At 65.7% G+C, this 52,248-nt stretch carries 69 protein-coding genes and 1 pseudogene (1 of these 70 running past the window's edge); 65 read left to right on the plus strand and 5 right to left on the minus strand.

The genetic code is table 11. From position 1 onward, the window contains the following. The 65 genes from A5784_RS13210 to A5784_RS13525 all read left to right on the plus strand — a co-directional run. Positions 1-51: the end of a hypothetical protein gene (locus A5784_RS13210; protein WP_064945359.1), read on the plus strand. Its footprint begins 147 nt before the window's first position; only the last 51 of its 198 coding nucleotides appear in the window; the start codon falls outside the window, past its left edge; the stop codon is at positions 49-51. After that, entirely contained in the window at positions 48-227 is a 180-nt protein-coding gene (locus tag A5784_RS38775) for a hypothetical protein (protein ID WP_064945360.1), read from the plus strand. The genes A5784_RS13210 and A5784_RS38775 overlap by 4 nt, the downstream gene beginning before the upstream one ends. Further along, positions 227-1,210, plus strand: coding sequence for a DEAD/DEAH box helicase family protein (locus A5784_RS13220; RefSeq protein ID WP_064945361.1), 984 nt, complete (start codon positions 227-229; stop codon positions 1,208-1,210). Before A5784_RS38775 ends, A5784_RS13220 begins: the two co-directional genes overlap by 1 nt. Positions 1,211-1,750: 540 nt before the next feature. Continuing rightward, positions 1,751-2,053: a hypothetical protein gene (locus A5784_RS13225; protein WP_064945362.1), complete on the plus strand. Its 303-nt coding sequence runs from the start codon at positions 1,751-1,753 to the stop codon at positions 2,051-2,053. Continuing rightward, entirely contained in the window at positions 2,053-2,706 is a 654-nt protein-coding gene (locus A5784_RS13230; RefSeq protein ID WP_064945363.1) for a hypothetical protein, read from the plus strand. Before A5784_RS13225 ends, A5784_RS13230 begins: the two co-directional genes overlap by 1 nt. After that, the gene (locus tag A5784_RS13235) at positions 2,703-2,996 is read left to right on the plus strand and encodes a hypothetical protein (RefSeq protein WP_064945364.1); all 294 of its coding nucleotides are present in this window, start codon (positions 2,703-2,705) and stop codon (positions 2,994-2,996) included. The genes A5784_RS13230 and A5784_RS13235 overlap by 4 nt, the downstream gene beginning before the upstream one ends. After that, positions 2,996-3,403, plus strand: a complete 408-nt coding sequence (locus A5784_RS13240) for a hypothetical protein (protein WP_064945365.1) — start codon at positions 2,996-2,998, stop codon at positions 3,401-3,403. Before A5784_RS13235 ends, A5784_RS13240 begins: the two co-directional genes overlap by 1 nt. Continuing rightward, complete coding sequence (locus tag A5784_RS13245; protein ID WP_064945366.1) at positions 3,400-3,600, plus strand: hypothetical protein; 201 nt, start codon at positions 3,400-3,402, stop codon at positions 3,598-3,600. Before A5784_RS13240 ends, A5784_RS13245 begins: the two co-directional genes overlap by 4 nt. Then, entirely contained in the window at positions 3,597-6,167 is a 2,571-nt protein-coding gene (locus A5784_RS13250; protein WP_064945367.1) for a DNA methyltransferase, read from the plus strand. Before A5784_RS13245 ends, A5784_RS13250 begins: the two co-directional genes overlap by 4 nt. A gap of 70 nt (positions 6,168-6,237) precedes the next feature. After that, positions 6,238-6,576, plus strand: a complete 339-nt coding sequence (locus A5784_RS13255; RefSeq protein WP_156750535.1) for a hypothetical protein — start codon at positions 6,238-6,240, stop codon at positions 6,574-6,576. Beyond that, a complete protein-coding gene (locus A5784_RS13260; RefSeq protein ID WP_064945369.1) occupies positions 6,573-6,947 on the plus strand; it encodes a hypothetical protein in 375 nt (124 codons plus the stop codon). Before A5784_RS13255 ends, A5784_RS13260 begins: the two co-directional genes overlap by 4 nt. Next, positions 6,944-8,662, plus strand: coding sequence for an SNF2-related protein (locus A5784_RS13265; protein WP_064945370.1), 1,719 nt, complete (start codon positions 6,944-6,946; stop codon positions 8,660-8,662). Before A5784_RS13260 ends, A5784_RS13265 begins: the two co-directional genes overlap by 4 nt. Next, positions 8,662-9,783: a DUF5131 family protein gene (locus A5784_RS13270; RefSeq protein ID WP_064945371.1), complete on the plus strand. Its 1,122-nt coding sequence runs from the start codon at positions 8,662-8,664 to the stop codon at positions 9,781-9,783. Before A5784_RS13265 ends, A5784_RS13270 begins: the two co-directional genes overlap by 1 nt. A 126-nt stretch (positions 9,784-9,909) precedes the next feature. Then, positions 9,910-10,116: a hypothetical protein gene (locus tag A5784_RS13275; protein ID WP_064945372.1), complete on the plus strand. Its 207-nt coding sequence runs from the start codon at positions 9,910-9,912 to the stop codon at positions 10,114-10,116. Then, positions 10,109-10,624, plus strand: a complete 516-nt coding sequence (locus A5784_RS13280; protein ID WP_232006031.1) for an ASCH domain-containing protein — start codon at positions 10,109-10,111, stop codon at positions 10,622-10,624. The genes A5784_RS13275 and A5784_RS13280 overlap by 8 nt, the downstream gene beginning before the upstream one ends. Continuing rightward, positions 10,617-11,009: a DUF4326 domain-containing protein gene (locus tag A5784_RS13285; protein WP_064945373.1), complete on the plus strand. Its 393-nt coding sequence runs from the start codon at positions 10,617-10,619 to the stop codon at positions 11,007-11,009. Before A5784_RS13280 ends, A5784_RS13285 begins: the two co-directional genes overlap by 8 nt. A gap of 121 nt (positions 11,010-11,130) precedes the next feature. After that, positions 11,131-12,006 carry a hypothetical protein gene (locus tag A5784_RS13290; protein WP_064945374.1) on the plus strand — a complete coding sequence of 292 codons (876 nt, stop codon included), beginning with the start codon at positions 11,131-11,133 and terminating at the stop codon, positions 12,004-12,006. Beyond that, positions 12,003-12,455, plus strand: a complete 453-nt coding sequence (locus tag A5784_RS13295) for a hypothetical protein (protein WP_064945375.1) — start codon at positions 12,003-12,005, stop codon at positions 12,453-12,455. The genes A5784_RS13290 and A5784_RS13295 overlap by 4 nt, the downstream gene beginning before the upstream one ends. Continuing rightward, positions 12,448-12,870: a hypothetical protein gene (locus A5784_RS13300; RefSeq protein ID WP_064945376.1), complete on the plus strand. Its 423-nt coding sequence runs from the start codon at positions 12,448-12,450 to the stop codon at positions 12,868-12,870. Before A5784_RS13295 ends, A5784_RS13300 begins: the two co-directional genes overlap by 8 nt. Further along, positions 12,867-13,223, plus strand: a complete 357-nt coding sequence (locus tag A5784_RS13305) for a hypothetical protein (protein ID WP_064945377.1) — start codon at positions 12,867-12,869, stop codon at positions 13,221-13,223. Before A5784_RS13300 ends, A5784_RS13305 begins: the two co-directional genes overlap by 4 nt. Positions 13,224-13,625: 402 nt before the next feature. Further along, positions 13,626-13,835 carry a helix-turn-helix domain-containing protein gene (locus tag A5784_RS13315; RefSeq protein WP_197514733.1) on the plus strand — a complete coding sequence of 70 codons (210 nt, stop codon included), beginning with the start codon at positions 13,626-13,628 and terminating at the stop codon, positions 13,833-13,835. Further along, positions 13,832-14,827 (plus strand): hypothetical protein, encoded by a 996-nt coding sequence (locus A5784_RS13320; protein WP_064945380.1) that lies wholly within the window; start codon positions 13,832-13,834, stop codon positions 14,825-14,827. The genes A5784_RS13315 and A5784_RS13320 overlap by 4 nt, the downstream gene beginning before the upstream one ends. Then, positions 14,827-15,234: a hypothetical protein gene (locus tag A5784_RS13325; RefSeq protein WP_064945381.1), complete on the plus strand. Its 408-nt coding sequence runs from the start codon at positions 14,827-14,829 to the stop codon at positions 15,232-15,234. Before A5784_RS13320 ends, A5784_RS13325 begins: the two co-directional genes overlap by 1 nt. Continuing rightward, on the plus strand, positions 15,231-15,737 hold the full coding sequence (locus A5784_RS38780; RefSeq protein WP_197514734.1) for a hypothetical protein: 507 nt from the start codon (positions 15,231-15,233) through the stop codon (positions 15,735-15,737). The genes A5784_RS13325 and A5784_RS38780 overlap by 4 nt, the downstream gene beginning before the upstream one ends. Positions 15,738-15,748: 11 nt before the next feature. Further along, positions 15,749-16,066 (plus strand): hypothetical protein, encoded by a 318-nt coding sequence (locus A5784_RS13335; protein WP_064945383.1) that lies wholly within the window; start codon positions 15,749-15,751, stop codon positions 16,064-16,066. Positions 16,067-16,085: 19 nt separating this feature from the next. After that, complete coding sequence (locus A5784_RS13340) at positions 16,086-16,346, plus strand: DUF7352 domain-containing protein (RefSeq protein WP_064945384.1); 261 nt, start codon at positions 16,086-16,088, stop codon at positions 16,344-16,346. Between the two features lie 19 nt (positions 16,347-16,365). Further along, positions 16,366-16,560, plus strand: coding sequence for a hypothetical protein (locus tag A5784_RS13345; RefSeq protein WP_064945385.1), 195 nt, complete (start codon positions 16,366-16,368; stop codon positions 16,558-16,560). 10 nt (positions 16,561-16,570) lie between these two features. After that, complete coding sequence (locus tag A5784_RS13350) at positions 16,571-16,753, plus strand: hypothetical protein (RefSeq protein WP_156750536.1); 183 nt, start codon at positions 16,571-16,573, stop codon at positions 16,751-16,753. 138 nt (positions 16,754-16,891) lie between these two features. Beyond that, positions 16,892-17,119: a hypothetical protein gene (locus A5784_RS13355; RefSeq protein WP_156750537.1), complete on the plus strand. Its 228-nt coding sequence runs from the start codon at positions 16,892-16,894 to the stop codon at positions 17,117-17,119. A gap of 152 nt (positions 17,120-17,271) precedes the next feature. Further along, complete coding sequence (locus A5784_RS13360) at positions 17,272-17,484, plus strand: hypothetical protein (protein WP_064945388.1); 213 nt, start codon at positions 17,272-17,274, stop codon at positions 17,482-17,484. Between the two features lie 6 nt (positions 17,485-17,490). Next, positions 17,491-17,736, plus strand: a complete 246-nt coding sequence (locus A5784_RS13365; protein ID WP_064945389.1) for a hypothetical protein — start codon at positions 17,491-17,493, stop codon at positions 17,734-17,736. After that, positions 17,736-17,924, plus strand: a complete 189-nt coding sequence (locus A5784_RS13370; RefSeq protein ID WP_197514735.1) for a hypothetical protein — start codon at positions 17,736-17,738, stop codon at positions 17,922-17,924. Before A5784_RS13365 ends, A5784_RS13370 begins: the two co-directional genes overlap by 1 nt. Positions 17,925-18,545: 621 nt before the next feature. Continuing rightward, positions 18,546-19,040, plus strand: a complete 495-nt coding sequence (locus A5784_RS13375) for a phage terminase small subunit (RefSeq protein ID WP_064945390.1) — start codon at positions 18,546-18,548, stop codon at positions 19,038-19,040. Between the two features lie 6 nt (positions 19,041-19,046). After that, positions 19,047-20,765: a terminase large subunit domain-containing protein gene (locus A5784_RS13380; RefSeq protein WP_064945391.1), complete on the plus strand. Its 1,719-nt coding sequence runs from the start codon at positions 19,047-19,049 to the stop codon at positions 20,763-20,765. Positions 20,766-20,777: 12 nt separating this feature from the next. Continuing rightward, on the plus strand, positions 20,778-22,232 hold the full coding sequence (locus tag A5784_RS13385) for a phage portal protein (protein ID WP_064945392.1): 1,455 nt from the start codon (positions 20,778-20,780) through the stop codon (positions 22,230-22,232). Next, on the plus strand, positions 22,216-23,943 hold the full coding sequence (locus A5784_RS13390; RefSeq protein WP_064945393.1) for an EndoU domain-containing protein: 1,728 nt from the start codon (positions 22,216-22,218) through the stop codon (positions 23,941-23,943). Before A5784_RS13385 ends, A5784_RS13390 begins: the two co-directional genes overlap by 17 nt. A 10-nt stretch (positions 23,944-23,953) precedes the next feature. Beyond that, positions 23,954-24,217 (plus strand): hypothetical protein, encoded by a 264-nt coding sequence (locus A5784_RS13395; protein ID WP_156750538.1) that lies wholly within the window; start codon positions 23,954-23,956, stop codon positions 24,215-24,217. A gap of 120 nt (positions 24,218-24,337) precedes the next feature. Continuing rightward, a complete protein-coding gene (locus A5784_RS13400; RefSeq protein WP_156750539.1) occupies positions 24,338-25,045 on the plus strand; it encodes a hypothetical protein in 708 nt (235 codons plus the stop codon). Positions 25,046-25,054: 9 nt separating this feature from the next. After that, positions 25,055-25,465: a head decoration protein gene (locus A5784_RS13405; protein ID WP_064945396.1), complete on the plus strand. Its 411-nt coding sequence runs from the start codon at positions 25,055-25,057 to the stop codon at positions 25,463-25,465. A 14-nt stretch (positions 25,466-25,479) separates the two neighbouring features. Beyond that, positions 25,480-26,517, plus strand: a complete 1,038-nt coding sequence (locus tag A5784_RS13410; RefSeq protein WP_064945397.1) for a major capsid protein — start codon at positions 25,480-25,482, stop codon at positions 26,515-26,517. Continuing rightward, on the plus strand, positions 26,517-26,861 hold the full coding sequence (locus A5784_RS13415; RefSeq protein WP_064945398.1) for a hypothetical protein: 345 nt from the start codon (positions 26,517-26,519) through the stop codon (positions 26,859-26,861). Before A5784_RS13410 ends, A5784_RS13415 begins: the two co-directional genes overlap by 1 nt. Next, positions 26,858-27,313, plus strand: a complete 456-nt coding sequence (locus A5784_RS13420; protein ID WP_064945399.1) for a hypothetical protein — start codon at positions 26,858-26,860, stop codon at positions 27,311-27,313. Before A5784_RS13415 ends, A5784_RS13420 begins: the two co-directional genes overlap by 4 nt. Next, positions 27,313-27,720 (plus strand): hypothetical protein, encoded by a 408-nt coding sequence (locus tag A5784_RS13425; protein WP_156750540.1) that lies wholly within the window; start codon positions 27,313-27,315, stop codon positions 27,718-27,720. The genes A5784_RS13420 and A5784_RS13425 overlap by 1 nt, the downstream gene beginning before the upstream one ends. After that, entirely contained in the window at positions 27,713-28,117 is a 405-nt protein-coding gene (locus tag A5784_RS13430) for a hypothetical protein (RefSeq protein ID WP_082944818.1), read from the plus strand. Before A5784_RS13425 ends, A5784_RS13430 begins: the two co-directional genes overlap by 8 nt. A 4-nt stretch (positions 28,118-28,121) precedes the next feature. After that, positions 28,122-28,568: a hypothetical protein gene (locus A5784_RS13435; RefSeq protein ID WP_064945401.1), complete on the plus strand. Its 447-nt coding sequence runs from the start codon at positions 28,122-28,124 to the stop codon at positions 28,566-28,568. 30 nt (positions 28,569-28,598) lie between these two features. Further along, positions 28,599-29,003, plus strand: coding sequence for a hypothetical protein (locus tag A5784_RS13440; RefSeq protein WP_064945402.1), 405 nt, complete (start codon positions 28,599-28,601; stop codon positions 29,001-29,003). 265 nt (positions 29,004-29,268) lie between these two features. Next, positions 29,269-30,138, plus strand: a complete 870-nt coding sequence (locus A5784_RS13450; RefSeq protein WP_064945404.1) for a fibronectin type III domain-containing protein — start codon at positions 29,269-29,271, stop codon at positions 30,136-30,138. A 41-nt stretch (positions 30,139-30,179) separates the two neighbouring features. Next, positions 30,180-30,905, plus strand: coding sequence for a DUF7391 family protein (locus tag A5784_RS13455; protein WP_156750541.1), 726 nt, complete (start codon positions 30,180-30,182; stop codon positions 30,903-30,905). Continuing rightward, positions 30,874-31,185: a hypothetical protein gene (locus tag A5784_RS13460; protein ID WP_064945406.1), complete on the plus strand. Its 312-nt coding sequence runs from the start codon at positions 30,874-30,876 to the stop codon at positions 31,183-31,185. The genes A5784_RS13455 and A5784_RS13460 overlap by 32 nt, the downstream gene beginning before the upstream one ends. Positions 31,186-31,218: 33 nt before the next feature. After that, positions 31,219-36,048 (plus strand): transglycosylase family protein, encoded by a 4,830-nt coding sequence (locus A5784_RS39145; protein WP_064945407.1) that lies wholly within the window; start codon positions 31,219-31,221, stop codon positions 36,046-36,048. A gap of 1 nt (position 36,049) precedes the next feature. Then, positions 36,050-36,910 carry a hypothetical protein gene (locus A5784_RS13470; RefSeq protein ID WP_064945408.1) on the plus strand — a complete coding sequence of 287 codons (861 nt, stop codon included), beginning with the start codon at positions 36,050-36,052 and terminating at the stop codon, positions 36,908-36,910. 10 nt (positions 36,911-36,920) lie between these two features. Further along, positions 36,921-37,274 (plus strand): hypothetical protein, encoded by a 354-nt coding sequence (locus A5784_RS13475; RefSeq protein ID WP_064945409.1) that lies wholly within the window; start codon positions 36,921-36,923, stop codon positions 37,272-37,274. Between the two features lie 3 nt (positions 37,275-37,277). Further along, on the plus strand, positions 37,278-39,074 hold the full coding sequence (locus A5784_RS13480) for a hypothetical protein (RefSeq protein ID WP_082944819.1): 1,797 nt from the start codon (positions 37,278-37,280) through the stop codon (positions 39,072-39,074). Next, positions 39,071-41,809: a phage upper tail fiber protein gene (locus A5784_RS13485; RefSeq protein WP_064945410.1), complete on the plus strand. Its 2,739-nt coding sequence runs from the start codon at positions 39,071-39,073 to the stop codon at positions 41,807-41,809. Before A5784_RS13480 ends, A5784_RS13485 begins: the two co-directional genes overlap by 4 nt. Then, complete coding sequence (locus tag A5784_RS38285; RefSeq protein ID WP_064945411.1) at positions 41,809-43,131, plus strand: glycine-rich domain-containing protein; 1,323 nt, start codon at positions 41,809-41,811, stop codon at positions 43,129-43,131. Before A5784_RS13485 ends, A5784_RS38285 begins: the two co-directional genes overlap by 1 nt. Before the next feature lie 5 nt (positions 43,132-43,136). Then, positions 43,137-44,195, plus strand: coding sequence for a glycine-rich domain-containing protein (locus A5784_RS13495; protein WP_232006032.1), 1,059 nt, complete (start codon positions 43,137-43,139; stop codon positions 44,193-44,195). Between the two features lie 21 nt (positions 44,196-44,216). Then, a complete protein-coding gene (locus A5784_RS13500; RefSeq protein WP_064945412.1) occupies positions 44,217-44,615 on the plus strand; it encodes a hypothetical protein in 399 nt (132 codons plus the stop codon). A gap of 8 nt (positions 44,616-44,623) precedes the next feature. Next, complete coding sequence (locus tag A5784_RS38290) at positions 44,624-44,761, plus strand: hypothetical protein (RefSeq protein WP_156750542.1); 138 nt, start codon at positions 44,624-44,626, stop codon at positions 44,759-44,761. After that, on the plus strand, positions 44,758-44,883 hold the full coding sequence (locus A5784_RS39645) for a hypothetical protein (RefSeq protein WP_286159425.1): 126 nt from the start codon (positions 44,758-44,760) through the stop codon (positions 44,881-44,883). Before A5784_RS38290 ends, A5784_RS39645 begins: the two co-directional genes overlap by 4 nt. A 65-nt stretch (positions 44,884-44,948) precedes the next feature. Beyond that, positions 44,949-46,406: a glycoside hydrolase family 19 protein gene (locus A5784_RS13505; protein WP_064945413.1), complete on the plus strand. Its 1,458-nt coding sequence runs from the start codon at positions 44,949-44,951 to the stop codon at positions 46,404-46,406. Continuing rightward, positions 46,403-46,897, plus strand: a complete 495-nt coding sequence (locus A5784_RS13510) for a hypothetical protein (protein WP_064945414.1) — start codon at positions 46,403-46,405, stop codon at positions 46,895-46,897. Before A5784_RS13505 ends, A5784_RS13510 begins: the two co-directional genes overlap by 4 nt. A gap of 379 nt (positions 46,898-47,276) precedes the next feature. Next, positions 47,277-47,408: a hypothetical protein gene (locus A5784_RS39650; protein ID WP_286159426.1), complete on the plus strand. Its 132-nt coding sequence runs from the start codon at positions 47,277-47,279 to the stop codon at positions 47,406-47,408. Between the two features lie 19 nt (positions 47,409-47,427). Next, positions 47,428-47,721 carry a hypothetical protein gene (locus A5784_RS13515; RefSeq protein ID WP_064945415.1) on the plus strand — a complete coding sequence of 98 codons (294 nt, stop codon included), beginning with the start codon at positions 47,428-47,430 and terminating at the stop codon, positions 47,719-47,721. After that, a complete protein-coding gene (locus tag A5784_RS13520; RefSeq protein ID WP_064945416.1) occupies positions 47,721-47,930 on the plus strand; it encodes a DUF7620 family protein in 210 nt (69 codons plus the stop codon). The genes A5784_RS13515 and A5784_RS13520 overlap by 1 nt, the downstream gene beginning before the upstream one ends. Further along, positions 47,891-48,325 (plus strand): putative phage holin, encoded by a 435-nt coding sequence (locus A5784_RS13525; protein WP_232006033.1) that lies wholly within the window; start codon positions 47,891-47,893, stop codon positions 48,323-48,325. The genes A5784_RS13520 and A5784_RS13525 overlap by 40 nt, the downstream gene beginning before the upstream one ends. A 262-nt stretch (positions 48,326-48,587) precedes the next feature. On the opposite strand, the gene A5784_RS13530 is transcribed toward A5784_RS13525, so the two are convergent. From A5784_RS13530 to A5784_RS13555, 5 genes and pseudogenes are all read right to left on the minus strand, one after another. Beyond that, positions 48,588-48,788, minus strand: coding sequence for a hypothetical protein (locus tag A5784_RS13530; protein WP_156750544.1), 201 nt, complete (start codon positions 48,786-48,788; stop codon positions 48,588-48,590). A 926-nt stretch (positions 48,789-49,714) separates the two neighbouring features. Further along, positions 49,715-49,966, minus strand: a complete 252-nt coding sequence (locus tag A5784_RS13540; protein ID WP_064945419.1) for a hypothetical protein — start codon at positions 49,964-49,966, stop codon at positions 49,715-49,717. Continuing rightward, complete coding sequence (locus tag A5784_RS13545) at positions 49,963-50,349, minus strand: hypothetical protein (RefSeq protein ID WP_064945420.1); 387 nt, start codon at positions 50,347-50,349, stop codon at positions 49,963-49,965. The genes A5784_RS13540 and A5784_RS13545 overlap by 4 nt, the downstream gene beginning before the upstream one ends. A 332-nt stretch (positions 50,350-50,681) precedes the next feature. Then, positions 50,682-51,743, minus strand: coding sequence for an Rv1157c family protein (locus A5784_RS13550; RefSeq protein ID WP_064945421.1), 1,062 nt, complete (start codon positions 51,741-51,743; stop codon positions 50,682-50,684). Positions 51,744-51,786: 43 nt separating this feature from the next. Beyond that, positions 51,787-52,248: pseudogene (locus A5784_RS13555) on the minus strand (hypothetical protein); the annotation flags it as partial.

Consider the following 52,248-nt stretch of genomic DNA (forward strand, 5'->3'; position numbering starts at 1 on the left):
CGCAACCTCACCCGCGCACTCGACGACATTCAACGACTGGAACAGCCATGAAAGTCAGCTGCCTGGTGTGCGGTGGGGCGGGGTTCGTGAAGGCCGCACCAGTTCAGGTGACCGCCGAGTGGACCGGATCCAACCCCATCCCCGCGCACACCGCCCGCACCTCGTGGGACGACGCCGTCGTCGTGCCCTGCTTCGCCTGCACACCGCCGACCGGAAGGCCCACTTAGTGCCGATCAAGACTCGCTATCCAACGGGATCTCTCCCGTGGCCGCTGGTGCTGCTGGAGGGGCCGGAGCTGTCCGGAAAGACATACGCGGCAGCGGAATTCACGGCGTCTGAGCGGGTGGGGGACTGCTATTGGCTGCCGGTCGGAGATACCCCACCGGACGAGTACGCGGCCATCATGGGTCCCGACTGCCTCGTGGTCGAGCACAACGGCGCCTGGTACGACATCCTCAGCCAGGTAGCCCAGATCCATGCTGTGGCACTGGATTCGGATCCGGGAGACCCACCAACGGTGTTGGTGATCGACTCGATGACGTGCGAGTGGGAACTGCACAAGGACTGGATCACCGCCCGGGCCAGATCCACCAAGTCGGCGCAGAAACTGCTGCGAGAGGACCCGAACTCCGAGATCAAACTGTCGCGTGCCCTGTGGGACGACGCCGGCGGCCGACACGACGACCTGATGCGCCTTCTGAAGACGTTCAACGGCATCGTGATCGTGACCGCACGGTGCAAGGAGACGGTCGTCGACAGTGACGGCCGGATCATTCCCGGGTCGGAGTACCGTGTCGACGCGCACCGTGGCCTCACCCACGACGCGTCGGTGTGGGTACGCCTGTCCCGGGACGAGAGACCGACGCTGATCGGCTGCCGCGTGGCCGGGGTCGGCGCCGTCCCGGGTGTCGACAAGTCGTTGCAGTTCGACGACTTCCGCCTGGACGGGCTGCTGTTCGACGTTCTCGGCTACACGCCGGCCAGCGCGCGGCCCCGCGTAGTGACACCACTGGTGGCCGACGAAACCGAGCTGGCCGCCCAGGCCCGCGCCGCGGTCCGCGAATACGTCACCCAGCACCGACTCAACGAAGAACAGGTGCTGGCCGCCTTCTACCGGCAGCACGGCGAAGCACTTCGAGAATGCCGAGACGTCGCCGTCATCCTCCAATTCCTCAAGCAGCTCAGGCAATCTCGCCAGGAGGCATCGTGAGCCGCCGCGCTACCGGGTTCCCACCTCTGGTTCGAACTCTCATCTACGAGCGGGCTGCCGGCCGGTGTGAGCGCTGCGACGAGTGGACAAGTGACTGCGAGATCCACCACCGACGTCCTCGTGGCATGGGCGGAACTCGCCGTGAAGACAGCAACACAGCATCGGCCGGGGTGCTCCTGTGCGCCGCCTGTCACCGGCATGTTGAGAGCTATCGGGCGAAGGCTTTCGACGACGGCTGGCTCGTACGGCAGTCCCACGACCCGAAGGCGGAGCGTCTCTTTCGTCGTGGGCAATGGGTCTTCCTCGATGACGCGGGCGGCATGCGTCCCGCACCGGCACCAGAACAGGACAAGGCGTCATGACCATGTGCGCGGGCTGCCATCACCACCCTCACCCGGATCGGCGCTGCCGGGTGAAGCGCGTCGACGGGCCCGCATCCCACGATGGCCGCCAGGTCGGCGACGACTACGAGCACACCGGCCGCAACGTCACCCAATGCGCCTGTGACACATACACACCCGAACTGAACGGAAGCGTGGCATGAACACCTGCGAAGACGAAACCGAGCCTCTCGGCGAATCACCCGACGTCCCGGCCCGCTACGACGCTGGCATCGGCAACACCTTGGCCGCGATCGAGCGCGGAGCCGTCATCGGTGTCCTGTCCGCCGCCGACCAGATCACCGCCACAGCGCAGCTCGCCGACCGGCAAGCCCGCGCGATCACCGCGGTGCGCGCGCTGCACCCGGCCGTCAAAGACCTGGCTGGCTACACACTGTGTCACTGGTGTGGCAGCCACTACCCGTGCGCAACGGTCCGTGCGATCGACGAGGCGGGTGCGTGATGACCGGTTACCCGCCTGCAATGACGTTGCGGCCGTTGACGGGATGGCCGATGCAGTTCACCGTGGATCGGAAGCCGTCGCGGTTCGAGTCGTCGTTCCCCGACACCATCAAGCTGCTCGACCGGGAGCTCCGGCTCCTCGACCCGAACGACGGGTACTACCCGCCGTCGATACTGCAGCTCGCGATCGACGAATCGAAGTTCCGCCGCGACGGGATGCCCCGCGCCGGTGCCACCCCAACGCATCCGGGCGTCATCCTGAACATCGAGCCGCGCAACCGGCCCGCGCTGTCGTTCCCCTGTGACACCTTCACCCACTGGCACGCCAACCTCCGTGCGATCGCGCTGACGCTGGAGGCGCTCCGGAAGATCGACCGGTACGGGGTCACCCAGACCGGGCAGCAGTACCGCGGCTGGCAGGCACTACCAGCGGCAGGCGACACCACCGTGGCCATAACTGTGGATGCGGCCGCCGACTTCCTGCGCACGGTCGCCGGCGAGGAAGGCCGCGGCCTGGACCTCAACACCGTCGCGCAGACCTACCGCCGCGCCCGTGCGAACTCGCACCCCGACCGTCACGGCGGCGACCAAACCCAGTGGGACCGCGTCGAGGCGGCCGCCCAGATACTCCGCAGCGCCGGGGTGCTCTCATGACGGAGGCCAAAACGTTCGACGACGCGGTGGCCGAGCTGAGGGCCAAAGAGCAGCGGGAGCGGGAGGCGTCTCGGAAGCGCCTGTTCCTCTTCGCGTTGGAGTCGGTAGACACCGACGGGTTGCCGCGCGTCTCGGGTTACACAGTGGAGACCCTTCTCAGCAGGGGGCTCATCGAGGAGACATCGGATGTCTGCCGGTTCCGGCTCACCCCGGAGGGGCGGATCATGTTGCACGCCAACCCTGCCGAGCAGCCCGCATCGGATGAGCTCGCACTGTTCGGGGCGGTGTGATGGCCGCCGTCCTGCTCACCGAGGATCAGCGGTGGCTGCTGTACGTCGCAGCCCGGCACATTATGCCGATCGCCCTGATCGATCCCGACTATGGGATTGCCAGCCTCAAGCAGAGCCACGCCGGCGGATGCTGGCCGCCCGGGCGCCCGCTGGTGCCCGAGTGGCTGAACTCGTACCAGGTCACCAAGTCGGGGATCGCTGGCGGTGAGGCGCCAGGCCTCACGCGCGTGACGGTCACCTGGGGACAGCTGAAGCGGTTCGCGCAGGAGCTGCCTGTTGAGCTGCGGGCCGTGCTGATGGCCGCGCGCAAGGCCGACCGGAACAACTGCGACGCGGCAATGCTGACAGTGCTTGGCCTGGACAAGGATTCACCGGGCCAGCTCGAACTGTTCGGAGTCGCATCATGATTGGCACGACGCTCACGTTCCTGGAGCGGTACGACGAGCTGCACGGCCTCGATCTGCCGGACTGGCAGGTCGCGAAGCGCATGGGTATCACGCTGAGTTCGTTGGAGCGGCAGCTGGAGCGTTACCACCGTCCGGTCAGCGAGCTACTGCGTGACCTCGCGCGTGAGGAACGCGAACGTCACAGGGCGGCATCATGACCGCCCACGTCAGGTCCTACAGCGAATTCTTGGCCGACAAGGTGCGGTTCGATTCGACGTTCGGCCATCACGTCGACCTCGAGGACATCCACTCGATCCTCAACCCGCACCAGCGCGACATCGTGCACTGGGCCGTCGCCGGCGGCCGGCGCGCGATCTTCGCCAGCTTCGGGCTCGGCAAGACTGTGATGCAGCTGGAGATCCTGCGCCTCACCTTGGCCTGCGAGGCCGCGGCCAAGGGGTACCGCGGCGCATCGACGTCGGGTAGGCCGAACATGCCCGGCCTGTCGGCGCTGATCGTGTGCCCGCTCGGCGTGCGACAGGAGTTCATGCGCGACGCCAAGATGCTTGGCATCAGCGTCCGGTTCATCCGCTCCACCGCTGAGCTTCTGGAGCCGAACACCTACGCCGACATCTACTTGACCAACTACGAGTCGGTGCGCGAGGGGAAGGTCGACGTCAGCTGGTTCACCGCGGTCAGCCTCGATGAGGCGTCGGTGCTGCGGTCGTTCGGCAGCAAGACGTTCCAGACGTTCCTGCCTCTCTTCGACGAGGTGCCCTATCGGTTCGTCGCGACGGCCACCCCGTCACCGAACCGGTACAAGGAACTGATCCACTACGCCGGGTTCCTCGGCGTCATGGACACCGGGCAGGCACTCACCCGGTTCTTCCAACGCGACTCCACCAAGGCCAACCACCTCACGCTCTACCCGCACAAGGAACGCGAGTTCTACCTGTGGCTGAACACCTGGGCCACGTTCATCCAGAAGCCCAGCGACCTCGGCTACTCCGACGACGGTTATGACCTGCCCGAGCTCGATGTGCGCTGGCATGAGGTCGACGTTGACCACTCGGCGGCCGGCGCTGACCGCGACGGCCAGGGTCTGTTGTTCAAGGGCGGTGTCCTGTCCACCGTCGACGCGGCGCGGGAAAAGCGCAGCTCGATGCCGGCCCGCATCGCGAAGGCCTGCGCGCTGGTCACTGCCGCTCCCGATGATCACTTCATCTTGTGGCACGACCTCGAAGACGAACGCCGCGCGATCAAGGCCGCGATCCCCGAAGCCGTGGAGGTCTACGGGTCGCAGGATCTCGACGAGCGCGAGCAGCGCGTCATCGACTTCAGTGACGGACGGTTCCGGATCCTGGCCACCAAGCCGTCACTGTCCGGGTCGGGCTGCAACTTCCAACGGCACTGCCACCGCGCAGTTTTCGTCGGCGTCGGGTTCAGCTTCAACGACTTCATCCAGTCCATCCACCGCATCCAGCGCTACCAGCAGACCCACACCGTGCGTATCGACGTGATCTACGCCGAATCCGAACGCGAGGTCGTGCGCACCCTGCAGCGCAAATGGTCCGAGCACAAGGAGCTGACCGCCACCATGTCGAGCATCATCCGCGAGCACGGGCTGAGGCCGGCCGAGATCACCGAGGCGCTGCAACGGTCCATCGGCGTCGACCGCATCGAAGCCAGCGGCGAAGGCTGGTTGGCCGCGAACAACGACTGCGTCATGGAAACCGAAGCGATGGAATCGGATTCGGTGAACCTGATTGTCACGTCGATTCCGTTCGCCAACCACTACGAATACACCCCGTCCTACAACGACTTCGGGCACACCGACGACAACCAGCATTTCTGGCAGCAGATGGACTACCTGACACCACAGCTGCTGCGGATCCTCGCGCCCGGGCGCATCTACGCCTGCCACGTGAAGGACCGGATCCTGTTCGGCAATGTCACTGGTGCTGGCGTGCCGACCGTGTCACCTTTTCATGCTGAGGCGATCTTCCACGGGCGCAAGCACGGATTCGACTACCTCGGCATGATCACCGTCGTCACTGACGTCGTGCGCGAGAACAACCAGACCTACCGGCTCGGCTGGTCCGAGCAGTGCAAGGACGCCACCAAGATGGGCGTCGGCAGCCCGGAATACGTTCTGCTGTTCCACAAGCCGCAGACGGATCGGTCCAAGGGGTACGCGGACACTCCGGTCACGAAGTCCAAGGACTATTACACCCGGGCCCGCTGGCAGGTCGACGCGCACGCATTCTGGCGCTCGAGTGGTGACCGCCTGCTCACCACTGACGAACTGGCCGCGCTGAAACCCGACCAACTGTCGCGGGTGTTCACCGAACACACGCTGCGCGAGGTGTACGACTACGAGTCCCACATTCAGATCGGTGAGGCACTCGAGGGCCGTGGCGCGCTGCCCGCCACGTTCATGTCGCTGGCGCCAGGATCCTGGTCGCCGGAGGTGTGGCACGACATCAACCGGATGCTCACGCTGAACACCACGCAATCCCAACGCGCACAACAGATGCACGTGTGCCCACTGCAATTCGACATCGTCGACCGGCTGATCACCCGATTCTCCAACCCCGGCGATCTCGTCTTCGACCCATTCGGCGGACTGATGACCGTGCCGGTGCGTGCACTCAAGGCCGGGCGCCGCGGCCGTGGTGTCGAGCTGAACACCGGCTACTACCTCGACGGCGTCAAGTACCTCGAAGCCGAGGAACGTAAGCGCGACATGCCCAGCCTTTTCGACCTAGATGCGGAGGCATCGTGAACGCGGAATCGATGCTCCGACACCGAAATAGACGACGTACTACCGGATCAATGTGGACCAGGAGGACACGATGAGTGACGCGCGCGAGAAGGTGGCCGAAGCGATCCGGAACGCGCGCGGTTGGAAGCCAGAGCACGGTTTCGGGTACACCGAACACCTCGCCGAGGCGGCTATCACCGCGCACCTGGCGGCACTCGGCCAAGGCGGCTACGTGGTGGTGGCACTGCCTGAGCCTGTCGTCACCGAGTCATTCGGAACCGAATGCCTGCAGTGGCTTGACGGTGAAGTGTCGTTCTTTCCCGCTGAGGGTCGGCTGGAACTCGACTACCGCTCTATCACCCCGGAGGTGGCCCGCAACATCGCCGCTGCCCTCGTCGCCGGCGCCCAGGCTGCGGAGGCGGCTCGATGACGGGCGCGGAAGCGGCTGAGGCGGTCGCGGAGTACCTCTCGGGGTTCACCTACCAGTGGACGTCTGAGGTTGAACTGCAGCAGGCGATCTGGGATGTGCTGCCGGTCCGGTTCTTGGCGGAGCGGGAGCGTGCCTTGTCGAGTCGGGACCGTCCCGACTTCATGGTCAACGTGCACGGCCTGTCGGTGGCGATCGAGGTGAAGGTCGCCGGCGCACGCAACGCGGTGCTGCGGCAGCTCGGCCGCTACGCCGAACACGACACTGTCGACGCCATCGTCCTGGCGTCCGGCCGCCGCGTCCTGGCCGCCGCAATCCCCGAGATCATCCACACCAAGCCCGTGCTGGCTATTCACCTTGGAGGCTGCCTGTGAGTGCCGTTGGAACCATCAAACGCCAGTCGCACTGGTGGATTTTGACCGCCGAACCGCACGTCATGATGCGGCTGAAACGTGTGCTGCCGGGTGTCGCGTTCGCGAAGGCCGACTCACTCGCGGTCACGGCGACTGAGGAGATGGCCCAGGAGATCGAGTGGGTGCTGCAGCGCTGGCCGTTTGAGATGACCACCGGTGACCGCGCGGAGCTGGCGGCGAAAGCACAAGCCGCCAATGAGCGTGAGGTGCTGGTGGACCGGATCCGCGCCGGCACCGGGTTCCTCACCCCAGGTCCCGGTTGGCTAACCCCGGCGTTCCCGCTGCGGGATTACCAGCGTCTGGCCACGGACCTGATCCGCACCACCGGATCCACGCTGATCGTCGACGAACTCGGCCTGGGTAAGACCCTGATGTCCCTGGCACTGCTCGAGGACCCGGCCGCGCGGCCCGCGGTGGCCGTCACGCTCACCGGCCTGCCCGGCCAGTGGCTCCGCGAACTCGGCAAGTTCTACCCCCAGTTGACCGGGGTGGAACTGAAAACCACGAAGCCGGACAAGGAATTACGCCGCATCACCAAGGGCGGCGACCACGTCGCCTACGACCTGATCGTCATGAACTACGCCAAGCTGGCCGCGTTGGGCCCGATGCTCGCCGACTTCGCGCACACGGTGATCTTCGACGAGATCCAGGAACTGCGCCGCACCGAGTCCCTGAAGTATGTGGGCGCAGAGCAGCTGGTGGCGAAAGGCGCAACAGTGTGCGGGCTTTCGGCCACACCGGTGTACAACTTCGGCGGCGAAATGTTCTCGGTGATGAACATCATCAAGCCCGGTTCCCTCGGTGGCCGCTCCGAATTCCTCCGCGAATGGTCGGGTGCCGGTTACGGCCGGGAGAGCGATTCGAAGGTGCGCATCAAGAACCCCGCAGCACTGCGCTCACACCTCACCCGCCGCGGCCTGTTCCTGCGCCGCACCCGCGCCGACGTCGGTATTCAACTGCCGGCCATCGAGAGCATCGAGCAGCTCGTCCCGTCCGATGCGAACATCCTCAACGAGTTGTCCGGCAACGCCATCGAGATGGCCCGCCTCATCCTGTCCGCCGACGCATCGAACACCACCAAGTGGCAGACCTCAGCAGAACTGGACTGGAAACTCCGCCAGGCCACCGGGGTGTCCAAGGCACCGTTCGTCGCGGACTTCGTGCGGATGCTCCTGTCCAGCCAGGAGAAAGTACTCCTGCTCGGCTGGCACCGCAGTGTCTACGACATCTGGATGGAACGCCTCCGCGAATTCAACCCCGTCATGTACACGGGCACCGAATCGGCCAACGCGAAAGCTGAAGCGTTCGAAGCATTCACGAAAGGCAATGCCCGCGTCCTCATCATGTCGCTGCGGTCCGGCGCAGGGCTCGACGGCCTGCAAGACGTCTGCTCCACCCTGGTGTTCGGTGAACTCGACTGGTCACCCGGCGTGCACCGCCAGGCCATCGGCCGACTCGGCAGGCCCGGCCAAACCAACGGCGTCCTGGCCTACTTCTGCGTCACCAAGGACGGCTCCGACCCGGTCATCCTCGACACCCTGAACATCAAGTCGATGGAGTCCGACAAGCTCATCGAACCGGACACCCACAACGGCACCGCCACCCCGGCCGAGCAGCCGCAACACATCAAACGACTCGCCGAATCCATCCTTGCTGCAGCGAAAGTGAATGCCTGATGTCCGACCGCACGAAGATCGAATGGACCCGCAGCGACGACGGAACACCCGGGGCGACGTGGAACCCGGTCACTGGGTGCACCAAGCTGAGCCCGGCCAGCCCCGGGTGCCAGAACTGCTATGCGTCGACATTCGCCGAACGCTGGCGCGGCACACCGGGCCACTACTTCGAGCGCGGGTTCGACGTGCAGCTCCGACCCGAGAAGCTCGACCAGCCGCTCCGCTGGACCCGGCCGCGCCGGATCTTCGTCAACAGCATGAGCGACCTGTTCCACGACCAGGTGCCCGACGACTACATCGCCAACGTGTGGGCCGTCATGGCTCGCGCACAGCATCACACCTTCCAGGTACTCACCAAGCGTCACGCTCGGATGCGGGCACTTTTGAACAGAGACGTATTCCGCCGCCGCATGTACGACCACCTCGTCTCGATCGACTACGCCTGGATTCGAGACACCCCGTTGACGTGGCCCCTGCCGAACGTATGGCTCGGTGTGTCGACCGAGAATCAGCAGTGGGCCGACATCCGCATCCCCGCACTGCTCAACACCCCGGCCGCCGTCCGATTCATCAGCGCCGAACCACTACTCGGCCCGATTGACCTGCGTCAGTCGCTCCGCTTGTGGAAGCCTCCCGACGATGCTGCGTGGCAGAGTGTGGTTCCGCCATTCACACCTGGACTCGGAACAGTGGGCGATGGTCCGATGGTTACTGCTCGGCTGCGGGCGCGTGATGTTCTGCACTGGGTGATCGTCGGCGGTGAATCCGGCCACCGCGCCCGGCCGATGCACCCCAACTGGGTGCGGTCGCTGCACCGCCAGTGCGAGACGGCCGGGGTGCCGTTCCTGTTTAAACAATGGGGCGAGTGGACACCCATGGCGCCAATCGTCAACGGCACGTACGACTTCAGCCGCGGCATCACCATGACCGACGACGGAAACACCTACCAACCCGGCGATCTCGACTACCCCGACGGCCCCCGCCGCGGCGAAGCGCAGCGGGCCGACTTCCCACACCACCACCCCACATCGATGTACCGCGTCGGCAAGGGGCGCGCAGGCCGCGAGCTGTACCACGACGGCCGCACTTTCGACGAGTACCCGGCGGTGGCGAATGGCTGACTGCGCACTCTGCGGCCACCCGCATGGGCCTGGTTGGTACCGCTGCCAGCACCGCGACGCCGACGGATTTATCTGCGATTGCCCGGGATACGAGGAACCCGCCGAAGACGAGAGTGAGGACAACAGGTGAGGGCACGGGAGAATCGCCGTCTGGCACTGCAATCCACGGCGGAGCTGTCGCGCGGCCTCGACATTCTCGATGCCCAGCTGCGTGCCGGCCAATTCCAGTCGGCCCGAGAGACGATCACCGTGCTGCGCGGCGTCGTCCTGGTCGCCGATGCCGCACTCGTCGAGTACCTCCGCAACACACCACTGGAGACCGACTGTGCCTGACCTACGCGCAATCACCGTCCGCCAGCCCTGGGCGTGGCAGATCGTCAACCAGCGCAAGAACGTTGAGAACCGCACCCGCAATATCGCGGGGAAGTACCGCGGTCCGGTCGCGATCCACGCGGGGCTCACGCCCGACCGGGACGCGCTGGCCCGGCTGCCGATGCGTGCACCCGAATGGGTCACGGCCACGCGGGTATTCGACTACGGCGTGATCCTAGGCGTCGTCGACCTGGTCGACGTGCACATGTCGAACAGTTGCTTTCCGCAGGACGAGCCATGCTGCGCGAGCGAGTGGGCTGAGCCGGGAGGCTGGCATCTGGTGCTGGCCAACCCGCGCCCAATCCCACTGAATCAGCAGCCCAAGTGCCGCGGCGCTCTCGGATTGTGGACGCCGCCGCCGGAGATCGTCGAGCAGCTGCAGGCGGTGATCGCCCCCACGATTACCGTCGGCGGCCAGACGCTGGCGTCGGTACTCACCTCGCGCTCGGGGTGGTGGACCTGTGCCTGAGCGGATCCAGCGTCAGCGTCGTGCAGGTGCACCGGGCATGACACCGGGTGCGGTGTATGTCGGGCGGCCGAGCAAGTGGGGGAACCCTTGGCGCATCGTGCGTGACGGCAAGTGGCATCGCGTCCAGCACGCCACCGACGATCGCACCGCGGGCTCGTTCGTCGTGTCCGAGTACGCGCACCGCACCGCCACCCGCTGCTACTACCAGGACCTGATCCAGGGCCGCCTGCCGTACACCGAGGACGACGTCCAGCGTGAGCTGGCTGGCCGCGACCTCGCGTGCTGGTGCACACCCGCGTTGCTGCTGCCCGGCGGCGGCCGCGACTGGCTCGGTCTGCAGTGCCACGGCGATGTCCTGCTGGCGGTCGCGAGCGGGGAGCACTGATGGGTCCTCCGAAACCGTTGTGGCCACCGCACGTGTGCATGCGTATGGGTCGGTGCCCGGCCTGCGGCTGGCACGTGAAAACACAATCTCATCACCCTGACTGCCCGAAGGGACTGACGACTTGAGGATCAGGTCAACCAAGCCAGAGTTCTGGCGTTCGGAGCGCATCGCGTCGGTCAGCTGGGACGCCCGACTGGTCCTCAAGGGCCTGGAATCGTTCGTCGATGACAACGGTGTCGGCAAGGACGACATCGCGCTCATCGTCGGAGATCTGTTCCAGCGCGACCTCGTTCGCGAACCTTCGCGAACCCTCGCGAGGGTGTCCGAAGCGCTCACCGAGCTTCGATGCGGTGGTCTCATCTGGCGCTACGAGGCGAATGACACAGCGCTGCTGTTCGTTTCGTTCTGGGAGACCATCCAGCGGGTCGACAAGCCGCAATCAGGACGTTTCCCCAGGCCAGACGGCACGATGAACTACAAAGACTCCATCATTCGCGAGCCCGACGCGAAGCCTCGCGAGGATTCGCGAAACCTCGCGCCTGGAACAGGGGAACAGAGGAACAGGGGAACAGAGGAGGATCTCTCACTCACCTTGGTAGAGGGGGGTGTGGGGGGAGACCCGTCACCGGCACCCGAGGCGTCGGGCAAGCCCGCCGCTGATGCCGAGAAGCCCAAGGGCACCGCGAGAGGCACACGTCTGCCGGACGGTTGGATGCCGGATCGATCCGTCATCGAAGCGATGAAGCTCGAATGCCCTGGCGTCGACCTGGAGTCGGTGCACCGCGAATTCGTCGACTACTGGCGCGGCGTGCCCGGCGCCCGCGGACGCAAGGTCGACTGGAACGCCACCTGGCGCAACCGTGTCCGCGAAGTCGCGGCCCGTGGCTCCCGGTACCGACCGGCCCCCGAGTCGCGGCCGTCGACGACCGACCAGCGCGTCGCCGCGGTGCAGGCGCTCAAGGAACCGGATGCCGGGCCGAGATTGGAGCTGGCGTGAAACGCAACGACGTGATCGACGTGCTCACCGCCGTCGCGGCGGCAGACCGGCGCACCGTCGGCAAGGCGGACGTCGACATCTGGCAGGCCGTCATCGGCGAACTGCCACTGGATCTCGCGCTCGAGGCTGTGCGAGACCACCTACGCGAGCACCCGGACACCTGGATTCAGCCCGGCCACGTGTACCAGCGGGTCCGCAAGATGCGCCGGGAACGCGACCGCCGCCCGTCCGACGAGTACCTCGCACTGTGCGATTCGAAGGCCGCCCCGGACGAGGCCCCCGCGGTGACCGCAGCGCGCCGCCAAGCCATCGCGGCGTTCGCCGGCGCCCGGGCCACCTTCGGCCGGATCACCAACAATCCGCAGCGGATCGCCGACATCGTGGCCCGGCAGCGGGCCGCCGCGCCACCAGCACCCATGACCGAACCAGGGGAGAACACCGATGGATGACCGTAGAGACCGCATCGCCCAGGACCGCGCGGCCGAAGCCGCGGCCGTCTGCGGCCCTCTGACACGGCGCGACGGCCAATGCAATTCGTCCGGGGGTACGAGCGAGGAAAGCAACCACGAATGCCTCTGTGTGCGGCCAGACGGGCACCAGGGCGACGAACACGGCTGCCCGTGTGGAAACACCTGGACGGACCCGCAGCGGCCCGCTGAGAGCTCGGCGGGACGACCGAAGGCGTCCGTGTACGCGCAGGAGACCATGGTCGGCACGTGGGTCTGGTGGATCACCTCAACCGGCAATCACGCCACGCTGGCCAAGTCGGTGCGCGGGTACGCCACCGAAGCCGCGGCACTGCGGTCCGCTCAGGCCGTCGCCGGACTCGGTGAGCTCGAAATCGACGAGAGGAACCGGCGATGAGCGATCGCATCGAAGCCGTCATCGCCGAAGCGCTCCGCATCGATGCGGATGACGCACCTGACTCGTGGTCGCAGAAGGTTTGGCCGCACCGCGCCAGAGTCGTCCTCGCTGCGCTCAAGGCTGCCCGTATCGCCGTCGTGGAACTGCCGGATCCGGTCCTGCACCCGCGCCACCAGGAGCGGGTGTGGGAGGTCGGGGACTCTCACGTCATCTTCAGCGAGAAGTGGGGCGACATCCGCGCCGATCTGGACTACGACAACGGCGATGACGACCCGCTGAAGCCGAGCGACGCGGAAGCATTCGCTGCGGCTCTGCTCGCGGCTGCCGCTGACGCCGCGGGGGCATCCCAATGAGCTTCGAAGCCAAGCACCCGGGTGTGTGCGGATTCTGCGGTGAGTTCTTCCCGGCCGGCACAGAACTCCGTGCCAGCGAGGACGACGGTTGGGTCCACTCGCCGACATGCCCCGAGCCTGTGGACGACGAACCACAGCGCAACGAACGTAAATGCCCGGATTGCTTCACCATTCACGCAGGAGAGTGCCTGTGAGCAGCTACGACGATCTGGGTGGTGGCCGAACCATCCCCGCGGCCTATGACGGGTGTATTCATCGGCCGTGCACCGAGTGCGGTGCTCAACCCGATGAGGTGTGCACTTTCGAGGTGCAGGTCCCGTCACCGTCCGGGCCGAGGACGGTGCGGAAGCAGCGGCATTGCCCGTGCGTGTCCCGAACCAAGACCCCATCGGAGGCCAGCGCGTGACCGCATCAGTCACCGATGTCGTCGATCAGCTCGTTGCCATTCGTAAGGCGAAGGGGCTCAAGCAGGCCACTGTCGCCAAACGCATGTGCGTGACACGTCCGATGGTGTGCCACATCGAACGTGGTTACCGCACACCGAACATCAGCACCTTGTTGCGTTACGCCGACGCGATAGGCGCCCGCATCACCGTGGAGGCTGTCCAGTGACCGAGCTGCACAGGTGCGTGGTGCACGCGGGCCGATGCTTGGGCACCGAGCTCGACAATCGCGGTACCAAGCACGCCGCGATCGTCACCGACGAAGGCCAGTTGTGCGAGAAGTGCACTCAGCACGTCTCGAAGATCATCGGCCGCCTCGTGGACGACTGGTTTGCCCTGGACGGACTACTCGGGGAGAAGCAATCCCAGCAAGGTGTCCGGGTGTCGTACACGGCCAGCCCGGGTGTCCCGCTCAACACCGACGCTGAAGCCAAGCAGGTCCAGATGGTCGAACTCGTCGACCTGGCAGCGGACATCGTCGCTGCCGCCATCGACAAGGACCACAACCCGCCGGCCAAACGGCGTCGCAGGTTGCAGGCCGGTGTCGCCCTGGTCCACCCCAACCTGTCGGTGCTGCTCGAAGCCCCCGCCGACTGGGTGCTGCGCTGGGACCGCTCCGGTGAGGTCCACGGTGAAGACCCCACCGAATACGTCAAGATCGGGCCCGGCAAGTACCGCGGCCTGGACCGCGACGGCAACGAACTCGACGGCACCGGCGGCCGCTACGTCCTAATGTCCGGCGTCGACATCGCACTCGAACTGTGGAAGCTGCACGACCTGGTCCTCGGCATGCGAGGCGAACGCAAACGCGACCAACGCGACCACATGGCCACCCCATGCCATTGGTGCGGATACCGCAGCCTCTACCGCGACCACGGCGCCGATCTCATCTACTGCACCCGCTGCCCCAAGGGCTCACCCGGAGCCAGCGGATATCCCCTTGAGCGTCACAAAGAGCTGGAAAAACGATCGGAGTTCTACATGAAGGTGTTGCGTGAGCAGGAATTGGACACGGTGAAATGGCTTCTGGCCGAGAAGGAGTGGCGCATACAGGTGAATTCGTGGTTGGCGGCCGAACGACTCTGGCGCCTCACCCAAGCCGCCACCGTCGCCGGGTTCACGGTCGACGAATTCCTCGCGGCACTCGACAGGGTCGCCTGATGCCCGACGAGTACACCACCCCAGAACGGTGGCCCTGGCGTGGTGATTCGAAACTCGGCCAGATCCAACGCATCGCACTCGCCTACAGGTCCCTCTGCGAATCACTGGTGTTCGGCGCTCTGCCCGATCCCCAAGCGGCACTGGCCGCTGAGGACGCCGAATGGATCAAGTACGGGCACCACTGGGTGAAACCCAGCTCGGCGCCACAGCCTGACCTTGAGGAGTGGGTGAGTGTCCGCGACTGCGCCCACTACATCTCGCAGTACTACCCGTGCACGCCCCGCAACGTCCACGACTGGATCCAACGCGGCCACATCGAGCACAAGATCCTCGCGGACGGCACAGCTGTCGTGCTGTGGGGATCGGTCATGGACTACGACCAACGCCGAAACCACAAGGCCGGATGACGCAATCACTCAGTATCGGCCAAACAACCACAGGAGAAATTCGGATGTCGGCACCAGAGAAGTACCGCAAGAAACCCGTCGAGATCGATGCAATGCTGTGGGATGGCACGGCTGATGCGGCCACGCCGATCATCAACTGGGCGCTCGAAAACGGCGTCACCATCACCTACCACTGCCCGGATGGCGATGCCTGTCGCCGCGACACGCACGTGCTGATGGTGAGCACCCTCGAAGGTGCAATGGCGGCAATCCCCGGCGACTGGATCATCCGAGGTGTCGCGGGTGAGTTCTACCCGTGCAAGCCCGACATCTTCGCGGCCACCTACGACGCGGTCCCAACCGAAACGGCGATGACACGCGACGAAGCCATCGACCACGTCTGGGGATTGTCGATGCAGGTCGCCGGCGAGTTCTGTGTTGGGCGCACCGAAGAGGACGCCCTGGAGCGGGAGACCCGCGAGGCACTCCAGGCCCTGGGCGTAACCGATTCCGAGCTGACGTAAGGAGACGAACGATGCCCGACTGGCACGGAACAACCGGCCGCGATGACCTGGTAGGCGGCGGCGATGCCACTCAGTTCAGCACGACGATCGAGGGTGTCACGCTCTGCTCGATCGAGCCGTTCACCGACGACGAGCGCGAGGCGCTCGGCGCGTACTTCCGCATGCTGTGCGCCGCGAAGGAACTGCGTCACCGCGGCGTCAAAGACCTCTGTGCGCGGTGCGGACATGAGAGATACGCGCACTCCCCATTCCACGACGGGCATTGCATCGCCTACAAGCCACCAGGTGGCGACTATGCCTGCAATTGCACGGAGTTCGTGAGCAGCTGACTGACGTAAGGAGATAACCATGAAGTTCATCTACAAGTACAAGCTCGACCCCCAGGAAGAGCAGATACTCTCGCTACGCGGCCCGGTGCTCAGTGCTGGCGTGCAAGGCGACGACATCATGGTCTGGGCCGAGCACGACGACGAAATGTCGCCCCGCAAGGTGCGCGTCAGCACCAGAGGAACAGGCCACGCGCTGGATGGTGCAGACGAGGGCCAGTTCATCGGAACGGTGTTCCTCGGCTCGCTGGTGTTCCACATCTTCGCCAACTACGCGGGCTGACGTAAGGAACGATGACGAGATGAGTGACAACCCGATCAGTAGCAGCGCCTCGTTCAACGTTGAATTCAACGATCCCGACGACGCGCGCCGGGTGAACGAACTCATGCGCGACGGCCTGCAGTTCCAACAGGCTGTCGACCAACTGGAACTACGCCCCAATGAGCACTTCACCGTCACACGCACCGACCTGGGGCCAGACGGCAGGCTGACGTAGGGGACGTGTGATGAACAGCGACGATGACGAGGACATTGAGCCCGATGAGCAGGTGGGCTGCATCGCCGAGCAGCTGCACGTGGCGTACCAGGACGGCTATGCCGCTGGGATCGCTGCGGAGAAGGAACGCCGCAACAGTCGGGAGAGACGAAACCGCAAGCTGCGCAAGCTCCGACCGCGCAGGCTGAGGTAAGGAGTGGCTATGGACTGCATTCTCTGCTGGCTCATCCAACAGATGGGATTCGAGCCGAAGCCGCGCCGGTATCGCACCAGCGACCCTGAGCGCTACGAGCACACATGCAACGGCAGTTGACGTAAGGAGGAACCGACGATGGCCGCTGAAGTACTCATGGAGAGCTACGTTCTCGCGACGGGCTATGCGGCGTTGATGGGTGCGGACTCAGCGAGTCAGCACCTGTTCGCGCGTCGCTACGACCAGCCCGTAACCGTTGATCAACTCGCGCTCGACTGGGCCGAGTTCCGGAAGGCGTCACGCTCGATCCTGGACGCCCCGGACCGATGCGAGCACGGTGGTGATCCCGGCAAGTGCTCAGCCTGACGGCAGTGGCGTGTCGCTGCGTTGACCGATCGGCACGCACGCGTATAGTGCAGGCAAGGACAACTGTGCCCAATTCCGGGTACTGAGAACGCAACGCCCCGTGAGCCTTCCGGCCCGGGGCGTTCTGCGTATGACGACCCCGGGAGTGTGCGATGGCTGCACCTGATGATCCGATCGGCACGGTCCGAGCCACGAAGGGCGTGCTGGCAGTGCGGGCACCAGCGTCCAGCGTCCAGCCCGATGTAGACGACGATGAACTCAGCTGGTTCATCATCGACATCGGCGGCGCCGGAGACCTGTTCGATCTGCACACCGAGATGATCGAAGACCTCATCGCCACCTGGCCCATCGTGTACCAGCCCTGATGCCACATGACCGCAGGACGTGAGACCACACCCAAGGACGCGGCAGCCACCCAGCGACTCATGGAGTACTGGGCGCACGGCAAGGGCGCGGCCAAGATCGACTGGGGCACACCAGGCGACTTCAACCGCTGCCGAGCGGAACTCGGCAAGTACGTACACGGCGACCAGCTCGACGGCCTCTGCGCCAACCTCCATCACCGCGCCACGGGTGCATGGCCAGGCCACGCTGCGACCGAACAGGGTAAGCACTGATGGCCTGGATGGCAGAGCGGGCCACTGCAGACGACGTTCACGTCACTCCGCGCGGCGACCTCATCGACCATCCACTGACGGCTGACTGTGTCTGTGGCCCAACGCTTGAACCTGTGGAGCGCGACGACGGGACGTTCGGCTGGCTGTACACGCACCACAGCCTCGACGGTCGGGAGCGTGAGGAGTAGGTGCCCCGCGCCCCACGCCGCTGCCCAGGTGACAACGGCAACTGCCCGAACCTGATCCGGAACACGCGTTACTGCCCAGATCACACAGTCGCTTGGGCGGGCGAACGCACGGCGTCCAGTCGCATCACCTCGGAGAGGCGCTGGAAAGAGGAAGTTCGCCCGCAGGTTCTGCAGGCGGCCGGCTACCAGTGCCAGATCCAGTACCCCGGCATCTGCACCGGGTACGCGACGACGGTCGACAAGAGAGAGCCAGCAGCGCGGCGCCCAGACCTCGCCTACGAGCCGACGAACTGGCAGGCGGCATGCGACGCGTGCAACGAGCACAAGGCGCGCACCGTCGATCGTGGCCCCAGCAATCGGCCCTCCTGAGCCGTCGCCGCGCCGCGCCTGACCCCCAGGCCCTCCACCCCCTCCCCGGGGACAAGAGGGGACGCCGCGTAGTTCTGTGAAAAATGCTCTGTACGGGTTGGGGAAATTTTCGGGCGCCCGAAAAGAGCGGCGCCGATAGCCCCGAAAACGCCTGCCGCGCAGGGCATTTGGACCGATCAGATCTGTTGTGCCGCAACATTTTTCATCGCTCCCGACATGGGAACTGCATCTTTCCTGACATAGGAGCCCGCCATGCCCGGACCGACTGCGAAGGACCCGACTCTCCGTGGACGTCGGAACAAGACGACGACCCGCGCGACGCTGAGCAAGCCGGACGCCGAGACCGCGGAGAAGCCGAAGCTGCCGAGCAGTATCGATTGGTACCCCGAGGTGGTCGCGTGGTGGGACGACCTGTGGACGTCGGAGCCCCGCAAGGAATGGATCGACGTCGACACGCACCTGCTGTACGTCGCGGCGCGGCTGTACCAGATGATGCTGGATCCGGAGACGAAGCCGACCGCCGCGAAGGCGTTGGCGGGTGAGTACCGGCAGATCCTGGTGCAGTTCGGGCTGACGCCGATGGCGCGGCGGACTCTGCAGTGGGAAGTGCTGCGGGTCGAGGGCGAGAAGCAGAACGCGGCGCGCAGAGCGTCGGCGGGCGCAACCTCAACGACGGCGGCGAAGGCGACCCCCCAGGCGGCCGCCCGCGTCGACCCGCGCAAGAGGCGCCTAGCAGCCGTGCAGTAGCGCGCGATGGAGCTGATCGTCCCGCCGGACGGCGACATCCTGTATCCGACGCTCGGAGAACAGGTCTGCGACTTCCTCGAGGCTCACTCGGTGTTCGGCCCGGGCGACCTCAAGGGCCAGCCGTACAAGATGTCCGAGGACTGGCAGTACGTCACCTACCGGTCGTACGAGCATTGGCCGAAGAAGCATCGCAACGCCGGCCGCCGACGCTTCAAACGCACCAACGTCTCCATCCGCAAGGGCGCGGCCAAGACCGAGTACCTCGGCCAGATCGGCTTCGCCGAGCTGCACCCGCACGCACCGGTACGGTTCAACGGGTACAACGCGGACGGCTCACTGGCTCTGGGCCGGCCGGTCGTCGACCCGTTTATCCCGCTGCTGGCCAACGCCAAGATCCAGGTTGAGGAACTGGCGTATGGCGCGCTGAAGGTCATCTGCGAGAACGCCCGCATCGCGCGGTGCTTCTGCGAAGAGTGCCAAGGGGATCTGTGCCATTGGTGCGGTGAAGACTGCATCGGTCCGGATGCGTTCGATGTCGGTGTCGACCGGATCCTGCGGGTTGGGCCCGACGGCAAGGCCGACGGCAAGTGCATACCGGTTGCCACGGCGCCGGACACCAATGACGGTGGCCGCACGACGTTCAACGGCTACGACGAGACGCACCGCCTGTATCTGCCGACGGAGAAGGCCGCCGTCACGACCATGGACGAGAACCTCGGCAAGAGGTACGCCCAGGACCCGTGGGGCATGGCTGTCACGACCGCTGGTGAACCGGGCCAGGAGTCCGTCGCTGAGGACAATCACTTCGAAGCAGAAGCGATGGCCCGCAATGAAGTCGAGCGGCCGGACACGTTCTACTTCCACCGCCAGGCGTCCGACGGCTGGGACATGCGGAAGTTCTCCGACCGCGTGGAGGCGATCCGCGAGGCGTCTGGTCCGGATCTGGCCAGCCGCACCGACCTTGAGCAGATCGCCGCACGGTGGGACAAGCCGAAGGCCAACAAGGGGTACCTCGAGCGGGTGTGGACCAACCGCTGGTTGCAGCAGTCCGCGCAAGCTTTCGACATCGGTCGCTGGAACAAGCTGTACGTGCCCGATGTCATCCCGCCGCGAGCATTCGTCACGATCGGGTTCGACGGTGCGCGGCAGCGGGACGCGACAGGGTTCGTGGTTACCGACGTGAAGACGGGTCTCCAACAGCTTGAAGGCGGTTGGGAAAGACCCCACGACGCGCCGGACGACTGGGAAGTCGACGAGCTCGAAGTCAACGAGAAGCGCAAGGAACTGTTCAAGCGTTTCCGCGTGCTCAAGCTGTATGCCGATCCGCCGCACTGGAATTACACGATCGGCTCGTGGGCGGCGACCCATCCGGATGTGGTCGAAGAGTTCTGGACCAACCAGCGGCGCCGCATGTTCAAGGCCATCCAGGCGTACGAGGATGCGATCGCCTCGGGCAGCGTGAAGCACAACAGCCCGACCGGCGACAACGATGGCGACCTGGCCAACGTCGGCGACCTGACCCGGCACCTGCGCAACGCAGGCCGGCGCAGCACCAACCTCGTCGCCAACGAGGAGACCGGTGAGAAAGTCTGGATCCTCACCAAGATTCACCCCGACCGGAAGTTCGACTTCTGCATGGCCGGGATTTTGTCGTGGCAGGCCCGCATGGACGTGCTGCCGAAAGTGCCGAAGCCGAAGAAGCGTGTGTTCGCTCGAATCAGATAGGAGGGTGGCAAGTTGGCGGAGCTCACCCCCCAGGAGTGGTTCGACAAACTCAACGCGCGCTTCACCAAGGCGACACGGCCGGAGTGGTCCGACAAGCTCCATCGCCCGGTGGCCATCCGCCCTCGCAACGAGGTGCTGGACACACTGTGGTCCTACAACGTCGGTGACGCTCCGCTGCCGCAGGTGGCAGATGGGTACGAAGACGCGTTCCGGGATGTGATTCGGCAAGCGCGCTGCAACTACGCGCCGATGTGTGTGAACGCCATGTTGGATCGCATGGAGCAGCAGGCCGTTTCTACGCTCGTCGACAACGACGCCGGCGGCGATGACGTGGGCGCTCGGATCATGGACGAGTCCGGCTTCGGTGCCATGACGAAAGACCTGTTCGGTTACCAGTTCTCGATGGGCGAAGCATTCGCGATGGCCGTCGACAACAACGGGGACACCCCAACCGCGCATGCGATCGACCCGCGTCGCTGCATCGGAATACCCGACCGCACCAACCCCACTCGACTGCGCGCCGCGTTGGTCAAGGACTACGACCTGGTCGACGAGGTCGAACACGCGCACCTGTTTCTGCCCGGCCGCCGTTGGGATGTCGACTTCGACGGCACCAAGTGGGCGGTGAAGGATCCCGAAAAGCCCGAACTGATCGACGGGTTGGACAAGCTGGGCGGCATCCCGATCGTCCGGTTCCTCAACCCGCACGGACTCGGCGAGTACGAACGTCACCTGGACCTGCTCGACCGCATCAACGACATGACCTTGAAGCGGCTGATCATCGTGGCGTACCAGGCATTCCGTCAACGCGCCATCATCGGCGACGACGACGAGGACGACGATGACGACGACACGGCAGAGCCGGTCGACTGGGAGGCATTGGCGTCCACCGTATTCAGCGCCCACCCGGGTGCTCTGTGGAAGGTCCCGGACGGATTCAAGTTCTGGGAGTCGCAGGCACTGGACCTGTCGTCGATCCTGAATGCCAAACGCGACGACGTGAAGGAATTCGCCGCCGTCACTTCCACGCCGCTGCACCTGATCACCCCCGATGCCGCCAACGGATCCGCTGAGGGCGCCGGCCTGATGCGTGAGTCGGCGACGTCGAAGATCCGTGACCGGCGCTCGCGTGCGACTCCGCAGATGAAGTTGCTGTGGCGCATCCTCTTCGCGTTCGCCGGCGAGGCCGATCGCGGTACCTCTATCAAGCTGCACTGGGGGCCCATCGAGTTCCGGACCTTGGCTGAGAAGGCGTCGGCGTCGTCGCAGGCTGTCGGCACGCTGTCTCTGCAGCAGCGAAACGAGCAGATCTGGGAGATGTCGCCAGAGGAGACCGAGGAGAACATCAACCAGATGGCGGCCGAGGCGATCCTGCTGCCTGGTGCGCCGACGACGCCGACGCAACCGGCGCAACCGGCCGCGGCACCCACGCCTGCGGCGGAACCGGCCAATGTCGGCGCCGCTTAGCCCACCGATCACGTACCGGCAGGCACTCGAACAGGCAGCCGCACAGATCGCAGAACTGAAGACGCCGAAACCTAGTGCGGAGCAGGCGGTCACCGCCACCGCGGCGGCCGCCGACACCATCATCTCGGCCAGGGACCGGGCGTCCGCCCACGCAAAGCGGGCGATTCACCAGCTCTGGGCGACGGTGAACCCCTACGACGAGACCGCGGTCGCTGAATTCGCCGTCCAGGCCGCGCGCATTATGGCCGCGGCGCAGCAAGCGGCGGCGAAGGCCGCAGCGGTCGGTCAGGCGCATCAGCTGGCCGCGGTTGGAGTGAAAGCACCGGCGACACAGTCGGTACCGCTCAACGTCCGCGCACCGGCTGCTGTCATCAAGAACGGCCTACTCGTTCTGCGTCAGCATGTCGTGAACGTCGACTACGCGGGCGGTTCCGCTCGGGTGTCAGAAGCCGACATGAGCACGCTGGCTGTCTTCAAGCGGCCAGCCGCAGTGCACCGGTACGCAAAGTCGCAGGGCGCCACCGATGTCCAGGCGGCGGCAATGGCCGGGCAGCGCATCGACGATCTGATCGATGACAACCTGATGCTTGCGCAACGGCTTGCACAGCAACAGGTGCTGGTGTCCGCGGCCGACCCAGTGGATCTCGACGGCCGCCCACAGGCCAAGACGAAGATCATCGGGTACCGGCGGGTTATCCATCCGGAACTGTCCCGTGGCGGTACCTGCGGCATGTGCATCGCTGCCTCCGATCGGATCTACCACGTCGCCGAGCTGATGCCGATCCACGCGCACTGCAAGTGCACGATCGCCGCCATCACCGAGGACTACGACCCGGCCGACGACCTGAACGCCGTCGACTTGAACCAGCTCTACAAGGACGCCGGCGGAACGTCCTCGGCGCACCTCAAACGGACCCGCTACAAGGTGGACCAGCACGGCGAGCTGGGACCAGTGATGGTGCCGAAGTCGAAGTACAAGCCGCGCACCACCAAGTCGAAGGTGCGCGTCGGCGGGACAGCGCTGCAGTCCGATCAGCCAGCCCAAGCTGAGGTGGCCAAGCACCAGCTGCGCGTGATGGAGGAGAACCTGGCGCGGCTGCGTTCCGACGGCGAGCCCGAAGGCTCCTCGAAGATCGCTTATCACGAGAAGCTCATCGAGAAGCTGCGCAGGCAGGCCGGCGACGATCGTGGCGACAGCGCGACTCCGCCGCGGACCGGAAGCGGTGACGACGGGAAACCGCCGAAACCGCCGAACCGCGTCACCGGCATGCTCGGGCCCGACGGCGACGACGAATTCGGCGAGTTCGACGGCTACACACCGCCCGCGACACGCAGCCAGATCGACGACTTCACGACCGAGGATGCGCTGTCCTTGCTGGACGGCGACGTAACGCCGGAAGAGTCCAGACGAATCGCTGGTCTCGTCGCCAAGGCCGCTTCAAATCCCGACTTCGACTACTCGCCGCCACACGGCGGCCATCGCTACGGATCGAACTGGGGCAAGTCCGAATTCGATCCCAGCTGGCAGGAATCAGACGTTCAGGACTGGGCACGAGCGATCATCGACAATCCGACCTCGGCACGTCCTGCCGGTCCTCCCGGTGCCGGGTTCATCTTGAGTGGCTACTACAACGGAACGGCCGGTGAGCTGGTCGTACGTCAGGTGGGTAGAAACTCGTGGATGATCGTCACGGGCTACCCGCTGCGCTAAAGTGGCCAGTGTGGAGATGGGCGAGCTTGCGGCACGGCTGTATGGCCGGCTGGGCCCGCGGCTGCCCGAGCAGGGGCGTCGCGACATCGAGACGCTGATCCGCGAAGACGCCTATGTGGCCGTCTCCGACCTGCTGTTCTTCGGCATCGACCACAATGACCTCAAGTCCGATGAGGTCCAATCCGGTATCGCGCTGGCGCGAAGCGGGCAATTCTGGAAGCTCGGTGACTGGGTGCTGGAGCGCCTCACCGACTACCAGAAGCACGCTGCCTAGCTAGCACCCCTTCGACAACCCCGTGAGCTGAGCTCCGGGGTTGTTTTGCGTGCACAGATCTTCCGCCATGACCGGCGGTTGGACCCGACATGGGTTCCCATCCCGACAGGGGAGTTATCAGTGACCGACCTACCGTTCCATCCCACCACTGGACTGCAGGCACTCGCTATCGGGCGCCGTGGCCCGATCTGGCCCGTCATGGGCGGATCTCAGCCACTCGGTGAGCCATCGGCTGGTGATCCGCCAGCTCCCGCTCCTGCAGATCCGCCGCCGGTAGATCCGTTGCCCGACAGGGGCTTCCCGGAGAACACGCCGATCGCGGAAATGAACGCGGAGCAGCAGGCTGCGTACTGGAAGTTCCACGACCGGCGCAAGAGCGACACGCTCCGCGCCTATGAGGGGATCACTCCGGAGCAGGCCAAGCAGTGGAAGAAGGATGCCGAAGACGCGCGGCGAAACCAGTTGCAGCCGAGCGAGCGTGCCCTCGAGGACGCTCGGTCAGAAGCATCTGCGACGGCCGCGCAAGAGGCCGCCGCGGAGTGGGCCGGTCAGCTCACCGATGCCATCGTGGGCCAGTTCGTGCAGGAAGAGGCACAGCGGTCAGCTGTCCTCGCTGGCATCAACCCGATGACGTTCGTCAAGGACGGCAAGTTCGACAAGGACGCGCTCATCGGGCATCTCACCAGTCTCGCAACCGCTTTCGGTGGCCAGGGGCCCGGTGAACCGCAACCCAGACAGTGGGGCCAAGGAGGATCGCAGCCGCCGGCGAAGTCCGGGCGCGATGAAGGACTGGCCGAGGCAAAGCGTCGCGGCTACATCAAGGATTAGGAGTAAGCGATGTCGACTGACATTTCTGTTCGCTCCAGCAATTACCAGGTCGAGGACCGGTCGTGGCTCGTTGGGCAGCACGGCGTCGACATCACCCCTGGTATCACGCTGGATATCTCGAAGTTCACCAAGGCCACGCACTTCCCGAACGGGTACATCCCGTCGGGTACCGCGATCGGCAAGATCACCGCGTCCGGCCTCTACGGACCGTACTCCGATGCGGCTGCGGACGGCACTCAGACCTGCGCGGGTCTGCTGTTCAGCTCGGTGCGCGCAGTGGACCCGAACACAGGCAACACCCTGACCAAGGTCGGCGGCGCCCGGTTCATCCACGGTGCCGTCAACGCGGCCAAGCTGCCGGCCAACTCCGGGATCGACGCCAATGGCAAGACCGACTTGCCCCTGATCGTGTGGCTGTGAAGGAGAACTGAATCATGGCAATCGTTTTCGACGGTCCGGTCTCGCCGGACGCGCTCACCACGTTCATCCGCAACGTGCCGGTCGAGTCGAATCTGGCTCTGGTCAACATGTTCCCGACCCGCTACCTGGACACCAACCGGGTGGACTGGGCCGAGTTCGTCAAGACCAACCGGACCGCGGCCTACCGCACCTTCGACGGCACCATCCACGTGTCGGCGCGCGACGCCGGCTCGGGGAAGTACGTTGAGCTGCCGCCGTTCTCGGACTCGCTGAACAAGGGCGAATACGAGCGCATCGCCGAGCAGATCGCGATGCTGGGCGGCACCAACAAGTCCGCGCAGGTCCGTGCTGCCTACAACGACGCCGAGCGCCTCGTCGGCACCATGCGCAACCGGCAGGAACTCGCCTGGGGCGACGCGCTGACCGACGGCAAGGTCACCATCAACGAGGGCGGCTACAGCGGTGAAGCCGACTACGGTGTCCCGGCCAACCAGATCACCACGGCGCCGACGGCCTGGTCCAACCACGCCACCTCGACCCCGCTGACCGATCTGGACGCCCAGCAGGAAGTCCGCATCGCCAACGGCTACGGGCGCGCGGCCAAGCAGCTCACCAGCCGCACCGTGGTTGGCCACCTGCGCCGGTCAGCGGAGGTCATCAACGCGGTGCACGGCGCGGCCGCCGGCCGCACCAGCGTCAGCCTCGCTGAGCTCAACACCCTGCTCGAGTCCGAGGATCTGCCGGTCGTCCTGCCGACCTACGACACCTCACTGAACGTCGAAGGCACCAACACCCGGGTGCTGGCCAGCGATCGGACGATCCTGCTGCCCGAGAACCTGGGCGATCTCGGGTTCTTCGCGTTCGGCCTGACTGCGACCGCGCTGGAGCTGGCGAAGTCCAACCAGGCCGAGATGACGTTCGGCGACGCGTCGGGCATCGTCGGCGTCGTCGAGAAGGTCGGGCCTCCCTACCGGGAGTTCACGTTCGTCGACGCGGTCGGCATGCCGATCCTGCAGAACGCCGGCCTGATGTCCGTGATGGACGTGCTCTGATGGGCGCCCTGGTCAGCCACGTCGCGCTGTTCGACGAGAAGGGCTTCCTGCAGCAGTTCGGTCCGGGCGACGAGCCGCCGGCGTGGGCGCGCAAGAAGCTCACCAACCCGAAGCTGTGGGACTCCGCCCCCAACGTCGAGGAGAGCGACGGCGGCCAGGGCGGCGAGGGTGAGGGCAACCCCAGCGGTGGCGGTGATGAGCCGCCGCCACCGCTGGCCGGTCCAGGCTCTGGCCGCGACCACTGGGCCACGTACGCCGCCAAGCACGGCGTTGAGGTCGCCAAGGACGACAAGCGCGATGAGATCGTCGCCAAGCTGCGGGATGCGGGCGTCCGGGTCGAATGACCGCACCTGTCCAGGGCAAGTTCGCCAACCAGGAGGATGTGACCAGCCGGTTCGAGGGCACCATTCCCTCGGATCGGCTGTCCTGGGTCAGCGTCCGCATCGGTGACGCGGAGAGCGAACTGATGGGCAAGATCCCGTCGCTGCGCAAGCCGCTCGCGGAAATCGCCGCCGAGTCGGAGGCTGCTGGCGATCCTGATCGGCTGAACCGGGTGAAGGTGCTTGTCTGCGAGAAGGTTCTGGATCTGTACCGCAATCCCGAGCGGGCCAGCCAGCGCAGCACCACAACCCCGGACATCACGACCAGTCGGTCCTGGTATGCGTCCGACCCGACGCGCGGCCGCGTGCAGTTCACGGATGCCGAGTTGGATTCCGTGCGACTTCGGAAGCGGCGGAAGAAGTTCGGCACGGTGGGTGTCGCACCGTGGCAGCCCACACGGCCCAGGCCTTGCTGATGTCCGCGCCGATTGACGGGATGACCGCGGAGGCACGGGCCGCCGTCGCCGAGCTCATGACGCTGCGCGGCCAGCCGATCGCACTGATTCCCGCGGCGGGCGCGGTCATCGAGAAGCCGGGCGGTGGCAAGGATTACGCACCAGCGGTCCCGCGGGATCCGCAGGTGTTCGCCATGTTCAACAAGCAGGCACTCGACGGTATCGATACCGCGTCGACGGACGTCGGGACCGTCCGCAAGTTTCGGCTGGAGATGGTGGGCGCCTACGACGCTGTCGTCGAGGTCGGCGACAGCTGGGAGGACTTCGCGGCGAAGTACACGGTGCAGACCGTGGACAACACGCGGCCCTACCAGATCACGGCGATCGTCATCGCGTTCCTGAAGGTGACCGGTCACAGCGGTGGCTAAGTCGTTCGGCCGGCTCTCAGAGCTCAACGCGGGGCTGGTCAAGCTGCGCGACAACGTCAAAGACGTTGAGCCGGACTACGAGAAGGTCGTCGACACGTTCATGGCGATCGCCGCGGCCGACGGCGAAGCCACGATGAAGGAAAAGGCGCCGTGGCGGGACAGCGACGGTAACCGTGACGACCGCGTGCCCGGCCAGGCCCGCGCCGCGCTGTTCACGGCGACCGAACTGTCGGGCAAGCACAAGTCGATCTTGTTCAGCCACGGTGTGGATTACGGCATTTGGCTGGAGATCAGCAACAACGGCAAGGACCAGATCATCATGCCGACCGTCGCGGCCCAGGGGAAGAAGCTGATGAAGAGCCTGCGCGGCACACTCAACACGTTGCGGAAGGGCTGAGCGGGTGTCCCGCGCTGCCGTCCTGGACCTCCTGCGCAACGATGTCGAGCTGTCCGCGCTGGGCACCGCCACCGGATGGCCGGAGCTGGTGATCGTCCCGAACTTCGAAGCCGATCAGCGGCCGAGCGACGGTGCGTTCATCGTGGTCTGTTGGCGGCATACCGATTTCGAGGAAGCCATCCAGGAGAACGGCGAGCGGCACATGGAGCTCTACTTCCATGTTCCGGTCGCGAGGTCGACCGACTTCGGGCGGATCGACAGCATGATCGACCGCGTCGACGCGATCTTCGCGGCCGTCGAGGACTCGCCGGCCGGTGTCGTCGGCGGCGACGGATACCGGCTGAACTACGTCGGGTTTGAGGGCCGTGGCCCGGATGTGACCGACCCGAAGTACATGACGATCTGTCGGCAGGCCGCCTATATGGCGTTGAGCTGCAAGGTAACCGCGTGATCAGCGCGACCCAACGAAAGGTATGAGGTAATGGCAACACGATCCAGCCAGACCAGCGGAGGCATCGCGCCCGTCGAGGATGCGCAACCCGCGGTGACCGACGAGGACAAGGCGAAGGCCGAGGCCGAGGCGGCCGCCCCGCAGAGTGACAGCGCCGGGAAGTTCGTGCTCTACACCGGTGCCCGCACCGCGGCCGCCAACGCCGACGAGCTCAAGACCCGCAAGACCCGTCTGGGCGAAGGGACCTACGCCGAGATCACCGTCCAGCAGTGGGCCGAGGTCGGCATCGAAGCGAAGAACTCGCTGGTATGGAAGCTGCAGAACAACTTCCGCGTGCCGGCCAGCGCGTTGAGCGACGCCCAGCTCGACTACCTGCTGACCAACAGCAATCGCTTCGAGCTGGTCGACGGCAACGGCAACAAGGTCGAACGCTAACCACCGTCGTGCCCGTACCTGACGTTCCCGCCAGCGAGGCGGAAGACGTCTTCGACGTTCGATGCGCCGGGGGTGCACTGCACTTCAAGGTCATCGACGGCAACAGGATCGAAGTCAAGTGCAACCACTGGCGCTGCACCGGTGGCGATTCGGTTGTGCTGCACAGATATTCGTTCCCGGACTGTGAGCTGTTGGAAACGCTGAAGTTCAAGGACCCCATCACCAGAGGCCGGGGAGCCCCAGCTGCTGAAAGGAAGTACCACAAATGACCGCATCTCCAGGCAACCCGGACACCAAGCCATACGGCCTGCGCCGGGTATGGATCACCCCGTACCTCGACACCGACGGCACGATCCTCGGCCCGGTGTCCTACCGGCTGCCGATCGCGCAGACACTGGCATTCACCGAGTCGGAGGACTTCGACACCCTCGACGGCGACGACAAGTCCGCCGTGGCCATCCAGGGCAAGGGCGCGACCGTCGACGGTTCGCTGGAGGCCGGCGGCCTGGACCTGATGACCTACTCCATCATCTCCGGCGCCCAACTCATCGAGTCCGGCATCGAGCCGAACGTGAAGCGGGTCGTCCGGAAGAAGGGCAGCGACCAGCGTCCCTACTTCCGTGTGGAGGGCCAGGTCCTGTCCAACGGTGGCGGCGACAACGTCGCGCGCATCTTCCGCTGCAAGGCCAACGGCAAGATCCAGGCCGACATGAAGTACGGCACCTTCATGGTCCCGTCGATCGACTTCATGGGCACGCCGATGCCCGGTGACGACGACGACTACCTGTACGAGATCGAGTTCAACCAGCAGAAGTCGACTCTCGGGTCGACGCCGGTGCCGAACCCGCTGCCGATCCCGAGCAACGTGACCGTCGGTGCGGTCACCTCCACCAGCGTGGCGCTGTCGTGGAACGAGCTGCCCACCGCGGACAGCTACATGGTGCAGAAGTCCACCGACGGCGGAACCACGTGGACCGCGGTCTCGTCTGCGGCCGGCGGCCAGCCGACCACCGCGTCAACCACCCTGACCGGGCTGACCGTGTCGACGGCGCACAAGTTCCGGGTCGCGGGCAAGTTCGGCACCACCGTCGGTTCTTACAGCGCCGCCGTGTCTGCCACCACTCCCGCGAGCTAAGCGCCGCAACGTCATCCGACAAGAGCCCCTAGGAGGCCACCATGACATCACCCATCGAAGAGCAGCAGAATCGGGCGTCCGCCCTTCCCCCGGTACGGGCTCGGGGCGGGGTCCCCATGCGCGACTGGTGCTGCGGTACCCCGATCACGGGCCCGCACATCACCGAGTGCGTGTACGACGCTCCCGCGCCCGCTGCGGAAGCTGTATCTGAGCCGCCGTCGGCGCCGACCCCCACCGGGCCGGTGCCGGCGGCGGCTTCTTCCGTTCCGACCTACGGATTCAAAAAGGCCGCCGAGGAAGACCTGGCGTTGCCCAGCGGCGCGTTCGTGCGGATCCGGAAGCTCCGCCGAATGCAGGTGATCGAACTCAAGGTTGTCGACATGCTCGATGGGTTCGGGCCGGAGCTGCTCAAGGACCTCCGCAGTGACGACCCGGACAAGGCAGCGCAGGCCGCAGACGAGGCGACGCGCGCTCTGATCGACCCGCAGACGAGCAGAAAGATCTTCGGACCCGTGGACCGCGTCGTCGCGGCGGCCGTCGTCTGCCCGAAGGTGGTGCTGGCCGGGTCGAGCACCGACGAGCAGGTCAACATCGGTGAGATCGAGATGGAAGACAAGATGGCCATCTTCAACGCTGCACTCCCCGACGAGCTGAAATCGACTGCGCTGGGGGAGCAGTTGGCGGCGTTGAAAAGCGTACGCAACGAACCCGACGCTGGCGTACGAGATCTACGAGATGGCGAAGCTGTTTCACCAGAAGCCCAGTGACATAGCGATTCTCGACGAACGCGTCGGGGAGTTCGGAACGTTTTTCTTCAACCGGGGGATCGCGGCGTTCGGCCGCGGCGTGCTGTCCCGGCTCGACGAGGTGAGCCAGAGCAAGAACCCGGTGATCGCGCGGACACAACGGATGCGGGAGTGGGAGCGACTGATGGGCGGTGACATGGACCAATCGACTACCGGTTTCGCGGATCCCACCGAAGGGTCGGCGTCGGCGCACGCCCGCGTCGTCGGCGAGCGGGACGGCGACGAGGACATCGTCCTGTGATGCTGCGGACCGCGGGTGTTGGTGGGCTGACGGTTGCCTGATTACAACCTGGGCCGCGCCCACGGCAAGATCGAGATCGGCTACGACGGCAGCGGCGCGCGCGCGGCTGCCAGGGATCTCGACGATGTCACCGCGTCGTCGACGGCGGCCGACAAGTCGCTGACGAGAACCCAGAAGACGCTGAAGGATACGGACCGCGAGTTCGATGCGGCCGGCGGCGCGGCGCAGGGGTACAACGCCCGGCTGAAGGACGTCCGCCAGTCCAGCGAAGATGTCGATGCTGCGCAACACAGGCTCAACAGCACCCTGCTGGACAGCAAGGCGACAGTTGAGGACATCGACGCTGCGTACCGTCATCTGGAGGATACGCAGAATCGGCACACGAAAGCCGTTGACGCTGCCCGTGATGCCCACCGGGCCATGTCCGACCGGATGTCCGTGGGGCAGCGGGTCATGTCCGGCCTGTCGGGCATCCTCCCCAACCTGTCACGCAACATCGAGCGGCTGAGCACTGTCCAGGACGACGCCACCGACAAGGCGAGCGGCCTCGCGCAGGCACTCGGTGTGGCGGCCAAGGTCGTGGGATTCCTGGGTCCGGAAGGCAAGGCCGCGTCCGCGGGTCTGCTGCTGGCCTCCGAGGGCATCGAGAAGGTCAGCGGCAGCGCCAAGGCGGGCGGCAGTGTCGTCGGCGACTTCGTCAAGGACATCGCCGGCCTGGAGCTCGCCGTCGCCAAGGTCGGCGGTCTGGCGCTGGGACTGCCGTCCCTAGGTGGCCTCGCCGGGCTCGGTGGCGCCGCGGGCGTGCAGGGCATCATCAACGTCGTCGGCGCGGCCCGGCAGCTCTCCGGCGCTCTCGGCCTGCTGCCCGCCGTGGTGGCTGGTGTCGGATTATCCATGTCCACACTGGAAGTCGCATTCCACGGGGTCGGCGACGCGCTCAAAGACATGATGGCCGACGACCCGAAGAAGTTCCTTGAGGACATCAAGGACATGGGTCCGGTGGCCGCCGAAGCGATGCTCGGCATCGCGGAATTCCGCGACGAGTTCAAACTGGCCGGCGCCGCGGTGCAGGATTCGTTCTTCACCAAGATCGTGAACGACATCAAACCGCTGATTCAAACCTGGCTGCCGCTGGTGTCCGGTGGGATGGCCAAGATCGCCGGGATTTTCGGCGATGCTGCCCACGAGCTAGCCGGACTATTTGAGACTCCCGCAGCGGCACAAGCGTTTTCGGCGTTCATCGAGAACATCGCCGCAGGACTGCAGGCTATGCAGCCCGCCATCAAGCCGCTGTTCGGCATCTTCGAACAGCTGACCGTGATCGGGTCGTCGTTCTTCGAGCAGATCGGCGGGGCAATCAGCAACACCCTGACGGTGCTGGTGGGCATGCTCGGCCAGGCGACCGCGGACGGCAGTTTCCAGGCGTGGATCCAGTCCGCCATCAACGGATTCAGCCACCTGGTCGACGCCGTCATCAACGTGAGCCAGGCGTTCGGCACCATCATGACCATCGCCGACAACTTCGGCGGCGGCGGGCTTCTCGGATGGCTCGACCAGATGGCCATCGCGCTGAACAACTGGACGCAGTCCGAAGAGGGGCAGCAGGCACTCACCGCGTTCTTCACCTCGGTGCGCGAGGCCACCGACGCGTTCTTGCCGATGCTGGGTCCGCTGGTCAGCGGATTGTCCTCACTGGTGACAGCTTTCGTGAAGCTGGGTGTGGCGACGGCGCCAGGCTGGCAGGACTTCTTCAACATGTTCGCCCAGTCGATGCAAGAGCTGGCCCCGCAAATCGTCGCGCTCGGCCCGGCGCTCAACCAGTTCCTGTACAACATGGGCGTCGCGATGGTGAACATCGTCAGGCAGGTTGGCCCCAAGCTGCCCGACCTGTTCAACATGTTGTCGAATGCATTCTCGACGCTGCTGCCGCAAATTGGGCCGCTCGTTGATATTTTCCTCGATCTAGCGCAGCGGGTCGGGCCACAGCTGCCGAAGCTCTTCGAGGCGGTCACCGGCGCGATTGAGGCGCTGCTGCCCTACGTCCCGGTCGTGGTGGACCTGTTCCGCAATCTGGTCTCCGTGATCACCACTGGCATCGAAGTGTTTGCCGGGATAGTCAAGGGAATTCGGGGCTTCATCGACTGGTGCGCCAAGCTAGTGAGCGCCATCCCGGATGCGTTCGGCTCGATCGAGAAGTGGTTCACCGGCCTCATCGACAAGGCACCGGGCTGGGGCAAGAGCATCATCAACGGCCTCATTGAGGGCTTGAAGAACGCGACCGGGCTCGGCGCCCTGTCCGGCACGGTCAAGGACATCGTCGACGGCATCGCGGGCTGGTTCCAGTCCTCCCCAGCCAAGTGGGGACCGTTCTCCGGAGACGGGTACACCAAGATCCGCGGTCAGAAGATGGTCGCCGACATGGCCGACGGCATGGCGTCGGCGCAGGGCAGCGTCGCCGCGGCGGCCCGAACGACCGCAGAGACCGCCAGCAGCGCGCTCGGCGCGGGTGCGCCGGCTGCCGGTGGTGCAGAAAGCCTGGGCGGTGCGCTGCTGCCGCCCCACATCGCCGGAGCCGACAATTCGGTGCTCTCGGCATACCTTCGCCACCAGTTCTCCGAAACCCGCGGTCTCAAGGGCCTGGCGAAGGACATGGGCAACATCCTGCAGGTCGCCCAGTCCGGACTCGAACTGGTGACCCAGAACATCGCCGGCACGATGTTCCAGGCGCTCGGTCTCATCCCAGGCATGGACACCAAGCCCTGGGTGAAGATGTCGCCCGAGCAGATCGCCCAGCAGCAGGAGCGCAACGCGCTCAAGAAGAAGCAGAGTCCTACCTGGGACGACGTATTCGGAAAGGGCGCGTCGAAAGGCGGGATCGGCAACGCGGCCGGGGCTCACGCAAGTAAGCAGCCGACCGGCGTCAGTGTCCCGCTGGTCCAAAAGCCCGATGGCACTTGGACCTCGACGGATCCCGCTTGGGCACACCTGATCGCCCGTGAATCCGCCGGCATCAACCAGCGCCAGCAGATCACCGACGCCAACTCTGGACCTAACGCGGCGGAAGGTCTGTTCCAAATCACGCCGTCGACATGGAAAGCGCACGGCGGCACAGAGTTTGCGCCCAACCCACTGACCGCCACACCGCAGCAGCAGGCCGTAATCGCTGCCCGCATTCTGCAGCGGAACCCGAGTGGCTCGGATTGGGGCGCCGGGCTGGACGGTCGAGAGAGCGCACAGGAGTTGCTCAGCGGCCTCACGGATGCGCCACCGCCACCAACAGCGGCGGCTCCGGGCACGAAGAAGAAGAACGGCCCGACGTGGCAGCAGGTCGCCGGCAAGTCGCCGGAGGCGTACGGCCTGCGGCCCGGAACCGACACCGGCGGATACGGCACAGGCACCGGCGACGTGTTCCCGCCGTGGGTCATGGAGCTGGCGAAAGCCTTTGGCATCAAGCCGAGTACGTACGCCGGGCATCAGGAGTCTGACCGGAACGAGCCCGGTTACGCGCCGAACCCGAACCACGAGAACCGCGGTATCGACTGGACCGGGCCGACGGAGAACCTGCAGAAGTTCGCCGACTACCTGGCGACGATTCCGCAGGATCTCGAGCAGGTCATCTGGCAGAACCCCGACACTGGCAAAAAGACGGGCATCGGCGGCGGGAAGATCAATCCGGGCTACTACCCGCAGAGCACGTATGACGAGCACGGCGGCAACGACCCGTCGAACATCCACGTCCACACACGCCAGAGCTCGGCTATCCCGCTGCCCGACGGTTCGAAGCCACCGGCAGCAGGGGGCATCGGCGGCTCAGTCGGTTTGGGTGGTGGTGTGGTTCTGCCGTCTGGCAAGACAGTCGACGATCTGCTCGATACCAGCAGCCAGAACCTGTCGGTCAATGACCAACTGCTGCAAGCCTATTTGAAGGGCAATCCGGAGCTGGCCGCACAGATCGACGCGGCGAAGACCCCGGGGGCGTCCGACGAGTCCGTGCTGACGGCGCTGACCGGTATCGACTCGACGATCACCGATCTGAAGACGCAGGACGCGGTCGCCAACAAGAACACCATCGACGCCCTGCAATCGACCCAGAGCGAGATCGCCAAGGGTGCGGGGTTCCAGCAGGGGCAGAGTGCCCTGTCGACGGCTCAGTCGGTCGTTAGCGGGGCGGCGAACGCCGTGAGCAGCGTGTTCCAGGTCATCGGCAGCACGCTCGACGCGATGAGCGCCACGCAGGACATCGCCGACCACCTTGTGTACGGCGTCCGCAACACCGAGGACGTCATGCGAATCGTCGACAACGTCCAGAAGTACATCACCCTCGCCGCGAACATCGCCAACGCGACCGGCAGCATCCTGTCCACCATCGGCGGCCTGGTCGGTGCTGGCAGTAGCGGCGACCCGTCGGGTGGCGCGGCGGGCGCATCGATGGCGTTGTCGTCGGCCGGGCAGATCGCGCAGCTGATCGGGGCGGCCCTGCAGGGCGTCAACATGGCCATCGACTTTGGTCAGCAGCTGTACCACATCGCCGGCACGTACGTGGGCCGGTTCTTGTCGCAGCTGACCGCCGGTATCGGCGGCACACCGCTGATGGGTGATGTGCGGTTCCTGCTGAACAAGAACACCGGCCAGCTCATCACTTACAGCGAGGACAACCCGGGCAACAAGAACTCGCTCAACGTGCCGACCTGGTTGAACCAGACCTACGACTACGGCGGCGGGCAGAACCCGAATCCGCAGGTGAACACGCAGTGGAACATTTACGCCGGCCCGGGCCAGTCAGCGGGGGAGATGTTGAACGAGACGATGTGGATGGTCAACACTCAGGGCACGGACGGTGCCATGGCGACGACGAACTTCTGACATGTCGAAGAACCTGCGCCCCTACCAGTGGCAACTCGGCAATCTCGTGTTCGGCCGCGGCACCCTCTACCCGGTGCTGAGCACGAACCTGCAGTCGTACAACGTCAACAACCAGGACTTCCAGGTCCCGTTGGCCGATGAAGTGCGGATGGGGCAGGACTCGTTCCAGGCCGGTCCGCTCACGCTGAAGATCGGCGTGATCGACAACGCCCCGCTGCCGCACATCGCGGGCCACCTGCCCGACGCGCTCACGGCGAAGTCGTCGAAGTTGTTGACCGCCTTGCAGAAAGAGTGGAAGGCCGACGAGATCAAACAGCAGTGGGGTGCGCTGAAGCCGCTCACCTACTGCGATGGGTATGGTGTGGCTCGCCAAATCTATGGGCGGCCAAGGAAGTTCACGTACACCCTGAAACGCCAGGGCAGTCAGTTCCACACGGTGACAGCCGAATACGCCCGGGTCGACACCCTGAGCTACACCGAACGGGAGACCGGCGCGGCGCTGGCGGTCAACGCGGCGCCGGTTTTCTACACCCGCGATGGCGGTGACGCGCCGTCGTGGTTCCGGGTCGTGTTCGCCGGGCCCGCGGTCAACCCGTTCGCGGTCGTCGGGGAATGCGAGATCCAGCTGCAGTACACCATCCCGGCTGGGGTGCGGGTCGAGGTGAACAGCTACCCCTGGTCGCGTCGAATCATCGACAGTAACGGCCTCAACCTGCGCACCACACTGATCGGCAACACCCGGTACCTCGACCAGCTGCAGATTCCCGCCGAGGCCCCCATCCCGATGTCGTGGACAGCGACCGGCACCACCGGTGCGAGCGGCTGCACGGTGCTGTGGCGCGACGCACTCAACACCCTGTGATTGGAGCAAGATGCCTTTCAGTGATGCGGCAATAGTCCTCGGGGCCAACGCGATCCGCTCTGCGCTCGGCGCCGCCCAGCTGCACACCGGCAACCCCGGTGCGGGTGGAGCGGCCAGCAAGTCCTCGGCCGCGCCGCTCGTTCCCGCCTGGACCGTCGTCGACGCCAACGGCAACTTCGATCTGGCCGTACCGTTGGCGTTCACCGGTGCCACGCCGAACGGGCCCATCAAGTATGTGTCGCTGTGGTCGACCGTCGGCGGCAGCCCCGTGTGGTACGGCAACTTTCAACTCTCGGGCGACCAGACCGCGGACTCTGCGGGCAACTACACCGTGAATAGCCTGGCCGTCACGAGAACTGCGTAGCCGATGGCGATCGGCACAGCCTCCGCGACTTACGGTTTCACGGGGGCTGCCAGTGGTGTGCGCACACCGTACGGGCAGGCCGCCGCCAGCTACGGGTGGACCGGTGCCGCCGTCGGATCCAGCCAGAAGTCGGGGTCGGCGGCCGGCGCCTACGGGTGGACCGCGGTCAACGTCGTCGGGGACGACGGTGTCTACCTGCCACCGGATAACCGGTGGCGGGTCATCGTCCAGGAGACCCGCAGCGGTGAGATCGTCGCGCGCGACGTGGTCGTGAAAAACCTTGTCGTGCAGCGTGCCCTGTCGGCCGGCTGTGATATTGCGTGCGACGTCGACTTCCACGACCCGTCCGTCGCCGGGATCTATTTCAAGCCGTGGCAGCACTACATCCACCTGGAGAAGGTGATGATGGGCAAGCGCCGCATCTGGGCTAGCGGCATCGTGCAACCCTCCGACGTCGACCCGTCGTCCGGGGTGCTGCACCTCAAAGCCAAGGGGTTCGCCGCCTACCCGAAGGGCATTCCGTGGCTGGAGGACCTGAACTGGGCGGCCAACGATGCCTTCGAACCCGTGGTGGAGATCTGGCGGCACCTGCAGGAAGACTTCCCCAACGGTGACCTCAACGTCGAGGTGTACCCGAAGACCAGCGGCGTGGAGATGCTGCCCGGGTACGCATTCGACGGGGACCTGCTCAACCTGAACTTCTTCGCCACGTTCGTGCGGGCCGTCGACAAACTGGACTGCGGCGACTACATCGACGCCCTGGCCCGCGACATCCCGTTCGACTACATCGAGCGGTCCGAATGGAACGCTGACCGCACCGACGTCGTCAAGAAAATCCAACTCGGTTATCCCCGTTTGGGTTTGATTCAGGAGACGTTGGCGTTCGTTCTCAACGAGAACGTGCTGTCGGCCAAGCCGCACACCGAGACTGAAACCGACTGGATCAGCGACGTCGGCGTCACGGGCTGGTTCCCCGGCTTCGAGTACTCATCGACGCTGGCCAACGCGGACCCGAACCGGTTGCGCCGCTACCTCGACGAGTCCACCGCCAACATCGACTCCAATGAGCGGGCCGCAGCGTGGGCGCACCGCCGGCTCGCTCGCCGCCAGACCCCCGCGTACTGGGAGCAGATCACGATCGACCCGAACCACCCGAACGCGCCGATGGGCACGTTCGACGTGGGCGACACCATCATCGTGTCCGGGTTCATGCCTTGGGCCGGGCATATCCGCCAGTACCACAAGATCATTGCGATCCAGTTCGACGTCGGGAAGAACACCTGCCAGCTGCAGCTGATGGCGGAGGGTGCCTTCAACTACGACCCGATCTACTACCCCGACGGGGTCTCGAACATCATCCAGAATCCCCACTTCGACAACAATCTGAGCGGCTGGATACCAAACGGGCCGGGCTGGTCCTGGGACGGCAGCCAGGGCCACGACGCCCTGGGGTCGGTCACGATCGCCGCCGACGGCACTGACCACGATCTGCTCACCCAACCGTTCGGGCTGTCGGACTTCCAGATCTTCCCCATGAAGGTCGCCGTGAAGTGCTCGGGCGCAGTGTCATCCGGCGACAGCGTCAGCATCGTCGCCCAGTTCTATGACGACAACCTGAATCCCACACAGGCCGTGCAAGTCGGCGCCATCAACCCCAGCGGAATCGTGCCCTGGAGAACCATAGGAGGCGGCAGCGTGCTCACACCCGTCGGGTCCACACACGTGGCATTGCGCTTGCACGTCGGCGCGGCGATGACCGCCGGGCGAGTGTGGTTCGACGACGCGGAGATGCCCCTGTGAGCGCAGGTTTCGGCGGATCGCCCTACACCAATCCGCAGACGCGGGCACTCAATTCCATTGCCAACGGCCCTGATGCGGACACCACCAGCCAAGAGAAAATGGTTGAGCTGCTGCAGAGGCACAGCTCCCAGCTCAAGTACTTGGCGGCCAATCAGAAGCAGATGCAGCAGGGCATCAACGACGCCAACGCAAACCCGATCCAGCAGATCCAAGAGTTCATCGCTGACGTCATCGTCCTGCTGGGCGGCGGTCAACTCGCCAAGGGTGCACTGGATTTCGGCGACCTCCAGTACATCCTGCCCGCCCTCGGGGCCCTGTTCGGGCTCGGCGACGGGCCGTTCCCGGTCAGCCTGTTCGAGGCGGCCGAACGGTTCTTCCTCGGCTACGTCGTGCCGCAGCAGCAGTTCGTCGACGTCATCAACAGCATCATCACTGCGTGGGCCGGGGTGTTCGGTATCGACCCGCAATTCGTGGCGGACGTGCGGAAGCTGCTCGAGGCGTTCGGGAACCTGTTCGACGGCATCAACAACCTGTTTCCCTCGCTCGACCAGCTGTTCAAGGCGCTCGGCATCAGTGGTGGTGACCTCGGCCCACTCGGGCAGGTGTTGGCGCCGATCATCAAGCTGTTCTCCGGGATCGACCTCACGAAGTTCGGCAGCTTCATCGAGTTCATCACCGACGCGATCGACCCGTTCATTGTCCAGCTGACCGCGGTGATCAACTTCGTCAACGGTGTGCTGGCGGTGCTCGGCTACGACGGCGGCGACGTGGTGAACTCGCCGCTCCCGTCGCTGCTGCAGCCGTTCCAAAACCTGCTGGCCTTCCTGGCGAACATCAACTTCTTCGGCGACGACTTCGACCCGGTGGCCGCGGTGCGACAGTTCGTCAGCACGATGTTGCTGCCCCTGAACCTGCTGCTAGGGCCCGACTCTCCGCTAAATCTGGCCAACGCGTTCGGCCGGCTATCACTCCCGCAGTTCGGCGGCGGCGTACCGCTCAACGCCTTGACCACCGCGGTGGCCAATGAACTGCAACCGTTCAGCGCGACATCGGTGCCGAATGTGGATGGCTGGTCGTTCGACGCGGCCGCCGACGCGGCGAAAGTGATCTGCGATGGCACCGCGAAGAACCTGTACCTGAAGTCCGGCGTGATCAAGGTTGAGCAGGGCCAGCCGCTGAATACCTCGATCAAGGTGAAGTACTCCGGGGTGAGCTCGACTGCCGGGCAGGGCATCCGGTACGTGCTGGAGACGTTCACTACTGCCGACGGGTCCGGCCCGGCGACACCGGTAGTGCTCGGGTCGATTCCGAACCCGACGGGGACGATCAGCTCGCCGGTGACGCTGGGTAATTCGTCGTGGGACATCCCCGCTGGTGTGCAGTCGGTGCGGCCTGTCCTGACAACCGACGCGCTGGCGGCCGGCACGGTTTACTGGCTGAACACCCCACTGCTGACGAAACCGTTGCTCGGGGTACTGGCCAATGGGCTGCCCGCGGCGATCCAGGCCCGTATCGACGACCTCGCCGCCCTCGCTCACCAATTGCTCACCAACCCGGCTGCGGTCATCGGCACTATCACGCAGGGCATGGTGTCGGGCCTGGGCGACCTGAACACGCTGGTGAATCAGATCCGCGACATTCTGGCGGGTTTGGTTGTGACACCGATCAACTCAACGGTTCAGGCCATCAAGGACTGGTTCACGGGCAACCTGGCCAAGACGCAGAACATCACCAGTGGCGGCCTGTTCGACGCGACGAAGCTGATTGGTCTGGTGGATCCGACGAAGGTCGGCGGTGTTGGCGGCGCAACGAACATCGGCGACGCTGTGCAGCAGGCCGTTGACGCGATGACGCAGGGTGCTGGTGGCCTGGTTGGGGCTGGGTTCAGTTTCGTCGATGCCTTGGCTCAGCTGACCGGTCTGCGCAATGCCGCCGCTGGGGCGAACGCCGCGGTGCTCAATGTGCAGTCGCAGCTGGCCGGTCTGGATCCGGCTGCGTCGTCGGAGATCATCAACTTCAGCGAGTACGTCAATGCTGGTGCGCCGCCGTCGATGTTCACCAAGGTGTTCGATCAGGGCTCCGGTGGAATCGTCACCTCAGGCGGCAAGTTGGTGTGGTCGGGCAGCGCTGGTGATGAGCGGTACCTCTTCAATGGCGGGCCGCTGCAGACCGATCTGTTCGAGGTCAACGTCGTCCTGCCTACAGTGCCGTCGCACGGCTGGTTCGGCGCCGACGGCAACAACTTCATCTATCTGATCGGACGGTCCGACGCCGCGGGCAACAACATGTGCCTCGCCGAGATCGGCTGGGACCGCGTGCGGATCCTGTCGTACAACACGGGCACCACCACCGTGCTGGCCACCGTCAACCAGTCCGACATCGTCACTGGCGGTTGCCGTGTGGCGTTCAAGGGCGGTAATGCCCTGCAGCCGCGCTACTTTCACGTCGCGGTCAACGACGACATCGTCACCTCGGCCACCGACATCGCTCCGGTGACCCAGCTCGGCAGCAGCTTCCGGCTGTGCGGCCTGGGCCTGAAGAAAGACTCCAGTTACGACACCGGCACCATCTCGGCCTGGTCCATGCTCGACGGTGGCGCATCGGCAGGGTCCGGCGTCGTTGCGGGCATGACCGCCGCAGGTCCAACCAACCTGATCATCTGGAAGGGCACCGCCGCTGAGTACGCGGCCATTCCGACGAAGAACCCCAACACCATCTACGCGGTGAAGAACTGATGCCCATCTACATCGGCGACACTGCGGCCAGCATCTACGTCGGCAACGAACTGCAGGACGCCGTTTACCTTGGCAGTGACCGCATCTGGCCGCCGATCTCGTTCCCGTACGTCATCGAGAACACCAACCTCACCGATGCCGAAACCCCCGGCGACGCGTGCAAGGGTGCGATTGTCGAACTGACCGGTGGTGGGGGCCCCGGCAAGGCGGGCGCTGTCATGCCCTCGCAGAACAACGTCGTCGCTGCCGGAGGTGACGGCGGCGGTGGGGCCGCCACGATCGGAACGGCGGGCCTGCGGTTCTTCATCCCGATCGAAGACCTCGGCCCACTGTTCAGCACCATCGTCGGAACCCCAGGGACGGCATCGAGTTTCGTCTCCGGTTCCGTCCAACTCAATGCGGGCGCTGGCACCAATAGTGCCGCTGGCACCCCGTCCATCTCCGGGATTGGATACGGCTTCTCGGCGCCGGGATCGCTGGGCCCCAACACGCTGGGCGGTGCGGCCGGTGGCGGCCAAGGCCGCACCGCGCGAACCGACAGCAACAAGAACGTCAGCTACACACCGGGCACAGCGGGCAGTGGCTCGCTGTTCAAGGCGGGTGGTCCGTACCTATCGCCCGACCCGGTACCCGAAGCCGGAAAGCCCAGCGGCGGCGCTGGTGGCGGTGCCGCCGGGCGTGGCTACGGCGCCGGTGGCGGCGGGGGCTCAGGCCAGATCCAGGGCACCCCGGTAGACGGCTCCGGGCGTCTCGGTGGACCGGGATATATGCGTGTCACGTTCACCGACAAGCGCCACTACTGGGGCAGGTTCCTCGCGGGCTCATGGACCTGGACCCTGCCGAGCTGGCTGCGCAACGGCGACAAGATCCGGCTCACCGGTCTCGGCGGCGGCCGCGGCGGAGACCAGGGCGGCTCCACGTCCGGCGGCGCTGGTGGCCGCGCCGGGGCGTGGAACGACATCGAACTGACCGTCGGCGTGGACGTCCCGGTCGGCGGCACGCTGGTCGGCGTCGTCGGAACTGGCGGTGCGATCAACAGCGGCAACGGCGGCAACACCACCTGCACCACCGTCGGCTTCACCGCACTGGGCGCCACCGCCAGCAACGGCGGCACCGCGACCGCCGGCGACAGCGCAGGGACACACGCCTACCTCGACGATCTCTACATCGGCGGCCTCGGCGGCGGGTATGGCGGCACCGACGTCGGCGGCGACGGCGGACCCGGGTCCGGTGGTGGCGGCGGCGGTTCCCTGTTCTTCCAAGGCAAAAACGGCGGCAAGGGCGGCGACGGCCGACTCTTCATCCACGCCTACCAGGTGTGAGTCCGATGGACTGGTCAACCACACCACCTGCACCGATCATCAGGCCGGGATGGACCACCGACCCCACCATCGCCAAACCGCCAGCGGGAAACCAGAAGTGGGCGGTGAAGTTCTCGCGCAGCGGCATCGACACCGGCATCGGCGCCGACCTGGCACTGGCGCAGGTGCTACGGGCCGCCGGCATCGGCACCGGCCTGGGCGCCGATCGGGCGTCCGTTTCCCACCTCAGCGAACGGACCGCTGATACCGGTGTGGGCACCGATCTCGCCATGCCCACACCGCGGTTGTACGTCGCGGAATCGGGGCTCGGCGCCGATCTCGCCCGGCCCGGGGTTCGTCCGTTCGAGGCCGCCACGGGCAGCGATGGTGCCCGGCTGCCGCGGCTGGCCGAGCTTGCGCGTGACACCGGGCTGGGCGCGGACATGCTCACCGCGACCCGGCTGCGCACCCCGGCCACCGAGAGTGCTGCTGGCGCCGACTCCGCGGCCTGCGGTTTCACCGCCCACGCTGCCGTCACCACGCCGTACACCCTGGCCGGCACCTACACGTACGTCATCCCGGTCTGGTGCCGCTACATCGACGTCGTGCTGCTCGGGCCCGGTGGCGGCGGCGCAAGCTCGGGCACCTTCTACACCCTCAAGGGCTATCCGGGTGAGGCGGGCGTCTATGCGACGTTCACCCTGGAGCGTGGTGTTCACATCCCGTGGACGGCAACGGCAATCACCATCGTCGTCGGCGCTGGTGGTGCACGCGGCAGTGGCGGGTTCACCGGCACACCGGGCAGCGCTGGACCGCCGAGCACCGCGGCCGCGGCGGGATGGGCCGGGCTCTCAGCGGCCAGCGGTGCCGGCGGTATCGCCAACGCGACCGGCACATCAGACAACGTGGGCCGGTCGCCCGGAAACCTGAACTACAACGGGCAGCTCTACACCGGCGGCGCAACACAATCCACCAACGGCGCCGCGGGCAACCCGCCCGGCGGCGGCGGCGCGGGCGGCAGCAACTTCGGCGGGGCCGGCGGCGTCGGCGCTCCAGGCGGCGCGTGGTGCCGCGCATACCAGTAACAGTCAACAGAAGGGGACGGAATGTCGGTCTACCAGGACGCACACCGCAATGCATGCGCGAACGCGATCGTGGCCCTTGGCGCCAGGATCGGCCTCTACGCCGGCGGCACTCGCGTCGGCACGGTCTACGCGGACACCACCTGGGGCGCGGCGGCCAAGATCAGCGAGGCCATCAACCCGGCGCAACCAGTCAGCGGAAGCAACCCGGTCGTCGACAAGGCGCAATCGGTCGGATCCACCGTGACGATCAGCGTGCCCGCGAGCACGGTGGCCAACGGAACGGTCATCGACCGGTACGGAGTATTCAACGGCACCACGCTTCTTCGCACCGAGGCACTGCCCATCTCGCTCACCATCAATGACGGATCCCAGGCATTCCAGGTCGACGTGACACCGACGTACAAGTACCGGGGCGAATGATGCTGCTGATGCCCTGCCAGCTCTGCGGCGTCGACGTCGCGATCGAACTCGTCGCCGACGGCGAGAACTACCGGGCACCCGACCTGCTGCTGGCGATGAACGGCCACATTGTCAACCAGCACGAAAAGGCAATCACCGGAACATGATCCGCGCCATCGCGATCGGCACCGCAGCCGGTCTCGCCCTCTCAGCAGCCATCGCCTACGCCTTCATCTGCGGCTGGCCTGTCCCGATCCTCGACCAAGACTTCGGCTCCGACTTCTCCTAATCCCACAACCCTCCGGGCCCGTGCGATTGCGCGGGCCCTCGTCGTATCCGCCGAAAGGAAACCGCGTGACCTTCATCGTGACCCGGCAGCGCGCGCAAGAGGTCCACGACCTCGCCCGGGCCCGCGCTGGCCTGTCTTATGACTTCGGCGGCGCGTTCACCCGTGACCCGCGGGACTCAACCGACTGCTCCGGCCTGGTGCTGCAGACCGCTGCGTGGTACGGCGGCCGCACGGACTGGCCCGGGAATCGTTACGGCTCAACCGAATCGTTCCGCCTGGACTACAAGATCGTCTACGACCTCGGGTTCAAGCGGATGCCCCCCGGCGGGCCCGCGGCGTTGCCGTTCAAACCGGTCATGCTCGTCGGCCTGCAGCACGGCGGTGGCGGGGAGTACTCGCATACGGCGTGCACGCTGATGACGATGGACATCCCCGGCGGTCCCGTCGTGATGTCGGAGCGCGGCGTCGACTGGGAGTCTCACGGCAACGTCAACGGTGTCGGTGTCTCACTGTACGACGGGGCTCGGGCGTGGAATGACCCTCTGTTCCACGACTTCTGGTACCTCGACGCCAAGCTCGAGGATGCCCCCACCGGGTCGGGGAGTCCCGCCGCGGTCGACGTGCTCGCCCGCGCCACCGGCCTCACACTGGCCCGGGCCGCGCAGATCCTGCCCACCATGTCCGACGGACTGAGGCAGGCCCAGTGCACCACCCCGGTCCGCAGCGCGCAGTTCATCGCCCACACCGGCCACGAGTCCGCCAACTTCAACGCCACCGAGGAGTACGCATCCGGCGCCGCCTACGAGGGCCGTTGTTCCGACCTCGGCAACTGCCAGCCTGGCGACGGTGTTCGGTTCAAGGGCCGCACCTGGATTCAGATCACCGGCCGGGCCCACTACGCCGAGTTCTCCCGCTGGGCGTTCGACCGGGGATTGGTGCCGTCGCCAACGTATTTCGTCGACCGGCCGACCGAGCTGGCGAATCTGCGCTGGGCCGGCATCGGCGCCGCCTGGTACTGGACCGTGTCACGACCGATGAACGCACTCGTCGACGCCGGTGACAACGCCCGGTGGGGTGACTACCGCGGCTTCGCGGCCGTCACCGCTGCGATCAACGGCGGCACGACCGGCATCGACGAGCGCCGAGCCCGCTATAACCGGGCGATCGCGCTCGGCGACCAACTACTCACGCTCACCGCCCCAACCGAACCCGTCGATCCACTGGAGGAGTTGCTCATGCTCGAAGTCGAATCCTGGTCCATCTACGCCGATCCGGGGGAGCCGAAGATACCGGCCGTCCAGATGTTGCAGGCGCTGGACGCTCACGGCCCGCACGAACCGTACGTCGAGAAGCAGGCCCGCGCTGGTGATCTCGATGCCATTCGGCGGATCGCGCGTACTGCCGGAGGTAAAGGCAAGTACGGCACCGCGCCGGGCCCGGTCAAACAAGCCCTCAGCGTGCTGATCGAAATCCAAGCGGCGCATCCCGAATGGATCACCGCAGCCACCCCAGGAAAGGCATGACCATGACCGACCAGAAGATGTACACCCTCGGACCTACAGACCCGAATGCGGGCACCCGCGCACGGATCTACTCCGTGCTCACCCTGATCACCCCACTACTGGGCTTCCTGGCCACGTTCGGGATCCTCAGCTCCGACCAGGCCGACAGCATCAACGGGTTCATCGCCGCGGCGACGGGCCTGCTGGGCACCTTCGGGCTGCTGGGGTTCGGCATGGCGGCGAAGAACACGAATCGTCAGGTGAAGGACGGCACGTTCGATCCGGTGCCGCCTGTGGAGCCGCACCCGGTGACCAACGCGTTCGACGGGCTCACGCAGCTGCAGGCCGGGGTGAACGACGCCGTGGAGCAGGCTAAGTCCAAGGTGGCCGAAGGGGTGGCCGTGATTCAGGGTGCTGCCGCGATGATCCCCGGCGGGAAGCCTGCCGCTGACGCTGTGATGGACGGTCCGCTCGGTGATCTCCTACGCGCCGTGACGAGCGGCAAGGGCTGATGACACTGATCACCGCGCCTCCTGGTGTGTCGGCGGCGAACTCTCCGAAGAATGTCCCGCCGCAGCGCGACTGCTCGCGGGCCAGCTGCCGAGCGTTGGGCGCCCAGTGCCCGGACCGGCTAGCCGGGCAACCCTGCAAGACATAGAACACGAATCATGTTGTGCCACAGTATGATTCGGTGCTAAGGTGTAATCACAACAGAACAGAGAAGCGGCAACGGATGGAAACGGAAATCCTTCACCGGCCTCAAGAGGACCCGGTCATGACACGAAACAAAGTCCGCCATGCGAGGACCGGGGATCGCGGGTCGCTTCTCTGAACTGTTCCACCGCAAACCCCCTGAGAATTCAGGGGGTTTCGTCGTATCCGGGAGGCCCCGTGGACCCAACGAGCATGAACCCGTGGCAGCTCGCCGCATTCGCCACCATCTGCGGTATCACCGCCGCCGCGACGACCCGCATCGCCAACCGCATTGCCCGATTCATCCACTGGTGGTGGTACGGCCAATGAGGAAAGGACCCGGTGACTTGTGAACTGGTTCAACCCCGAGCTGTGGGACAACATCGGCGTCGTCGGCCTCGCAGTGTTCGCCGCCGGGTTCTTCGTCATGTCCCTGATGCGGGAGTGGCTGGTTATCGGCCGCTACTACCGCGCCACCGTCGCCGACCGGGAAGCCGAGAACGCCGAGCTCCGCAAGGCGCTCGCCGCGTCGACCGAAACCAACAACGTGCTGACCCGCGCGCTGATCGAGAAGAACGCCACCGACGACACCACGGTCAAGCTGCTCACCGCTGTGCGCCACCTGGCGGAGGGGCGCGCGTGATGTGGCCCTGGCAGCGACACCGCGAAAACGCGCGGCAGGCCCGCGACGACCGGGCAACGGCGGCCGCACAGGCCAACGCCGCCGAAGTGCAACGCCGGGCAGCCGAACGGCTGGCAGCTCACTCCCGCGTCGTCACCGCGCGACTGGAATTCGAAAAAGACAAGAACGGATGGACCGAGATGCTGCAGAACGCATGGGGGGCGCGGTGATGCGCTGGCTCTACTTCCTCGGCCTGGCTGGCATCGCTGGCACCATCATCGCGGACATCTGGTTCGACATCGACTACGGCCTGGCGGCCGACCTGTCGCTGATCTACATCGCGGTCCTCAGCCTCGCGTTCGCATTCCAGTACGCGGGCTGGTCGAAGTGGTGGACCAACCGGATCGGCAAGGTGTACCTGGCGAAGTCCGTGCTCATCGCTTTGGTGCTCGTGCAGGCCGGTGTGACGATCTGGTGGCAGGACGACTACCCCGGCCGTCAGATCATCCGGTTCGTCATCTACAGCCTGGGCGCCGTCGCCTATATGCCGATGCTGGTGACCCTGATACGTGAGCAGCGCCGGGACCGTCGCCGGAGAGCACAGGAACGCGCATCGCCACGATGATGTCGTAGGCGAGCGGTACGCTCAGCCGCGCCACTCCAAGGGCATCGAGCCGCCTCTGACCTCCGGGTTGGGGGCGGCTCTTTTGTGCTCGATTCGCGGAAACCGGGCATCTGGTGGCAAACTGTGGCATATGGTGCATAACATCGCAGTTACGAGCACCAATAGATCAGGGGCAGAGGCCCCAGGGCGCGTGGGCAAGACGCGTCCCGGGTACCTCCACCGGTATCACCTCCGCTCAGTTACAGGCTTCGACTCGCAGGTCTTAGGCCGACTCTTCGATACGACGGACACGGCTACGGTAGGCGCACTCGCGCTTGCGGCCGATGCAGGTGGGGAAAGTCCTGTGCTCCTCGAAATGCGAGGTCTGGCCGTGCTGGTCCATCCACAACCCGGTGGCCGGCACGCGCTGCCCGGTCTTGTAAGTTCCCCCGGGGCCAAGCGGCTGGTTCCTGTTGCTTCTCATGATCACCCCCTCTCCTATGAGTAACGTCGTGTCGATCACTGACCGGCGGAACGCTCCGTCGACCAGTGGACAACCACTTCGCTGCCGTCACTGCGGCGGTGAGTGGTTCCGACTTGAGGGTCGTTCGACTGACCCTGAGGCGGCGAGGAATGGGGCGGTGACGATGACCGCGGACGGGCGCATTACCGGCTATGCCGGTGTGCCTGTCTGCCTCGAATGCGGTGAGCCGGCCTAACGCTCGGCTGTATGCCCACTGTGCTGGCGGCACTGATAGAAGTCCTTTGCGGGTAATGGGAGACAAGGGAAGCCGAACATCGGTGCTCCTGTGTTTCCTGGTGTCAATCTCGGGTCGCTGCGACAGACACTACACCTAGTGGTCGATCAGCCGAAGCCATACAAGATGTTCTGAATAACATTTCTGAAATTCCCAGGTCAGAAGCGCGCCAGGCGTTTGCCATCCGGCGTGTCGCAATATTTCGGCACGCGGCGTGTCGGACTCCGGATCAGCAGCGACAATCTTTGCGGGTGTGTTGGTGTTTGACGTGACGGGTTCGATTGGGCCATGCTGTCGGTGCGGGATTTCTAGTGACCTCGGGTCGCGCCAGGGCACTGACAATTCACAGAGAGGGCCCCTCGTTCGTCTGAGCGAGGGGCCCTCTTCTGTTTGTGGCGCAATCGATTTCGGGCAGTTGCTTGGTAGGTGAGGCGATGGCGGCGCCTGGGTGACCAGTTCCGCCGTCGGCGAGCGCTAGCCACTCATCGAGGAGTCGATCCGCCACCACCATGGACCGCACCGCCTGCCCGGTCACCGCGCATGCCCTCCGGTACGCGCTCAGCACGCGCAGCTCGGCGTCAACCGTTTCGATATCGCGCACACCAGTACGACGCAGTTGCTTTCTGATCGGTTCCCTCGGGACCGGGCGCGTCTACGAGCAGCCGACGTTGTGGACGTTGATGCCGGTGCACTGCGAGGCGGGGAGCTGGCTGCCGTAGGGCGGGTTGTCGCCGGTGCCGTAGGGCAGCCACGGCTGGTATTCGGTGCACGGGTAGTACGTGTTGTAGTTGGCGCCGAGGTATTGGCACATGCCGGGCCCCGGGCCGGGGTCGGCTTGGGCCGGCACGGCGGCGAGCGCACCGATCGCCGCGGCGCCGAACACTGCGGCCAGTAGCCGCTTCATCGTTGCTGTCCGGTCTGGATCCGGGACGTCGGCCAGACGTTCATCACGTGCCGTGGCGCCATGGGTGGCGGGTTCGTCGGCGCATGCATGCGCTGGACCGGCGTTGCGGGCTGCGCCATCACCTGCGCGTGCTCCCAGTCGGCGCGGGCGGCCAGGCCGGCGCGCCGCTCCCGGCTTCTGATGGCCAAGCGCACACCGGCCCAGATGCCGGCGAACGCCGTCATCGTGAAGGCGGCTACCGGGTAGACGCTGAACATCATCGACATCAGCGTGATGGTGAAGAGACCAGCGATGGTCGACAGGACCGGGTGACGGTCCGCCCAGCTTCCGTACTCGCAGCGGTCTTCGTGGCCGCAACGGGGGCAAATATGCTGCGCAGGCATGGCCGGATCGTACTGCCACCTGGGCGGTTGGTGTTACGGAGCTGTCAATCCGCTGGGGGCGCGGTCGCGGGGCCTCTCCTGCCGCCCCCGTATCTTCCCCGCATAAACGTAGTCGACTGGCCTAGATATCGGTAGACGTCAATAGACTCGTAGTGCCGAATCATCTTGAGGCGCAACATGATAATTGATTGGGGTAGATCGCAGTAGACGCACGGTTGAGATTGATTCTGTTCATGGCCTACTGAGGGGTCGAAGGGGTCCAAACAAAATTCCCGGCCGCCAGCAGGTTGCCGGCGACCGGGAATTCCGTTTCCCCATTTTTCGTGATGTTGTCAGGGCACCACCGTCGACCCGATGGTGGGCATGAACTGGCACTGCTTCTCGGTGGTCGATACCTGGCCGAAGATCGTCGAGATGATGCTGCCCGAGCCGGTGTCGGCGACGGCGGTCAGCGTCGTCGGGCCTTGCGGGTTGATGTCCGATCGCGGCGTCAGCGTCGCGCTGCCCGACTTGCCCGTCGTCAGGTTCACCCACGTGACGTTCAGCGGCAGCTTCTGCTCGGCTGCTGGGCCGGGCGTGCCGATCGCGGTGAAGACATAGGCAGTCTGGCCCGGGCCGGGTCCCGGAGTCGGGATCTTGGCCGGACCGGCGACCGAAATCGCCGTCGCCAGAACGTTTCCGCCGTCTTTCAAGCATCCATTGCTGATTGACGGATACATGAAGTCCTGTGTGACCGGACTGTCCGGCCCGAATCCCGGGGTGGCTGCCGCGGCGGGAGCCGCTGCCGGTGCGGGATCAGGAGCCGGTGCAGGAGCAGCCTCCGGAGCCGGTGCGGGAGCGGGTGGCGGTGCGGCGTCAGGGACGGGAGCCGGGGCCGGTGCAGCCGCCGGAGCGGGAGCCGGGGCCGGTGCGGCCTCAGGAGCAGGAGCCGGCGCCGGGGCAGCCTCAGGAGCAGGCGCGGGTGCCGCCAGCGGTGCCGCCGCCTGGGCCGGGCCGACCGCATTGGCCGGGTCGATGCCCGTCGGCAGGTGTGCCTCCGGGCCCGCGCCCGCGCCCGGCACGTGGGCCGCCGGGGCCGCTGCTGCCGGTGCCGCGGCGGCAGGCTCGGCGACGAAGTGGTTGACCGCTGTCGCGACGTTGCGAGAGTCGTCGGGTGCCGACTTGTTCGCCGCGAACGCCTGAGCCGCCGCCATCAGCAGTTGTGCGGCACCCGCCGGGTCGGCGGCGGCCTGCTGGATGACAGGGCTCAGGCTCTGTATCGCCGACAGCCCCGGCGCCTGTGCACCGTCGATCGGCAGTGGCGCTGGATCAGCGTGGGCGATCCCGCTGCCGAGCAGCACGACCGCCGACGCTGTGATTGCAGCAGCGGTGGCGAACAACGTTTTCGGTGACATGGCTCTCCCTAGGGCGTGTCGGACGGTCAGACCGGGTCGGTGATCAGGGCAGGCCGGCGGTCAAGAGCGGTGCCAGAGCCATAGGCGAGATCGCCGGGGCGGCAGCGGCCGGGGCGGCAGCCACCGGAGGCAGCGCCGGAGCGGTGGCGGTTGCCGCGTGCGCTGCCGCCGGTGCCACGTTGGCCACCGAGCTGGCCGCGGGCATCAGCCCGGCCAGATCACCCGGGATGCTGACCTTCTGGGGCAGTGGGATGGGCATGCCCGGCACCTGCGGGATGTTGATGTCGGCCGACGGGATCAGCGGGTTGGCCGGGGTTGCGGCCGGCGCCGCCGCCGTCGCGGCGGGTGCCGTGAGCGGAGACGGGAGCAGCGGTGAGGTCAGCGGCGAGGTGGCAGCCGGTGCGGTGGCGGGCGCGGTGCCCGGCATCTGAGGCCTGTCTCTTATACACATCTCCGAGCCCACGAGACTACGCTGCATGTCGTATTCCGTCTTATGCTTGAAAAA

Origin of the sequence: Mycobacterium sp. 852013-50091_SCH5140682 (assembly GCF_001665685.1) — a bacterium.
Taxonomy (GTDB): domain Bacteria; phylum Actinomycetota; class Actinomycetes; order Mycobacteriales; family Mycobacteriaceae; genus Mycobacterium.

Coding starts and splice junctions, on each gene's coding strand:
- A5784_RS38775 (WP_064945360.1), top strand. CDS start 48: ATGAAAGTCAGCTGCCTGGTGTGCGGTGGGGCGGGGTTCGTGAAGGCC.
- A5784_RS13225 (WP_064945362.1), top strand. CDS start 1,751: ATGAACACCTGCGAAGACGAAACCGAGCCTCTCGGCGAATCACCCGAC.
- A5784_RS13230 (WP_064945363.1), top strand. CDS start 2,053: ATGACCGGTTACCCGCCTGCAATGACGTTGCGGCCGTTGACGGGATGG.
- A5784_RS13235 (WP_064945364.1), top strand. CDS start 2,703: ATGACGGAGGCCAAAACGTTCGACGACGCGGTGGCCGAGCTGAGGGCC.
- A5784_RS13240 (WP_064945365.1), top strand. CDS start 2,996: ATGGCCGCCGTCCTGCTCACCGAGGATCAGCGGTGGCTGCTGTACGTC.
- A5784_RS13245 (WP_064945366.1), top strand. CDS start 3,400: ATGATTGGCACGACGCTCACGTTCCTGGAGCGGTACGACGAGCTGCAC.
- A5784_RS13250 (WP_064945367.1), top strand. CDS start 3,597: ATGACCGCCCACGTCAGGTCCTACAGCGAATTCTTGGCCGACAAGGTG.
- A5784_RS13255 (WP_156750535.1), top strand. CDS start 6,238: ATGAGTGACGCGCGCGAGAAGGTGGCCGAAGCGATCCGGAACGCGCGC.
- A5784_RS13260 (WP_064945369.1), top strand. CDS start 6,573: ATGACGGGCGCGGAAGCGGCTGAGGCGGTCGCGGAGTACCTCTCGGGG.
- A5784_RS13270 (WP_064945371.1), top strand. CDS start 8,662: ATGTCCGACCGCACGAAGATCGAATGGACCCGCAGCGACGACGGAACA.
- A5784_RS13300 (WP_064945376.1), top strand. CDS start 12,448: ATGGATGACCGTAGAGACCGCATCGCCCAGGACCGCGCGGCCGAAGCC.
- A5784_RS13305 (WP_064945377.1), top strand. CDS start 12,867: ATGAGCGATCGCATCGAAGCCGTCATCGCCGAAGCGCTCCGCATCGAT.
- A5784_RS13325 (WP_064945381.1), top strand. CDS start 14,827: ATGCCCGACGAGTACACCACCCCAGAACGGTGGCCCTGGCGTGGTGAT.
- A5784_RS38780 (WP_197514734.1), top strand. CDS start 15,231: ATGACGCAATCACTCAGTATCGGCCAAACAACCACAGGAGAAATTCGG.
- A5784_RS13335 (WP_064945383.1), top strand. CDS start 15,749: ATGCCCGACTGGCACGGAACAACCGGCCGCGATGACCTGGTAGGCGGC.
- A5784_RS13340 (WP_064945384.1), top strand. CDS start 16,086: ATGAAGTTCATCTACAAGTACAAGCTCGACCCCCAGGAAGAGCAGATA.
- A5784_RS13345 (WP_064945385.1), top strand. CDS start 16,366: ATGAGTGACAACCCGATCAGTAGCAGCGCCTCGTTCAACGTTGAATTC.
- A5784_RS13350 (WP_156750536.1), top strand. CDS start 16,571: ATGAACAGCGACGATGACGAGGACATTGAGCCCGATGAGCAGGTGGGC.
- A5784_RS13355 (WP_156750537.1), top strand. CDS start 16,892: ATGGCCGCTGAAGTACTCATGGAGAGCTACGTTCTCGCGACGGGCTAT.
- A5784_RS13360 (WP_064945388.1), top strand. CDS start 17,272: ATGGCTGCACCTGATGATCCGATCGGCACGGTCCGAGCCACGAAGGGC.
- A5784_RS13365 (WP_064945389.1), top strand. CDS start 17,491: ATGACCGCAGGACGTGAGACCACACCCAAGGACGCGGCAGCCACCCAG.
- A5784_RS13370 (WP_197514735.1), top strand. CDS start 17,736: ATGGCCTGGATGGCAGAGCGGGCCACTGCAGACGACGTTCACGTCACT.
- A5784_RS13375 (WP_064945390.1), top strand. CDS start 18,546: ATGCCCGGACCGACTGCGAAGGACCCGACTCTCCGTGGACGTCGGAAC.
- A5784_RS13380 (WP_064945391.1), top strand. CDS start 19,047: ATGGAGCTGATCGTCCCGCCGGACGGCGACATCCTGTATCCGACGCTC.
- A5784_RS13390 (WP_064945393.1), top strand. CDS start 22,216: ATGTCGGCGCCGCTTAGCCCACCGATCACGTACCGGCAGGCACTCGAA.
- A5784_RS13405 (WP_064945396.1), top strand. CDS start 25,055: ATGTCGACTGACATTTCTGTTCGCTCCAGCAATTACCAGGTCGAGGAC.
- A5784_RS13410 (WP_064945397.1), top strand. CDS start 25,480: ATGGCAATCGTTTTCGACGGTCCGGTCTCGCCGGACGCGCTCACCACG.
- A5784_RS13415 (WP_064945398.1), top strand. CDS start 26,517: ATGGGCGCCCTGGTCAGCCACGTCGCGCTGTTCGACGAGAAGGGCTTC.
- A5784_RS13420 (WP_064945399.1), top strand. CDS start 26,858: ATGACCGCACCTGTCCAGGGCAAGTTCGCCAACCAGGAGGATGTGACC.
- A5784_RS13425 (WP_156750540.1), top strand. CDS start 27,313: ATGTCCGCGCCGATTGACGGGATGACCGCGGAGGCACGGGCCGCCGTC.
- A5784_RS13440 (WP_064945402.1), top strand. CDS start 28,599: ATGGCAACACGATCCAGCCAGACCAGCGGAGGCATCGCGCCCGTCGAG.
- A5784_RS13450 (WP_064945404.1), top strand. CDS start 29,269: ATGACCGCATCTCCAGGCAACCCGGACACCAAGCCATACGGCCTGCGC.
- A5784_RS13455 (WP_156750541.1), top strand. CDS start 30,180: ATGACATCACCCATCGAAGAGCAGCAGAATCGGGCGTCCGCCCTTCCC.
- A5784_RS13460 (WP_064945406.1), top strand. CDS start 30,874: ATGGCGAAGCTGTTTCACCAGAAGCCCAGTGACATAGCGATTCTCGAC.
- A5784_RS13470 (WP_064945408.1), top strand. CDS start 36,050: ATGTCGAAGAACCTGCGCCCCTACCAGTGGCAACTCGGCAATCTCGTG.
- A5784_RS13475 (WP_064945409.1), top strand. CDS start 36,921: ATGCCTTTCAGTGATGCGGCAATAGTCCTCGGGGCCAACGCGATCCGC.
- A5784_RS13480 (WP_082944819.1), top strand. CDS start 37,278: ATGGCGATCGGCACAGCCTCCGCGACTTACGGTTTCACGGGGGCTGCC.
- A5784_RS38285 (WP_064945411.1), top strand. CDS start 41,809: ATGCCCATCTACATCGGCGACACTGCGGCCAGCATCTACGTCGGCAAC.
- A5784_RS13495 (WP_232006032.1), top strand. CDS start 43,137: ATGGACTGGTCAACCACACCACCTGCACCGATCATCAGGCCGGGATGG.
- A5784_RS13500 (WP_064945412.1), top strand. CDS start 44,217: ATGTCGGTCTACCAGGACGCACACCGCAATGCATGCGCGAACGCGATC.
- A5784_RS38290 (WP_156750542.1), top strand. CDS start 44,624: ATGCCCTGCCAGCTCTGCGGCGTCGACGTCGCGATCGAACTCGTCGCC.
- A5784_RS39645 (WP_286159425.1), top strand. CDS start 44,758: ATGATCCGCGCCATCGCGATCGGCACCGCAGCCGGTCTCGCCCTCTCA.
- A5784_RS13510 (WP_064945414.1), top strand. CDS start 46,403: ATGACCATGACCGACCAGAAGATGTACACCCTCGGACCTACAGACCCG.
- A5784_RS13520 (WP_064945416.1), top strand. CDS start 47,721: ATGTGGCCCTGGCAGCGACACCGCGAAAACGCGCGGCAGGCCCGCGAC.
- A5784_RS13525 (WP_232006033.1), top strand. CDS start 47,891: ATGGACCGAGATGCTGCAGAACGCATGGGGGGCGCGGTGATGCGCTGG.
- A5784_RS13530 (WP_156750544.1), bottom strand. CDS start 48,788: ATGAGAAGCAACAGGAACCAGCCGCTTGGCCCCGGGGGAACTTACAAG.
- A5784_RS13540 (WP_064945419.1), bottom strand. CDS start 49,966: ATGAAGCGGCTACTGGCCGCAGTGTTCGGCGCCGCGGCGATCGGTGCG.
- A5784_RS13545 (WP_064945420.1), bottom strand. CDS start 50,349: ATGCCTGCGCAGCATATTTGCCCCCGTTGCGGCCACGAAGACCGCTGC.
- A5784_RS13550 (WP_064945421.1), bottom strand. CDS start 51,743: ATGTCACCGAAAACGTTGTTCGCCACCGCTGCTGCAATCACAGCGTCG.